The organism is Vibrio sp. B183, assembly GCF_000740665.1.
Classification (GTDB): Bacteria; Pseudomonadota; Gammaproteobacteria; order Enterobacterales; family Vibrionaceae; genus Vibrio; species Vibrio coralliilyticus.
Genome location: NZ_JPQB01000002.1, coordinates 115,135 through 172,805, shown reverse-complemented (window position 1 = coordinate 172,805; position 57,671 = coordinate 115,135). Strand labels below are relative to the sequence as shown.

Below are 57,671 nucleotides of genomic sequence, written 5' to 3'. Positions count from 1 at the left end.
AAATATCGGTTACCGCTATCGCAATGAGTCGATCTTGGTCATAAACATGCAGATATTGAGTATTGAGCCAGTGGCATTGTGAAAACTGGGCAAACTCATTTTGTTTAGGTGGGTACATGGTGCCATTGCTATGGCGAGCCTCAATATACTTTGAATAGAGCTCAAACCAACCTGGAATCATTTCATCGCGTAATTCCCATTTTAGGTGTTTGGCCTTATTTCTTAAGCGTTTTTGACTTTTTGAAAGCTGGATGTCAGGTACAGAGACTCTGAGAGCTTGGCAAGATTGGCACTGATCGCAATGGGGTTTATATATCGTATCACCGCTACGACGAAATCCATTCGCCAGCAGAACTTCATAGCTTGATGCTGTGTGCATGGTTGGATCGAGAGCCACAGCAACACGTTCTTGCTTGTCTTGAAGATAACTACAAGGGTGACTATCTGTTAACCCGATACGGATTTGTTGCAGATCAGAACTCATTGATTCTCCTCTGAAGACAGCTCAAGCCACTGAGCTTTAAAGCTGTTTTCAACAACCTTTTCCTGTCTTAAGGATAGCAGGCTTTGCATGAAGTCATCTCTATCGAGTTCCTGAGCACCAAGGGATTTCAAATGTGGATTCATCACCTGACAATCGATTAATTGTCCTTTCATCGACTTGAAATGTTCGCAGAAATACCACAACGCGATCTTGGAAGCGTTGGTTTCTCGGCTGAACATCGACTCGCCGCAAAAAACTTGTCCTATAGATAGGCCATACAAGCCTCCAATAAGCGCTTCATCTTTCCACACTTCCACTGAATGGCAGTGCCCTAGCGTTGCCAGTTTCTTGTATGATGCGCGCATTTCTTCATTGAGCCAGGTTTCGTGTTCTGGCCGCATTGATGCGCAATTATCGATAACAGCCTCGGTCGCAAGGTTGATGCTGATCTGATATTGATGCTTTTTCTGAAACTTTTTAAGACTTTTAGCGGGTTTGAATGTCTTAGGATCAAACACTGCTCTCGGTGATGGACTCCACCAAAGAAGAGGCTCACCTGGCCCATACCAAGGGAAAATCCCATTCTGGTAAGCGAGCAATAGACGGTCAGGAGACAGGTCGCCACCGAATGCAAGCAACCCATTTGGATCATTTAGGGCTTCGTATGGAGATGGAAACCAAAGTTTGTCTTCGTCGAGTTCAGTTAAATAAATCGCCATGACGCAGGAGAACTATGATGAAAAAATGGCTTTGGATCTTATTCATTTTTCCGCTCGTTGCCAATGCAGCATATGAGAGAAATCAAGCCAGACCTGTGAATCAAGTCGTGTTTGGTGAAGTTGATTCCGTTCGCTATCTCACTCAACAAGATATTGTTAAAGCTGAATCTTCTGGCTGGGAAACGCTGCTTGGTGCTGTCGTGGGCGGCGTTATCGGCAATCAATTTGGTGGTGGGACCGGTAAACAAGTCGCCACTGGCGTTGGCGCTGTGGCAGGAGCAGGCATTGCACACAATCGCGCTAATCAAGAATATAAAGTGGAGTACAAGCTGGTCGAATTGTTGATAAAAACGGACGACGATAAGCTGATCGATGTCATTCAGGATGTCGACAACACTATGTTGTTTGAGCGGGGCGACAAGATACGAATCCTGTATTTCGATAACGGTGTTAGAGTTGATAAAGAGTATTGATTCGCCCTGTGTATTGCTATTGCATAAGCCAAATAAAAGATCACGACTAATTGTGATTTTGGTCTAGTTTTAGATGTCGATTTTAGATAGGCTGCAACTACGAAGAATTTTTCATCGCTTGCTTAGGAAGGCAAAGCGATCAAGGAATAACTGAATTTAATGGAAAGCCTTACGTTACAACCTATCAACAAAGTCAATGGTGAGGTCAACTTACCCGGTTCTAAGAGCGTTTCTAACCGTGCGTTATTGCTAGCAGCACTCGCTAAAGGGACGACTCGTCTAACTAACCTTCTAGACAGTGACGACATTCGCCATATGCTGAATGCACTGACTCAACTTGGTGTGAATTATACGTTGTCGCAAGACAAAACGGTTTGCGAAGTGGAAGGGCTAGGTAAAGCCTTTGATGCTCCGGAAGCATTAGAGCTCTTCTTAGGTAATGCGGGTACGGCAATGCGACCTCTCGCTGCTGCTTTATGTCTGGGTAGCGGAGAGTATGTTCTGACGGGCGAGCCTCGTATGAAAGAGCGCCCGATAGGCCACCTAGTTGAAGCCCTTCGTCAGGCTGGTGCTGACGTTGAATACCTAGAAAATGAAGACTTTCCTCCACTGAAAATTAAAGGAACGGGCCTAAAGGGCGGTACGGTTGAAATTGACGGTTCGATCTCAAGTCAATTCCTGACGGCATTCTTGATGTCTGCGCCGCTGGCACAAGACGATGTAATCATTAGAATCGTTGGTGAGTTGGTGTCGAAGCCATACATCGATATTACTCTGCACATCATGTCGCAGTTCGGTGTTGAAGTAGAGAACAATGACTACCAGGAATTTGTCATCCGTAAAGGTCAGCCTTACGTTGCTCCGGGTGATTTTCTTGTCGAAGGCGACGCCTCTTCTGCTTCTTATTTCCTGGCTGCTGCTGCTATTAAGGGTGGCGAAATTAAAGTAACAGGGATTGGTAAGAAGAGCATCCAGGGTGATATCCAATTTGCTGATGCGCTAGAAAAGATGGGTGCTGAAATCGAATGGGGTGACGACTACGTTATCTCTCGTGTTGGCGAACTGAATGCGGTTGATATGGATTTCAACCATATCCCTGATGCGGCAATGACAATTGCTACTACCGCACTGTTCGCTAAAGGCACAACGGCGATCCGTAATGTCTACAACTGGCGAGTGAAAGAAACTGATCGTTTAGCGGCGATGGCAACAGAGTTGCGCAAAGTAGGCGCAGAAGTGGAAGAAGGCGAAGATTACATCGTTGTGACACCACCTCAACAGCTAACTCATGCGGCTATTGATACCTATGATGATCATCGTATGGCGATGTGTTTTTCTCTGGTTGCGTTGAGTGATACACCTGTAACGATCAATGACCCGAAATGTACGTCAAAGACCTTCCCTGATTACTTTGACAAGCTGGCTTCACTGAGCTGCTAACATAATGAACCCTGATGCTCGTCATCAGGGTTTTATTCTGCTGTCTAATCTTCTAAGGTAAATTCTTTCGACAGTTGATGCGCTAAGTATTTGAACATATTAAATACAGCGGTAGTGTTTGCTGTTGGCAGACCTGCATCATCCAAAAAGTAATTTCCTTTGAATACTAAAACTTCATCTTTTTCTTCGACGCTGTTTGCTCGCATTCCTTCAACATAGTCTTCATGCTCCTGAATGATGTGGTTGGCTATCAGCAACAATTCGAATTTGGAAATGACTTTCTTCTCGCTCATATTTATCACTCGCTTATCAACGCGTTTATATAATAGAGGGGATTGTAGAAGGGTTAATAACGAAAGCAATTGCGTCAGATCAATCTAGCTTGTCCCAATGTTAAACGGGCAATGCGATGGGTTTTGTGACCGAAGGCAAAAATTTTTTTGTTGTACTAGCGGAAGCATCTTTGCCACGTTTAGTATGTGGCACTTTCTAAGCATCGAGACAATTACCATTCGTCGAATTGTCGACCAGTCAATGTTGAATTTAAAAAAAGATATTGATCTTCTTGGTTTCTCGCTCAATAGTAAAAAAAGAAGCAATATATTAAGTATGTCGTGCGTTAAATCGCCGGAATCATATTAAGGACACTTGAGTCAATATGGGTAAGTCACTCGTTATTGTGGAGTCGCCGGCTAAGGCTAAAACCATCAATAAGTATTTAGGTAAGGACTTTATTGTTAAGTCCAGTGTGGGTCACGTACGCGATCTACCTACCGCAGGTCAGAGTACCGGCCAGAAGGCAGCGGCTGTCTCTACGAAAGGTTTGAGTGTTGAAGAGAAAGCTCGAATCAAGAAAGAAAAAGACCGCAAAGCGCTGATCAAAAAAATGGGCATCGACCCATTTAACGGCTGGGAAGCGAATTATCAGGTCTTGCCTGGTAAAGAAAAAGTGGTTGCTGAGCTACAGAAGCTCGCGAAAGACGCAGATAGCGTCTATCTCGCAACCGATTTGGATCGCGAGGGAGAGGCTATCGCTTGGCACCTTCGTGAGATCATCGGTGGCGATGAAGAGCGATACAAACGAGTTGTATTTAACGAAATTACTAAGAACGCGATTCAACAGGCTTTCCAGAAACCGGGTGAGCTCAGTATGGATGGCGTTAATGCCCAGCAGGCGCGCCGTTTTATGGACCGTGTTGTGGGCTTTATGGTCTCTCCACTATTGTGGAAAAAGGTCGCGCGTGGCCTGTCTGCCGGCCGTGTACAATCGGTCGCGGTAAAACTATTGGTTGAGCGCGAGCGTGAAATCAAAGCGTTTGTTCCAGAGGAGTTCTGGGATATTCACGCGGATACCAAAACGGCCAACAAAACTGATTTTCGTCTTCAGGTTGCACAGAAAGATGGTGTGGCATTTAAGCCATCCAACGAAGCTGAGACGCAGTCAGCAATTGCTGTACTGGAAAAAGCTGCGTACGAAGTGTGCAAACGTGAAGACCGCCCAACGTCGAGCAAACCGTCCGCTCCGTTCATTACATCAACGCTTCAGCAGGCAGCCAGTACTCGTTTAGGTTACGGAGTTAAGAAAACAATGATGTTAGCTCAGCGTCTGTATGAAGCGGGTTACATCACGTATATGCGTACCGACTCAACGAACTTGAGTGCTGAAGCCGTAGAAACGGTTCGTGGATTCATTGGCGATGAGTACGGTGATGCTTACCTTCCGGCTAAACCTAATGTGTATGGCAGCAAAGAAGGTGCACAGGAAGCGCACGAAGCGATCCGACCATCAGATGTGGCGGTTAAAGCTGACGATCTGAAAGGCATGGAAGCGGATGCGCATAAACTGTATTCACTGATCTGGAATCAGTTTGTCGCGTGTCAGATGACACCTGCGAAGTACGATTCTACAACAGTGAGCGTCAAAGCTGCTGAGTACACGCTGAAAGCGAAAGGTCGCATTCTTAAGTTTGATGGTTGGACTCGTGTTCAGCGTCCATTAGGTAAGAATGAAGACCAGATCCTGCCTGCCGTTCAGGTTGGTGACAAAGTTGATTTGATTCAATTAGATCCTAAACAGCACTTTACCAAACCACCTGCGCGTTTCACTGAAGCGGCTTTGGTTAAAGAGCTTGAGAAGCGAGGCATTGGCCGTCCGTCAACGTATGCGTCAATCATCTCGACCATTCAGGATCGTGGTTACGTTAAAGTTGAACAACGTCGATTCTACGCCGAAAAAATGGGTGAAATCGTAACGGATCGCTTAGACGATAGCTTCCATGAGTTGATGAACTATGAGTTTACGTCTCGCATGGAAGAAAAGCTTGACCAAATTGCTGAAGGTGAAGCGAACTGGAAGAAGGTTCTGGATAACTTCTTTGGTGACTTTACCGGAGATCTGGAAAAAGCGGAGCAGGACGAAGATCATGGTGGCATGAAGCCAAACCATATCGTCTACACCGATATCGAGTGTCCAACTTGTTCTCGCGAAATGGGTATCCGAACGGCATCGACAGGTGTATTCCTTGGCTGTTCAGGTTACGCACTGCCACCAAAAGAGCGCTGTAAGACCACTATCAACTTGGGTGACGAAGAAGGCATCATTAACGTTTTAGAAGAAGACGTTGAAACAGCAGCACTTCGTGCGAAGAAGCGTTGTCCGATTTGTGAAACTGCAATGGACGCCTACCTGATCGACGATAAGCGTAAGCTACACGTGTGTGGTAACAACCCTAACTGTGATGGCTACATTGTTGAGCATGGCGAATACAAGGTGAAAGGGTACGATGGCCCTGTCGTTGAGTGTGATAAGTGCGGCAGTGACATGGTTCTGAAGAACGGTCGCTTTGGTAAATACATGGACTGTACTAGCGAGACATGTAAGAACACGCGCAAAATCCTTAAAAACGGTGAAGTTGCACCGCCTAAAGAAGACCCAGTTCATCTTCCTGAGTTACCGTGTGAAAACTCAGATGCATACTTTGTATTGCGTGATGGTGCTTCTGGTTTGTTCTTGGCAGCAAGCACTTTCCCTAAATCGCGTGAAACTCGTGCTCCTCTAGTGGAAGAGTTGGTTCGATTCAAAGATCGTATTTCTCCGAAATTCCATTATCTGGCAACGGCACCTGAAAAAGATCCAGACGGTCTTCCTATGGTAGTGCGTTTCAGCCGTAAATCGAAAGAGAACTATGTTCGCTCAGAGGTTGATGGTAAGCCATCAGGCTACACGGCGCTGTACATTGATGGAAAGTGGGAAATTACCGATAAGCGTAAGAAGTCCGCGAAATAAAGCCATTGCTCCACGTTGAAAAAAGCAGCCATTTTAGGCTGCTTTTTTATTATCCGTTGACAATTGAAGGACGATGTTCAGTTTAATGGGCTGGCATTGGGATTGAGCAATTCATGAAACTGCCATCTGGTCGTCATATCATCTTGGCAATAAGTTTCGAACTGCGACCAAAGTCACCACTTTGTAGGTGTCGTGTTAACGACTTGTGTTAAAAGTCCGTGATTCTGTGAGCTGCTTCAGGGCAGCGCAAAGTAAACTTCGTCACGTTCAAGGTATAGCATCTTTTAAATTGTAAATTTAACGAAATACGGTAATTTATAGTAAACCCTGTGCACAAAGAATTATAACTATTAGACGAAACATAAAATGGATTTATGTTCGAAAAACAGGCTAAGCATTCCATATCGTATGTCTGCGTGAAATCAGACTAGCAACTAGGAAGACAAAGATAAGCCCCCGAAATAGAAACTTATCTGCAATTAAAAAATTATTATGGAGAATAAATAATGGCTGGTGTTTTAGGAATGATCCTTGCTGGTGGTGAAGGTTCACGCCTTCGTCCGTTGACAGAGTCTCGCAGCAAGCCCTCGGTTCCTTTTGGCGGTAGTTACCGTCTTATTGATTTCGCTTTAAACAACTTCGTTAATGCTGATTTGATGCGCATCTATGTGTTGACTCAGTTTAAATCCCAATCCCTGTTCCATCACCTTAAGAAAGGCTGGAATATCAGCGGCATCACCGATCGATTCATCGACCCAATCCCTGCGCAGATGCGTACTGGTAAACGCTGGTATGAAGGCACGGCGGATGCGATCTATCAGAACTTACGTTTTATGGAGTTGGCTGAGCCCGATCAAGTGTGCATCTTTGGTTCTGACCATATCTATAAAATGGACATCAAACAGATGCTCGATTTTCATAAAGAAAAACAAGCATCACTGACGGTTTCGGCATTGCGTATGCCGCTGTCTGAGGCTTCTCAGTTCGGTGTTATTGAAGTAGATGAAGATGGACGAATGATCGGCTTTGAAGAGAAGCCTGCGCAGCCTAAGCCGATTCCTGGTGATCCTCAACATGCGTTGGTTTCAATGGGTAACTATGTATTTGAAGCCCAACCACTGTTTGCTGAACTGATTGAAGACGCGGATAACCCAGACTCTTCTCACGATTTCGGCAAAGACATCATTCCGAAAATGTTCCCGCGTGGTGATGTGTTTGTTTATGATTTCAGTACCAACAGAATTACTGGCGAGAAAGAAGAAGTTTATTGGCGTGATGTCGGTACGATTGACGCCTACTGGCAAGCACACATGGACTTGCTTGAGAAAGACGCTCCATTCTCTCTCTATAACCGAAAGTGGCCTCTTCACACATTTTACCCAGCACTACCGCCTGCAACATTTACTGACTCGGATAATGGCCGTGTGCAGATCATTGACAGTCTAGTATGTAACGGCAGTTATGTTCGTGGCTCACGAATCGAAAAATCTGTACTAGGTTTCCGCAGTAATATTGCATCTGCGTGTGATATTAGCGAAAGTATCCTTTTGGGCGACGTGAAAGTAGGCGAGGGTTGTGTACTACGTCGCGTCATCATCGACAAAGACGCAGATATTGCACCTGGTACGCAAATTGGTGTGAACCTCATGGAAGACAAAAAGCACTTCCACGTCTCTGACGATGGCATTGTTGTCATTCCTAAAGGAGCACGAATTGGCTACTAAGAATTTATCTATTCTGTTTGTAGCATCGGAAGTTGAAGGACTCATCAAGAGTGGTGGCTTGGCCGACGTGGCCAAGGCGCTACCCGAGGCTCTCCTCAAACTTAATCAAGATGTACGAGTAACATTACCTGCTTATCAAAAAATACCTCAAGTCACATCAGCTCCAGTGGTGTTGAAGACGACACTAGAGCACTGGCCTCATACTGAGTATTTGGTTCGGGAGCTGCACGTTGCAGGCTTAAAAGTCTACGCGATTGATTGTCCTAAGTACTTTGACCGCCCAGAGATGTATGCCGAAAACAATCAGGCATACAGCGACAATGGTGAGCGTTTCGCTTTCTTTAGTGCTGCCTGTCTGGATATGTTGCCTAAGCTGGGTTTCCAACCGGATATTATTCACGCTAACGACTGGCATACGGGATTTGTTCCTTATCTGCTCAAACACCGATATGGCCGCACAGACTTTTTTGCCCAAACCAGAAGTATTCTGTCTGTGCACAATGCGGTATTTAAAGGTGTATTCAGCTACGAGGAGCTTCAGGTTTTGCCTGAAATGCATACTCGCTACGCACCGGACGCGGCAGTAAGCTCAACACACGTAACCATGTTAAAAGCGGGTGTGATGAATGCTGACAAGATCAATGCAGTCAGCCCAACTTATGCAGAAGAGCTCAAAACAGAACTAGGTAGCCATGGTATGGCTGCTGAGTTCAAACAGCGAGAAGGCGACTTAGTTGGTATATTGAACGGCTGTGACTATTCTGCTTGGAATCCGGAGACTGATCATTACTTGCCAACCAATTACAAGGCGAATCGTCAAAGTATGGTGCGCGGCAAAAAAGCCTGTAAGCGGGCTCTTCAGGAGCGCGTTGGCTTAGCGGAAAATGACGGCGCAGTGTATGGCATGGTATGTCGCCTGACGAACCAGAAAGGTGTCCATTACTTACTGCCGATACTCGACCAGTTTTTGCGTTATGAGGTTCAGCTGGTCATTGTCGGTACAGGTGACCCTGTGCTGGCATCTAAGCTTAAAGATATCGAAGCTTTGCACAGTGATAAATTCAAGTTCATAGAGGCCTACGACAACGAATTAGCTCATCTGGTGGAAGCTGGATCTGATTTCTTCCTAATGCCATCAGAGTTTGAACCTTGTGGCTTAAATCAGATCTACAGCATGGCTTATGGCACATTGCCGATTGTTCGGGGTGTTGGAGGGTTAAAAGACAGTGTTAACGATTACGACGCTGACCCAGAGACAGCAACTGGCTTTGTGTTTGAACTGCCAGAGCCCAAAGAGCTGCTTTTAACGCTGCAACGCTCATTGTTGTTGTACGCTCAGCAGCCCGGCGAACTCAAGCGTGTTCAGTTGTACGCGATGCAACAAGATTTTTGCTGGAACAAAGCGGCGGATGAGTATTTGAGTTTGTACCACAGTGCATTAGATTAATAACAATTGCTATGAAAAAAGGCGCCTATATGGCGCCTTTTTTGAGTTAAATTTAGGGTTAATTTGTGGTAATTGTGGGCTTAATTGGCATAAGCTGACTTAAAATATTGAGAGTTTGTGGTACTCTGCCCGACACAAAATTATTGACCTAACTGATTGCGAGAATATGAGCGAAACGCTTCTCTTCCATAAAACATATTTGCACCCAACCAGTAATGAGTGGGTGGTTTTTGTGCATGGTGCAGGCGGCAGCTCATCTATCTGGTTCAAGCAGATCAAGGCTTATCGACAGCATTTTAACTTATTGTTGGTGGACCTTCGTGGACATGGCAAGTCGAACCCGTTCATCAAAGAACTGATCTCAAATCGCTATACATTCAAAGCGGTTACGGCGGATATTCTCAAGGTTTTGGACCATTTGAAGATCACATCAGCGCATTTCGTTGGTATGTCTTTAGGAACCATTATCGTAAGAAATCTGGCAGAAATGTCGACGGGTCGGGTTAAATCTATGGTTCTGGGAGGCGCTGTAACGCGTTTGAACACGCGTTCACAAGTATTGGTGAAGCTGGGTAACTTGTGTAAGCACATCGTGCCTTATATGTGGTTATACAGCTTATTTGCTTATATCGTCATGCCACAGCGTACACAAAAAGAATCTCGTCACCTGTTTATCCGCGAAGCGAAGAAGCTATGCCAGAAAGAGTTTAAACGTTGGTTTATTCTCACGGCTGATGTGAATCCGATGATGCGATACTTTAAAGAGCGTGAATTGCCAATTCCTACATTGTATCTAATGGGGGAACGGGACTACATGTTTATTCGCCCGGTCAAAGAAATGGTCGCAGCGCACCAGAAGAGTACGCTACTGGAAATTCCCGATTGTGGCCACGTGTGCAACGTAGAGCGTCCAGAAGAATTTAATCAACACTCTATTGCCTTCATAAAACAACAAGCCATTACCAATTAAGCAGGGCCAGCGGCACCACACTGCCAGCAGATAGCGAATTGTGCTTCGTTAGTTTCTCCGCATTCCTCACATTGCCATTCTGAGCCAATCAGTGTTTGCTGCATATATTGTTCAATGATAGCGCTGGCTTGATTATGCATCTTGCTATCGAGAAGCCATATATAGGGTTGGGAGTTTTCACCGAAAGGGACTTCACCCTGCAAGCCAAACATACCTTCTCCTCGCACTTCACATGGAATGCGGTTTGATTTAAGAAGCTCGCAAACAATGTGAGCTTCTGGTGGGTTATCGGCGGTGAATATCTTCAAGAAGGGCTCCCATTTTGTGCTTGAGGCGCGCCTTTAATTTTTGCCATTACCCATTTAGCAATGACAGGGAAAAGCCCTAGTAGTGCGAATGAGGCTAAGACAGACGGAGATACGATTCCTGACAAGCTGTCAATTTGTGCCAATTGTGTACCTGCATTCAGATACACCGCAGTGCCTGGCAGCATACCTAACTGGCTAACGAGATAAAATCTCGCTGTTGAAAGTGGTGTTAGACCCATTAGAAGGTTGATCAGGAAAAACGGGAATACGGGGATCAGGCGTAATGAAAATAAGTAAAAAGCACCGTCTCTTTCAACGCCTTGGTTGATGGCATTCAGCTTGTCGCCAAACTTACTCTGAACCCAGTCACGCAAGAGGAAACGACTGCTCAAAAAGGCTAGTGTCGCACCTATGGTACTGGCAAAAGAAACAAGTAGTAGACTGGTCCAGAAACCAAACAAAGCTGCGCCGAGTAGAGTGACCACCGCTGCACCAGGGATCGAAAAGGCGGTAATGGCGACGTAAGCCAAGAAATAAGTAACGGCTGCAAGCACAAAGTTGTTATTGATGTATTCAGAAAGCGCTATTTGTTGGGCTTTCGCGTTTTCTAAGGTGAGGTATTGACCAAAGTTAATACCGAGAAAAACGATCAGGCCAACCAGCAGGACACCCAACACAAGTTTCTTATTCATAACGACTTCCTCTGTTTCGAGTCTCAGGCTTACGACTCAATAAAAATTGTTAACAAATAAGAACCGTTTGGCAAAGATTAAATTTCACAAACAATAAAAAAGCCAACCCGATTGGTTGGCTTTTCATCAATTTTGTCGATCAGTTGTTGAGTTTGTTGACCAGCTCTTGTCGTCGCTCTGGTGGAATCACTGACCAGTGTTTTCCGTTAATCGCCCCTTCAAGCGCCCATAGCAATTCAAGAGAGACCTCAGCAGAGTGCGTTGCCTGAATGGCCCTAAACGCTTCTACTGAACCTGCCTCTTCAAGGTTTTCAACGCTATCGATACCTGCTTTCTTTAGCATTCGTTCTGTTGCCAGACGGAGGTTCGGTAGGTCTTTGAGGCGATTTGGTCGTGTTTTAGCCTGCGACGTTTTCTCTTTCTTAGCTATCGCCAATGCACTTTGTGCGAGGGCGAGAGCACGAGTTGGGCAGGAAGCCACATCGTCAGTTAAAGCGAAATATTTGGTAACGACCGGAAAACCTCGTTTTTTATAAACGTAGGGTTCTAAGCCTTCAGATTTGAATTGACTAGCCAGTTTGTCATCCGCGCGGATGTGAAGCTTATCGTTGACCACCAATGCGAACATTGTGTCGTCTGCGAAGATTCCGAATCCGCCGAACATCGAACGCGATTTTATACGACCAAGCTGATCAAAAAGCCGCATCGAGTCTTTAAGTATTGGTTTATCCATGCTGTGTTATCTCGGTGTATATTATTATACGCCACCAAATTCAGGTCCGAGAGAATAGCAAAATAATGCAGATAAAGTGTCAGTAAGGTGTCATACCGAAATAAAACTCACACGTTAGTTACTTAGCTCTAGATAACAATTACAGTGTACTGTTTTAAACGATACGGATCGTTTGCATTTTTGCCCATCGGCAACCCCGCTACCTTTCAGTCTCCTGAGTCAGGCCGGAAGCTTTGCGTCCCACTCTTTCGAAGTGGTTTGCCCTGTTCGTGGCATTAGTCGAACATTTTAAGGATAAATAAAATTTGAGGTAAGTATCACATCTCTATTGACCAAATGTGATCTTGGTTCAAGGAAATTGCGTGAAAATGATATGTCCGACTAATAGATTGAGTTATTAGTCGGACTATTGAGCATGCTATTTGTTTAAGTTGTACACCGTATCACGCACGACAATTTCAGGGTGCATTTCGAATACACGCTTTTCGTGTTCTTTGTCCTTGATACGCTCTAGAAGGATTTCAAACGCGTTTTTACCAACACGACGTTTAGGTTGGTGAACCGTTGTTAGCGGTGGTGAGAAGTACTCTGCAAGCTCAATGTTATCGTAACCAATCACAGAAATATCTTCAGGTACGCGAATACCTTTCTGCTGTAGACGACTCATTAAGCCAAGTGCCATAGTATCGTTGAAGCAGAATACTGCGGTTGGCTTGTCGTCCATGGCGACAATTTTGTCTGCCGCTAATACCGCAGTATCACATTCGAAGTTACCTTCAAGAATCCAATCTTCTTTCACGGTTAGATTCGCTTCATCCATTGCACGACGGAATCCTAGGATGCGTTCCTGACAAGCTGCCTTTTCAAAGTGTCCGCTTAAGCAAGCAATGTCTTTGTGACCGTTATCGATAAGGTATTTCGTCGCGAGGTAGCCACCTTCTTCTGAGTTATCAATGATCTTATCGGCTTGAGAACTCTCAGGGCCCCAGTCCATAACTACTTTTGGGATGTCTTTATGGCGGTCCAGCATTTCGCTCAGTTCTTCAGTCAGGTCAGAACACATAACCAAAATGCCATCGACACGCTTTTCTGCCAGCATGCGAATGTAGTCGCGTTGCTTTTCGTAAATACCACCAGTGTTACACAAGATCAAAGTGTAGCCTTGACGATAACAGTAGCTCTCAACACCATCGATGACTTCAGAAAAGAACAGATTGGTAGATTGAGTAACAAGCATACCAATGGTGCGTGTACTGTTGCACTTTAAGCTACGGGCAACAGCACTGGGGGCGTAATTCAGTTCGGTAACGGCTTCCATTACCTTTTCCTGAGTCGCTTCAGCAACAAAGCGAGTTTTGTTAATTACGTGAGAAACGGTTGTAGTAGACACGCCAGCTAAGCGTGCCACGTCTTTTATAGTGGCCATAAGGTTCTGTCCTGTCGATGACTGCCAGGAAGCATATTCAGATTGTAGAATAATTTGGCAGAAAGTATCAGAAACACAAAAACCGCTGTATTCAGCGGTTTGTCTCTAGTTCATTCGTTTTTATCGTTTGCGGTCACGATTTTAGACCGCAAACAACAGAAGAGCAAATAAAAAACGTAACAGTGATAAGTTATGTATCACACAATTACTATATGGTTACTCGCCTTTCAGATAGGCACAATCCAACTCAAGAAAGGCGATCAACAGCAATGAAACTGCAGAATAAAATCCAAACTCATCTAACGCCTGACACTTTTTACTAAATTGTGGAATCCAACTGAGGAGCTGTTGCTGGATAAACTGCTCTTGCTCTGAAAACGCTTCTTCCATATGTCGGTCTTGCTCTAACTCATTAGAACGGATGATCAGATTGCCAAGGAAATCGAGCTCAATAGCGATATGGTCAGCTGGTTCATTAAGTCCCTTTTCGACCTCGATGCCATGCTCTGCCATCAGCTTTTCCATATCAGTAGCAGGCTGATCATTGAGCAGGCCAGACTTGCCAATGTACATTGACGCGTAAGGCAGTGCGGAATCCTTATCTGACTTTAGAAACAAATCGCAGAAATCAGCGGCAAGTTCCAGTTGTGCATCATCGCGATCCATCAGTCGATTTAATGCGTCAATTACGCGCTCTATTGCTGGCTTAAGGTGGGAGTTTTCACCAAGTCCGGTCAAGAAAGATCGGATCTCTGCTGAGTGATACTGCTGAAGGTTATCTTCTGTGAGCTCTTTGGCATAAAGGCTCGACAGCCACCAGTATATTTCGGCACGTTTTTCGTTGAATGCTTTGATTTCTTGCATTAGTTCAGACTCCTGAAAATTCTACCTATTAGTTTAACGAATAAAAATGAATAGCGGTAATGGTGGTTGTTTCAGGTTGAGTGCAAAAATGGAAAGTTATGAACGCCAGAGACTAGGTTTGTTTTGAATCAATAAACACTCAGGTTTCTGGATAGTAAGCGGACAAAGACTAGAATTGTTACTGATTATGAATAGAATACAAGTGAAGACAATTCCAAGTGTAATTAAGTGGTGTAAATGAGCTATCACGTATTAGTAGTTGAAGATGACGCAGTGACTCGCAGCAAGTTGGTTGGGTACTTTCAAAATGAAGGTTATCAGGTCAGCGAAGCCGAAAGCGGCGAGCAAATGCGCGACACGCTACAAAATCATGCGATTGACTTAGTGATGCTTGATATCAATCTTCCTGGTGAAGATGGGTTGATGCTCACTCGCGAACTTCGCAGTCAGTCGGATATTGGAATTATCCTGGTAACAGGACGCACGGATAGCATTGATAAAATCGTAGGTCTAGAAATGGGCGCAGACGATTATGTAACCAAACCGTTCGAACTTCGTGAACTGCTTGTTCGTGTTAAAAACCTATTGTGGCGAATTGCCGCTGCTCGCAATGCCATCGACGTCAATGAGCAGAATAAAAATGAGGGCAATGTGGTACGTTTTGCGGAATGGACTTTCGATGTTCAGCGTCGCGCTCTAAGTAAAAATGGCGAACCCGTGAAACTGACCAAAGCCGAATACGAGCTGTTAGTAGCCCTTTCCTCATACCCGAATCAAGTACTGAGCCGTGAACGTATCCTGAATATGATCAGTCACAGAGTCGATGCACCTAATGATCGCACCATCGATGTGTTAATTCGACGCATGCGCGCTAAGATGGAATTTGACCCCAAGAACCCACAAATCTTTGTTACCGTCCATGGTGAAGGGTACATGTTTGCGGGTGATTGATCTAAACAGATAAGCAAAAAAATACCGAGGCATGCCCTCGGTATTTTTTTAATTAAACATTACTATCGGAAGCTTGTATTGCTTTCTCTTCGTAATCGGATGCCCAATCACGCAGAGATTGCCAGATACGGCCTAATGTTTCGTGCCAATAGCGCTCTGTTTGCTCTAGGTAGACTGCCTTAGGTGCGTATTTTGCCCAAGCCTGTGTCACCTTATCGTGCGCCAAATAGTTAGTCGGAGCAGGGTAAGGTTTAAGGCCCGCAGAATGGAATTCATTCAGTGCGCGTTTCATATGGCTGGCTGATGTCACCACAACCAGTTTTTTGCGTTTAACAAACGCCGCCGCTTGCCTTGCCTCTTCCCACGTATCTTTTGCGGTTTCCAGCAAAATAATATCGGATTTTGAAACCCCCAGTGCTAGAGCCACTTTCGCCATCATACGTGCGTTACTGACTTCAGACCCTCCGGCGTACCCAGACAGGATCAATTTAGACCCCGGATAGATGCGCATAATGCGAATACCTTCTGCCAATCGCATCAGGCCGGTGCGACTAAGCTCAGAAGTGGGCGGAATTTTATCATCCACCACATGACCACTGCCCAAGACCATAACGTAGTCGATCGTCTCATCGACAGGGAAAAATGCAGAATACTGACGCTCAAGTGGCATCAGGAGACGAGATGAAACTGGCTGGAATGCAATGAGAAAAATGCCAATGAAAGAGAATAGAACAACAAAACAGCCTGTTTTTTGCTTCCTTGTAAACATAATCAGCATCAGACCTAAAAAACCGATGATCAGCATTGCTGGCAAAGGCATTAAAAGGGATGACACCACTTTTTTCAGCTCAAACATACTTAAATAGTCCGAAAAAACACCAATTGATTTTAATTTAAGAGAATCCCTCTTTATATCTGCCTTTCTTATGACAGAATAGCAGCACGATTCGACATGATAACCTAAGCCGCCGTGACTGAAGACCGCAATTTCGACGATATTGCCCACAAATTTGCAAAAAACATCTACGGCTCCGATAAAGGAGAGATACGCCAAGTCATTGTTTGGGAAGAACTTGAACAACTACTTTGTGCGGTTAATGGTAGCAGGAAAAGCCTCGATGTGCTGGATGCTGGCGGTGGTTTAGCACAAATGTCGCAAAAGCTGGCTAAACTCGGACATCGCGTCGCTTTATGTGATCTATCTTTGGAAATGCTGCAACTAGCCAAGCAGGATATTGAAAAAAATGGCTTGCTTGAGCAGTATCGCTTGATTCATTCGCCAGTTCAGAACATTGCAGAGCATCTGGAGCAGCCCGTTGATGTGGTTATGTTCCATGCTGTGATGGAGTGGTTGGCAGACCCTAAACCCGCTTTAGAAACGGTGCTTGAGCAGGTGAAACCGGGGGGCGCAGCTTCCATCATGTTCTACAACCATCATGGTCTGGTCTACAAGAATGTCGTATGTGGCAATATTCCTCATGTATTAGAGGGCATGCCGCATCGAAAACGATTTAAGTTACAGCCGCAGAAAGGGCTTAAACCAGAAGAGGTCTACAAGTGGATCGAAGACGCTGGCTTTGAAATCTGTGGTAAAGCTGGTATTCGCTGTTTCAGTGATTACATCGGAAACAGAGAATACATGGGCGACTATAAGACAGAAGATGTGGTGGCACTTGAGCGACAGCTGTGTCGACAAGAGCCCTACCTCTCGCTAGGCCGATACATACATGTATGGGCCAAAAAGAAAGAAGAACAGGAATAATAATGAGTGAGATGACTCTCAACGCTGCTGAGCAACCTATTGATGAATTGGTTGGCTGGGTTAAGCAGCACGATTTCTCATTAAACCTGCCGACTGAACGTCTCGCATTTCTCATCGCTATTGCAGTGCTTAGCAATGAGAGGTTTGATGAAGAATTGGGTGAAGGTGAATTGCACGACGCATTTACTATCGTCACTCGATTATTTGAGGATACCGGAGAAGCGTCTGCTTTTCGGGCTAACAACGCAATTAATGAGATGGTAAAGCAGAGGCTGATTAGCCGCTTTACCAGTGAAGTGAACGATGGCGCAAGTATTTATCGCTTGTCGCCGCTCGCGATTGGGATTACGGACTATTATGTTCGCCATCGTGAGTTTTCGAAGTTACGTCTCTCTATTCAGTTGTCGATGGTGGCGGATGAAATGGCGAAAGCGATTGAATCTGCTCAGCAAGGCGGGACGCCGGGGCACTGGAAAAAGAACGTTTATGGCGTGCTCAAATATTCCGTGGGTGAGATATTTGATCAAATTGATCTCAACCAACGTGTTATGGATGAGCAGCAACAATCCGTCAAAGTGCAGATTGCTGAGCTACTGAACAAAGATTGGCGTGAAGCGATCAACAACTGTGAAGAGTTATTATCTGAAACGTCTAGCACCTTGCGCGAGCTGCAAGATACATTACAAGCGGCCAGCGACGAGCTACAAACTCAAATCCTTGATATTCAGGAAATTGTTTATGGACAAGATGAACTGGAATTTATTGAGGAGGCCTTGTTTGGCTTACAGATGAAACTAGATCGCATCACAAGCTGGGGCCAACAAGCGATTGATTTATGGATTGGTTACGACAGACACGTCCATAAGTTTATCCGCACCGCAATTGACATGGATAAGAACCGTGCCTTCAGCACGCGTTTGCGTCAGTCTGTCAAAGATTACTTCGATACACCTTGGTATCTCACTTATGCCGATGCAGAAAGGTTAGTCGATCTCCGCGATGAAGCATTGGTTCTTCGAGATGACGAAGTGACCGGACAAGTGCCTCTGGAAGTGGAGTATGAAGAATTCCAACAAGTGAATGATGAGCTTTCTGAGCGCATAGGTGACATGCTCAAAGTACACAAAGAGCAGGGTACAGCTATCCATCTTGGAGCTGTATTACGCGACTATCTAGCACAGCATCCGCGCACTCATCATTTCGATTTAGCTCGTATCGTCATTGATCAAGCAGTACGTCTGGGTTACTCCGAATCGGATTATCAAGCGATTCAGCCAGACTGGCAGGCAATTAACGAATACGGAGCAAAGGTACAAGCAAATGTCATCGACCGATACTAATGATTACATGTCAGAAAATCTGGCAAAAGCGATTTCAAATCCACTTTTCCCGGCGCTGGACAGCATGCTTCGTGCCGGACGTCATATTTCTACCGAAGATCTCGACAATCATGCGCTGCTGTCTGACTTTGAAGTTGAGCTGTCTTCATTTTACCAGCGTTACAATACTGAGCTGGTCAAAGCACCGGAAGGTTTCTTTTACCTTCGCCCTCGCTCTACGTCTCTGATTAACCGCAGTGTGTTGTCTGAGCTCGACATGCTGGTGGGCAAGGTCTTGTGTTTCCTCTACCTAAGCCCAGAGCGTCTAGCTCACGAGGGAATCTTTACCAATCAGGAACTGTATGAAGAGCTGTTGGCTTTATCTGATGAGAAAAAGCTGATGAAGCTGGTCACCAACCGTGCGACTGGTTCAGATTTAGATAAAGAAAAACTGTTTGAAAAAGTCCGCACTTCTCTGCGTCGTTTACGCCGTCTGGGCATGATCATCAACATTGGCGAAACCGGTAAATTCAGTATCAGTGAATCGGTATTCCGCTTTGGTGCTGATGTCCGTGTGGGCGACGACATGCGTGAAGCGCAGTTACGCTTGATCCGTGATGGTGAAGCAGTTGTGCATACCAAAGAGCCAAGCCAAGGCAGCTTACTGGCAGAATCAGAACAAGGTGATGAGTCATCTCAATCAGAAAAATTAGAAGAAGGTGAAGCATGATTGAAAGAGGTAAATATCAATCGCTGACCATGGTCAACTGGAACGGCTTCTTTGCACGAACCTTTGACATTGATGGCTTAGTTACCACGTTATCCGGGGGTAATGGTGCAGGTAAATCAACCACAATGGCGGCATTCATTACAGCCTTGATACCTGACCAGACGCTGCTGCATTTCCGAAATACGACCGAGGCGGGCAGTAGCCAGTCTTCACGTGACAAAGGCCTCTACGGTAAATTGCAACCAGGTGCCTGTTATGCGGCACTGGATGTTGTGAACTCACGTAATCAGCGCTTACTGTTTGCGGTTAAGCTGCAGCAGGTCGCGGGTCGCGATAAGAAAGTGGATATCAAACCGTTCGTGATTCAAGGGCTGCCAAGCAGTGTGAAGCCGACAGATATCCTGATTGAAAGTGTTTCTGCGACTCAGGCGCGTGTGCGTCAGATCAACGAAATCAAAGAGTCAGTCGCGCAATACGAAGGTGTTCAGCTTAAGACTTTCAATTCGATTGTCGAATACCACGCACAAATGTTTGAATTTGGCGTGATTCCTAAGAAATTGCGTAACTCCAGTGACCGTTCTAAGTTCTATCGCTTGATTGAAGCGTCGCTGTACGGTGGTATTTCGAGTGCGATTACCCGCTCATTACGCGATTACCTACTGCCTCAGAATGGCGGAGTAAAGAAAGCTTTCCAAGACATGGAATCGGCGTTGCGTGAAAACCGCATGACGCTTGAAGCGATCAAAACCACTCAAGCAGATCGAGACCTGTTTAAACATCTGATCACTGAATCGACAAATTACGTGGCGGCTGACTACATGCGCCATGCAAACGATCGTCGTAACAAGCTTGAGCAGACTCTATCTCTGCGCTCTGAACTGTTTGGTTCGCGTGAAACACTGGTTGAGCAAAACAATTTACTTAATCGCGTTCAAGAAGAGCTTGAACTGCTGGTGGAGTCTGAATCTGCCCTAGAGCAGGATTATCAAGCGGCTTCCGACCACTTACAGCTTGTCCAGAATGCGTTGCGTCAGCAGGAAAAGATCGAGCGTTACAAAGAAGATCTTGAAGAGCTCAGCGAACGACTTGAAGAACAGATGATGGTCGTTGAAGAAGCGCAAGAACGTGTTCTGATGATGGAAGAGCAAGCGACGGTTGCGGAAGAAGAGGTAGACAGCCTTAAGACTCAGTTAGCGGATTATCAGCAAGCATTAGATGTTCAGCAAACCCGTGCACTTCAATACCAACAAGCAGTTCAAGCGCTTGAGAAAGCCAAAACCTTGCTGGAGGATGATGACCTTACTGCTGAGCGCGCGCACTCGTTGGTCTCTGAGCTGAAAAATCAGGAATCAGAAAGCACGGCAGCTTTGCTGTTGGTGAAACACAAACTGGATATGTCTTCAGCCGCCGTTGAGCAGTTTGAGACGGCGCTTACCTTGGTTCGTAAGATTGCTGGCGACTCAGTGGAACGTAAGAATGCCGCAGAAATCGCAAGGCAGTCGATTCGTCAAGCGCGAGATGCTGAGCAAATTGCACAAAATGAACAACAATGGCGAGCGCAACACAGAGATCTAGAGCGTAATCTCAATCAACAACGTCAGGCCCGTGAGTTAGTCGACGCGTATCAGAAGCAACATCATGCTGAGCTCGTTGATGAGTTAACCTTTGAGCAGGAGCGTGAACGTCACGCTATGCAGGTTGAATCGCTTGAGATTGCTCAGGAAGAGGTACGTGAGCAGCGCAGCGAACAGCGTCGCTTAGAGCAGGATTCTGCTAGCGAAATCGAAAAGCTTGAAGCCATTGCGCCAACTTGGATTGCAGCTCACGATGCGTTGGAAACGCTCAAAGAGCAAAGTGGTGCTGATCTGTATGACAGCCAAGCTGTTATGTCCCAGATGCAAGTGGTGCTGGAGCAAGAAAAGCAACAGTCATTGGCGAAAGAAAAGCTCGCTGAGCGCCGTGCTCATTTAGAGAATGAAATTGAACGGTTAGCATCACCGGGTGGCTCCAATGATCCTCGTCTGAAAGGCTTGGCTGATACATTAGGTGGTGTGCTGCTTTCAGAGATCTATGACGATATCACCATTGGCGATGCGCCTTATTTCAGTGCGATGTACGGTCCATCTCGTCATGCGATTGTGGTGTCTGACTTAACGGGTATTGAAGAAAAGCTGGTTGAGCTGGACGATTGTCCTGAAGACCTTTACATAATTGAAGGCGATATCGATGCCTTTGATGACAGCTCATTTGATGCTGAAGAACTGGAAGGGGCGGTTTGTGTTCGCATGAACGATCGCCAGATGCGTTACTCACGCTTCCCAGAAATTCCTCTGTTTGGACGTGCTGCGCGAGAACAACGTTTAGAGCTGCTACGTAATGAACGAGAAGAAGTGGTTGAACAGCATGCGAAAGCTGCGTTCGATTCGCAAAAACTTCAGCGTCTATATCAGGCATTCAACAACTTCGTTGCTAAGCACATTCAGGTTGCTTTTGAAGCGGATCCGGAGCAATCGCTGACAGTGGCTCGTGAGAAGCGTAACCAAGTGTCACGAGTACTGGCAGATTTGGATGCCAAAGAGCAGCAGCAACGTTCTCAATTGTTAGCAAGTAAGCAGGCGTTGTCATCGCTGGATAAATTAGCACCAATGATGGCGCTGATTGAAGATGATTCACTGACACTGCGTTTCGAAGAGCTTGAAGAAAAAATCGCTCAACTGTCTGAAGCAAAAGCATTTTTGAGCAGCCACGCGAAAACAGTTTCTGAACTGGAAAAAATTGCTTCAGCGCTTGAAGCTGACCCTGAGCAATTCGATGCGCTGGAAGCCGAATATAAAGCAGCGGATGTTCAGTTACAGGAACTTAAGAAGCAGATCTTTGCGTTGTCTGACTTGGTGGAGCGTCGCCATTACTTTGCTTATTCTGACTCTGTGGACTTGCTAAACAAGAGCAGTGAACTGAGTGAACAGCTTAAAGCTAAGCTTGTTGAAGCAGAGAGGCAGCGCACGCGTTCTCGTGACGAACTGAAGCAATCTCAAGGTCAGATGAACCAGTACAACCAAGTCTTGGCTTCATTGAAGAGCTCTCATCAGGCTAAGCAGGAAACGGTTCAGGAATTTAAGCAAGAGCTTCAAGAGTTTGGTGTTACTGCAGACGAAGGTGCACAAGAGCGCGCCATGCGTCGTCGAGACGAGTTGCAGGAACGTCTGCATACGTCACGCAGTCGTAAGAGTGAATACGAGCGTACCATCACGTCGACTGAGCTGGAAATGAAAGGTCTGGCAAAACGTCTTAAGAAGGTTCAGAAAGAGTACATTGAGCTGCGCACCTTTGTGGTTGCAGCGAAAGCAGGTTGGTGCTCAGTACTGCGCTTAGCACGTGAAAACGATGTCGAACGTCGTCTGCATAAACGTGAGCTTGCTTATATGTCAGCGGATGAACTACGCTCGATGTCGGATAAATCGTTGGGTGCGTTACGTCTGGCGGTGGCAGATAACGATGACTTACGTGATGCCCTGCGTCTGTCGGAAGACAATGCACGCCCTGAGCGTAAGGTATTGTTCTATATCGCTGTGTACCAGCATCTGCGTGAACGCATTCGTCAGGATATCATCCATACCGATGACCCGGTTGAGGCCATTGAAGAGATGGAAGTAGAGCTGGCGCGATTGACCGAAGAACTGACGCAACGTGAAAATCGCCTCGCGATTAGTTCTGAATCTGTCGCTAGCATCATCAAGAAAACGATTCAGCGTGAGCAAAACCGCATCCGCATGCTAAACCAAGGCTTGTCGAACATTGCCTTTGGTCAGGTAAAAGGTGTTCGTTTGAATGTGAAGATTCGTGAAAGCCACGAAATTTTGCTTCATGGTCTAGCTTCACAGCAAGAGCAACACAAAGACTTGTTTGAGACTTCTCGTTATACCTTCTCAGAAGCGATGGCGAAATTGTTCCAGCGCGTTAACCCACATATTGATATGGGGCAACGCAGCCCTCAAGTTCTGGGTGAAGAGCTGCTGGACTACCGTAACTACCTAGAGTTGAGTGTTGAAGTCTGCCGTGGTTCAGATGGTTGGCTACAAGCGGAATCTGGTGCGTTGTCTACGGGTGAAGCGATCGGTACTGGTCAGTCGATTCTTCTGATGGTTGTTCAGAGCTGGGAAGAAGAATCTCGTCGTCTACGCAGTAAAGACATTGTTCCTTGTCGACTGTTGTTCCTCGATGAGGCGGCGCGTTTGGATGCTAAGTCAATTTCGACTCTGTTTGAACTGTGTGACCGTCTGGATATGCAATTATTGATTGCGGCGCCAGAAAACATCAGCCCAGAGAAGGGCACCACTTACAAGCTAGTACGTAAAGTATTTAAAGACCATGAACATGTTCATGTGGTTGGTCTAAGAGGCTTTGGACAAGCTGAGCAAGACAAGTCAGAAGCTCAAGAACTGATTGAAGAGCTATAAAGACAAGCTGATAGAAAATACCCGCTGAGTTAGCGGGTATTTTTTTGTTTAGCGTCAGCGGCTTGGTTACGAAACGTTTTCGGTGAGCAGCCATTCCATTTGCGAAACGCGTGGCGGAAATTTGCACTGTCTGAGAAGCCGACCCGCTCAGAAATTTCTTCGATATTTAAGCCTGTTGAAACAAGGTAATGTTTTGCTAGGTGAAAGCGGACGTGATCCAATATTTGTTGATAGCCTGTATGTTCTGCTTTGAGGTGGCGACGCAATGTACGAGATGACATTCCTAGCTCAGAAGAGAGCGCTTCAATCGAGGGGTAGCGACCAGGCCGCTCAATGAATATCTGAGTGATTTTTTCTTTCAAATTTGGCGTACTGCTCACTTTAGCCAACATCTCGTCACAGGACTTTAAGCACATCTGTAGCGTCATTGCGTTCGCTGACGGCAGAGGGTTGTGTAATTGGCTAGCGTCAAATTCCCATTCCAGCTCTTGGCTATCAAATTCAATTTGGCAGCGAAACAGCTCGTTATACAAGTCTCCATACTCTGGCTTCGGGTAAGGAAACTTAAGTACATGGGAAGGAAATGGTTGTTGCATTACCTCTTCACACAGATTCTGAATGGTAGCAAACCAGTACTCGCAGCAAAAAGGAAGCAGCGAATCGAGCTCTATAAGTTGCTCTGCGCGAAAATAACCGCGATTTTGTTCAATCCACATTTTCTTTCTTAGTACGGGGCCGGCAAGGCGCAGATATTTGAAGCCAAGTAGCATGGCATCGAGTAGCGTGCTGCTGCTAAAAGCCGCATAACCAAGGACACCAAAGTCACTGAAACGCGCTTGTTGACCTATTTTTAAGCCAAGAGCAGACTCGTTTGACAGGCTTGTCGCATTACTAAAGATGATTAGCTTCTGAGCGAGGGTGAGATGTGTGTCTGGAGAGTAGAGCTCCGCAAGCGATACACCACTGCCTTTAAGCAGATCTTCGACTGGAATCTGATGTTCCAGATACCTAGTTAACAGCTGTACATCTAGGATACCAAAAGCCTGCATATCGGGTTCATAAACCGCACTATACTCCATTTTCCTTTCTTCCCTTTCCCTTGCACATTGTCAGCTTGAGGATACTTTATAGCCTAAGGATGTCTTTAGAACTGTTATTTGTGTCCGAATTTCACCGCTTTATGTCTCTCTACAACCTATGCGTCATGTTAGCAAAATGTTGTAATAAGGTATTGGGACATGCGAGGTCACTTAGATGAATACGATGGCAACACACTTGGCCGACAGCGATACACTGGCGTCTGACGCTTCAGTAAGTGAGCTGACAACTTGGTTCAATGAGCTTCAATTGGCATACCAAAATGAACCATTGCCAAGTTTGAGCGTCAGGAAGCAACGCTTAAGAGCACTTAAGCAACAGTTATCTCGATATCAAGATGTTCTCGCGGATGCGATGAGTGAAGACTTTGGTGGTCGTAGTCATACCGAGTCGATTATGGCGGATGTTCTAGCCCCGATACTGGATATCAATCATGTCTTAAGCCACATTGGACGCTGGATGAAACCGAGCATTCGCCCTACGGAGTGGCTATTCAAAGGCAATAGGCTTGAGGTGAGATATCAGCCCAAAGGAGTGGTTGGTATTATCTGCCCATGGAACTTCCCTATTTACCTTTCTGTTGGTCCACTCGTAACTGCTTTAGCCGCGGGTAATCGTTGCATGATAAAAATGCCCCCGAACTGTCCAGTTGTGACGGGAGTATTGACTAAGTTATTGAGCGAGATTTATTCAACCGACTTGGTTCGCGTCGTAGAGGGTAGCCATCCACAAGCGATGGATATTTCGAGTCTTCCATTTAACCATCTTGTTTTTACCGGCTCACCGAAGAGCGGCAAAGTTATCATGGCTAATGCGGCTAAGAATCTTACTCCGGTGACGTTGGAGCTAGGGGGCAAGTCTCCGGTTATTGTTTTTGATGACTTTGATATTGAGCTTGCTGCTCAACGTGTGGCTCATGGCAAAGGATTTAACTCTGGGCAGATATGTATCGCGCCAGATTATGCGTTTGTCCCCGAAGACAAAGTGGAGCGGTTTGTCACTGCCGTGTCCCATGCGCACAAAGCAATGTACAAATCGATTCGAGGTAACCATGACTATACCTCTCTAATCGATGATGCACAGGCGCAACGTTTCCAAGAATTGTTAGAGGATGCTCGTCACAAAGGAGCGGTCATAACGCAATGTTCAGAGGGTGGAGAGGGACGCAAGACGCCCTTGTTCATCGCCACCCAACTAACGCCTGAGATGCGTATCTGCCAGGAAGAGATTTTTGGTCCACTGCTTCCGGTGCATGGCTATCAGAATTTGGAGCAAGTCACTGATTACATTAATCAGCGTCCAAGAGCTCTCGCGTGTTATCTATTTAGTCATGATCTGCAACAGCGCGAAGCGTTACTGGCTCGAACACACAGTGGTGGCGTGACGATCAATGACTGGGGATGGCATGTGCTGAATCATTCAGTGCCATTCGGCGGGGTTGGCAATTCTGGAATCGGCAATTATCACGGGGAAGAAGGCTTTCGTGAACTTAGCCACGCGCGCAGTGTGTTGCAGATGCGTCGGTGGTTTCCAATCGCTTTGTTTACGCCGCCCTATGGAAATACGATTCAGAAACTGGCGGTTCGATGGTTTGTTGGAAAACCCGATCCTGCACTCAAAGAGCAAGCCAAATAGATTTGCAGAGCAGTCTGCATATATCCAAGTTACGTACTTGTGCGAGTAGGGGCGTTTCCCCACTTCTATATGCCCCTGAATTTGTGCTGAGGAGTAAACTGATGGACAGTTATGATTTTATTATTGTCGGTGGAGGTTCTGCCGGGTGCGTGTTAGCGGCTCGCCTATCTGAAGACCCCAGTAGCAGCGTATGCCTATTAGAAGCTGGTGGTAAAGATACCAGCCCCTTTATTCATACACCTGTCGGAATGGTCGCAATGATGCCGACTAAACACAATAACTGGGGTTTTGAGACGGTTCTACAGAAAGGCCTCAACGGGCGCAAAGGCTATCAGCCACGTGGTAAAACACTGGGTGGTTCAAGTTCGATCAATGCCATGATGTACGCACGCGGGCACCGTTATGACTATGATTTGTGGTCAAGTTTAGGCAATGTCGGCTGGAGCTATGACGAGTGTTTGCCTTATTTCAAAAAGGCTGAGCATAACGAAGTCCACCAGGATGAATTTCACGGCCAAGGTGGGCCGCTGAATGTCACTGACCTACGTTGCCCAAGTGAGATGCTTGAGAAATACCTTCAGGCATGTGAATCTATTGGTGTACCGCGAAACAAGGACGTCAATGGCGTTGAGCAACTCGGCGCTATGGCAACTCAAGTGACTCAGCTCAATGGTGAGCGTTGTAGTGCGGCTAAAGCGTACCTGACTCCCAATTTGTCTCGTCCTAATCTTACCGTTGTAACTAAAGCTACAACTCATAAAGTCCTGTTTCGTGATAAGCAAGCTATTGGTGTGGAATATGGCTTAGCGGGAAAGTTGTTTCAGATTAAGTGTCGAAAAGAAGTCATTCTTTCGGCTGGGGCATTTGGCTCGCCACAAATCTTGCTGCTGTCCGGCGTTGGACCTAAAGAAGAGCTGGATAAACACGGTATTTACCAGGTCCATGAACTCGCGGGGGTGGGTGAGAATCTGCAAGATCATATTGATCTAATCCACTCCTATAGATGTAATGCGAAGCGTTCGACTTTTGGTATTTCATTACAAATGGCCGCAGATATAGGTAAGGCGATCCCCGAATGGCGACGCCATCGGAGTGGAAAGTTAACCAGTAATTACGCAGAGGGAATTGGGTTCTTTTGTTCTGATGATGAAGTATACGTTCCTGATCTTGAATTTGTTTTTGTTGTCGCTGTCGTTGATGACCACGCGCGGAAAATCCATCTGAGTCATGGTTTTAGTAGCCACGTTACTTTGCTCAGGCCCAAGAGCAAAGGAACAGTCAAACTCAGAAGTGCAGACCCGTATGATTCACCAAGCATTGACCCTGCTTTCTTCAGCCACCCCGATGATATGTCGGTGATGATTAAGGCGTGGAAAAGACAGTATCAGATGCTAGAAAGTGAGGCGTTTGATGATGTGCGAGGAGACAGCTTTTACCCCGTTGATGCGAGTGACGATAGTGCGATTGAGCAGGACATTCGAAACCGTGCGGATACTCAATATCACCCAGTCGGAACTTGCAAAATGGGAACAGAACAAGATGCATTGGCTGTGGTAGACAGTAATCTTTCTGTGTATGGGCTAGAGCGTTTAAGAGTCGTTGATGCCTCAATTATGCCCACTTTGGTAGGCGGTAATACCAATGCACCAACAATAATGATTGCCGAAAAAGTGGCAGATAAGATCAAGTTAAAATACGGTTTGTGCAAGGAGCATGCTAGTATGAATTTGGCTTGATCGTTTTACTTCAGCGATTAAAAAACCCGCATGTCGCGGGTTTTTGAGTTATTGAAAGCTTTTAGCTTGTCACTTCATTGGCGAATATACCAAACTGCTTGGCCGCATAAGCGACGCGTTCTTCTGCGCTTGGATAAACTCTTGGTGAGCCAAGGTTCTCTATATGATGCAGTCTAGGCAGTAGCCCCGCGCCATTGGCGATTTGGATAGCCAAGCCCGGACGTGCGTTTAGCTCAAGCACCATAGGCCCTTCTTCTTTATCCAGAACCATGTCAGTGCCCATGTAGCCCAAGCCTGTCATTTCCCATGCACTCGAAGCCAATGTTAACAAGCGTTCCCAATGAGGTACTTGCAGCGTAGCGAGTTCTTTACCTGTATCGGGGTGATGCGTAACGGGTTGATCGAATTGTACGGCTCTCACTGCGCGACCTGTCGCGATATCAATACCGACACCTACCGCACCTTGGTGTAAATTCGCTTTACCATCAGAGGCGGCGGTGGAACAACGCATCATTGCCATAACAGGGTAGCCCTTGAAAACAATAATACGCACATCGGGTACACCTTCGTAGCTAAACCCGTCGAAGCAGTCATCAAACTTAATCAGGTTTTCAACTACAGCAACATCGTTTTTACCACCTAGCGAAAAAAGACCCGCCAGTGCGTTACTTATATGGCGTTCAACGTCTTCTTGGTTGATCGTAGCGCCCGACGGCTTGGTGTAGATACCATCTTTGTGAGAAGTGATAACCAAGATGCCTTTACCACCACTTCCTTGAGCAGGCTTAATAACGAAACCCGGCCAGTCTTTGACCATCTTATGAATGGTTTTGACTTCCACTTGGCTACTGATCACGCCAATTAACTCAGGTGTCGTGGCACCATGCTGCTGAGCAATAATTTTTGTTTTAAGCTTGTCATCTACCAGCGGATACTTTGAGCGATCATTGTAACGACCAATGTAGCTGTGGTTACGTTGATTCATGCCCATAATACCTTTATGGCGAAGCTTATCTGGCGATGTAAACTGCGAAGTTAAACGTGTCAGCATCGGTTAGTCCTCCGCTAGTGGTTTAAAGCGACGTAGTTCTGTTAGGCGGTAACCCGTGTAAGTACCAAGTAGCAGAATGCCTGCCAGAACAATCAGTTGAAGACCAATAAAGTTGAAAGTCAGGTGCTGAATGTAAGTGCTGGTCATCGCTAGATAGACCAGTACGGCTGTTGCTAATGAGCCACCGCCTTGCAGCATAACCTCTTTAGCGCCTTCTTCTTCCCATAGAATCGACATACGTTCGATGGTCCAAGAAAGGATGATCATCGGGAAGAAGGTAATCGACAGACCCTCTGTCAAACCAATCTTAAACGCGACTACCGTGAAGACCGAGATGATCATGATGACCGTGATAATCACGGCAGAAATCCGAGCGACTAACAGCAAGTTTAGCCTTGAGAGATAACTTCGTATTACCAGACCAGTACCGACAATCAGCAAAAAGCCGACAATACCAGTGACAAGCTGAGTCTGAACGAAGGCAACCGCAATCAGGACTGGCATGAAGGTACCGGAGGTTTTCAGGCCAATGATGACACGTAGGAACACCACAATAAGTGCACCAATCGGAATCAGCATGATGGTTTTAAACATCGCCTGCTCTTCAAGTGGCAAGCTATGAATAGAGAAGTTAAGCAGACCGTCTGCTTCAACTTTGTCCAGAGTCGCCTGTTTTGGTGAGACTTCCTGAGCGATCATCGAGAAGTGAACTTGGCTGTTTTGGCCGCCGATGATATCAAGCAGTGATACATTGGACTCATCCCAGACTAGGATGTTCTCAGCGATGACTTGATTAGCGTTCTGAGGATTAAACAGAATCCACTCTTTACCATTCCATACTTGGTTCATCTGCTGAATAGTCTGACGTCGACGGCCATCTTCTAACTCGATGACACCAACCACTTTGCTTGGTATTTGAGCGTGAGCAAGGATTTTATCGACCGCTTCTACTTTGGACATCTTGTTCAGCAATAGAGCGGCGTTTTGGCTATCTGAATCGTTAAGGATTTTTATCAGTTCGCGAGTGAACGTGATGTCATCAGCAGAGCGTTTGTTGGCGCGCTCAATTAAAGAGATCGCCGCGGCTTCTGTCGGACCGTCAAAGGTTGGTGGGGTGATATCTTGATCTGGCTTGAGTGGTTCAACTTTCGCCTGAGGATCCACAAGGAATTGCGCCTTGTAGTAGATAGTTTGTGCGCCCACTGCGTGGCGAATTGACCACTCAGCTCTTCTGCCTGTTTCAGTGTTAACGTATGAAACGCCGTAGCCTGGTGATGAAGAAGATTCACTGATCAGTGTGAATCCGTTCTGAGTGTGTGGTGCGGCTAATGACGCCTTGACGGGTTTAGCCTGAGCATTGAACTCCACTCGAGCTTCAATATCCCAAACCTGACGGGTTTCTCCCGGTGTCCAAGGAACGCCATAAGTCTGATGCCTGAACATACTTAAAGCGATGCCTGCAATAATAAGCAGGACGACCGATATATAAAAAGGGACTTTAGACGTCATAAGCTACCTTATTGTATTTGTTCGTTTTTCGTTTGGATGTATTGTTTACTGACATCCACCACTGCAATATCTCGGATAAATTCACGACCCAATAACACAGGATGGGTCATCTGAGAACGATCTGCCAAAGTGAACTGTGTTTTTTCGTGAATCTTGCCCAATCTTACCCACAATTCCACGACCGCGCGGCGTTCCATTTTATCGCTTGTTGCTTGTCGTATTTTCACAAAGCGGATGATAGGGGCTTCAATCCAGTTTGTGTCATCTAGTGCGGTTTCACCGTCTGATAAGTGAAAGCGAACCCAATTCTTGCCATTACGTTCGAATTCTTCGATGTCGACAGCATTGAGTGATGACGTGGCTGCACCGGTATCGATGCGAGTGTCAAATGCCTGCTTGATAGAATCTATGGTGACTTTTTCAATCTCACCTAACACAACGTCTTGGGTCGGTGCAGCTTGAACTTGGACTTGAGTAGGCACCAGTACAGGTTCGCGCTTTTTCTTTACTTCGGCCATGGCTTCGTATTTGAACTTCATCAGCTCTTTATCCAGCATGTCGACCTTAGATTGTAGATTTTCAATGTGTTCGGCTTGATCGCTTACCTGACTCTCTAAACGAGTAAATTTTTGTGTGAGATTTGTTTCTGAAGATTGAATCGCTGCAAGGGTTTCCTGATGGTATTGCTCACTGTTGGTGAGCGTGCAGCCTGAAAGTAAGGCAATCGCAATGACCGGAGTCAATTTGGTAAACATTGAAAATCCTGAATTAGATTAAGTTGTTTATAAATTAGGAGTTTAGATCATTACTCGTTGGTCTCACAAGGCACATTGCCCTGATAGATTGTATTGAGTATTGATTAGTGATGTACTGCAAAAAAATAGGACGCAGTCAGCATCCTAAATTTTAGAGTCTTTTAGTGTTTAGATTAAGTATTTGAAGTACCTAAAAAGTTAGGAGTCTGTCAATAATTAATCATAATTAGGTTTTTTGGCGACAAGTACTGCTCGACGAGGTGCCGGATGACCTTCCACTGTTTTGCTTAGGTCGTTGGCATCAAGATAGTCTGGCAAGGAATTGTGCGTCATCCAGTCAGTTGTGCGCTGCTCATCGACAGAAGTGACGTTTTCGTCAACGATGCGAACATCCTCAAATCCGACTTGCTCTAGCCACACTTTGAGGGCTTTTGAAGAAGGGAAGAAGTAGACATTACGCATTTGAGCATAGCGATCAACTGGCACAAGCACGGAAGTTTCATCACCTTCAATGACCAACGTTTCCAAAATCAACTCACCACCCGCTACAAGCTGATCTTTAAGTTGAATCAAGTGGTCGAGTGGAGAGCGGCGATGGTATAGCACGCCCATGCTGAACACAGTATCAAATGCTTCAAGTTTCGGTAGCTGTTCGATACCCAGTGGCAGCAAATGCGCACGTTGGTTATCGCCCATTAGCTTGCGTACTGCTTCAAACTGAATCAGGAATAAATGTGATGGGTCAATACCTACACACAATCGCGCGCCTTCGCCCAGCATTCGCCACATGTGGTAACCGTTGCCACAGCCAACATCAAGGACACTGCGATTCTTAAGTGGTGAGATGTGTGGTAGCACGCGATCCCATTTCCAATCGCTGCGCCACTCTGTATCAATGTGAATGCCGTGCAGATGATATGGGCCTTTACGCCAAGGGTGGAACGTACGGAGCAAGTTTTCTAGCTTTTTCAGCTCACCAGTATGGAACGGAGTATCGTTCGCAATAGTGACAGAGTGCTTCAGATCAACCTGATCAGGTGAACCTTCAGGGATTTTGTTGAGTGCTTTTAGCCAGCGACCAAAATCACCGTGCTCTGCGTTTTGCCAATCGGTTAGCTGCTGAGGTAAAACATTAAGCCATGGCTGAAGGCGCGTATCCGTGGCAATTAACTGATAAAAATTGGCAAAGTTAAACATAGTTTTTCACTGATAATAAATTAAACAATTTAGCCCAACATACTGAGCGAACGACTCATTTTTCGCTACTTTATCGCGAACATTGAACCAAAGTTGAAACATTGGAACCAGACATCGAAGCTACTAAAGCCGATTTCGGCAAAACGCTCTTTGTGTTCCTTTTTCGAATCAGGGCGCATGACGTTTTCAATCGCACTGCGCTTCTGGCTGATTTCCAATTCGCTATAACCGTTGGCGCGCTTAAAGTCATGATGAAGGTCGATGAGCAGTTCATTAGACACTTGATCTTCAAACACATACTTTTCTGACAAGATCAAAATGCCCCCCGGACGCAGACCCGCATAGATTTTCTCTAGCAAAGTATACCTATCCTGAGGCGACAGAAACTGCAGCGTGAAATTGAGTACCACGACAGAAGCGTTTTGGATTTCGATATTGCGAATGTCTGCTTCCACCACATCCACAGGTGTATCGCTGCGGTAAGCATTGACGTGCAGTTTACAACGCTCAACCATGGCGGACGAGTTGTCGACTGCAATGATTTGGCAACCTTCCTGCTGAATATGACGACGCATGGACAACGTAGCGGCGCCGAGTGAGCAGCCAAGATCGTAAATGTTTGAATGCGGTTTAACGAACCTTTCGGCCAACATGCCAATGGCAGAGATGATATTGCTGTACCCAGGAACAGATCGCTGAATCATATCAGGAAAGACTTCTGCAACACGCTCATCAAACGTGAAGTCTCCTATTTTATCGATAGGAGCGGAAAACATCGTATCTGGATTGCTCTTAGGGTTCATAATCGATTCTCTGACAAGTTTCGCAGTGGCATCAAAAAAGGCGCGTATTTTATGAGAAAATCGCGCCCGTGTCATGTGTTGAGACAATTCTACTCAGAACATCTGTAACTGCGAATTGCCATCATTTGCCGGGAATGCTGATAAGTCAGGCAATTGAGTATTGTTTTGCAGCATTTTGTACAAATTACTCGCAAGTTCTGGCGCAATAATATTGTCGGCGGTATGGATCATTACATAAGGTTGCTTACCTTCGGCTATCCACTCTGGTAGCTTTTTCAGCCAAGGGGTGAAAAAAGCGTAGTTTTCAGACTCCGTTGGATGACCGATAAAGCGAATCATGGGGTGTGAGGCTGTGGCGATAGCGTGCACTGGGACTTTAGGTTTCTTTTGCTGTGCGTCGATGATGGCTTCATTGTCCGGTTTTGCTGCAAACACAGGCCGGCTATCCATGATGATCCGGTCGTAGCCTTTCTCGTGCAGCCACTGGTTCAATTGACGCTCTTCTTCACCTTTAGAGAAAAAAGAGGGGTGTCGAACTTCAACACCAATAGGGAAGTTTGGTGGGAATAAATCGCAGAATCTTTGCAGGTCGTTTAGATGTTCTGGGCCAAAAGCCGCTGGCAATTGGATGGTCCACTGGCCGATGCGGTCATGCAAAGGTGCCATGATTTGCATGAACTCATTGAGTGGCCCTTGACTGCCTCGTAGCATTTGTTGGTGAGTAATCGCTTTTGGCAGCTTAAAAGTGAATTTGAAATCATCATGCGTCGCAGCTCGCCAGTTCTGCACGGTTGAAACACTTGGTGTGGCGTAGAATGTCGTATTCCCTTCGACAGTATGGAAAACCTGAGCGTACTTTTCTAGCCTTTCGGCGGGCTTGGTGCCACTGCCGTAGAAGCTTTGTTGCCAGTTGTTGTGAGACCACATGGTCAAGCCAAGTCTTAGGGGTAATCCATCCATATTGAGCCATCTCTACCTTTAACGCTTAACCACTTTACGAGAGTTTTGAAGAGAACGGTACTTTCAAGCTATAATCAGCACCAATTTTTTCTGATTGATGTGGTTTTGCTCTTTTATTGCGCTAAAAAGCATCAAAACCGGATAAATAGCAATAAATTGTATTCTGAGTAGTCGATTTTGAATGACTTTCAGCGTATAAATGGATCTTTGCGCTATCAGCTAGGAAAACGCTGATATCGAGTAATTAACAAATTTAAAGAGATTGGGAAATTCATTATGCGTACCCATTACTGTGGTCACCTGAACAAGTCCCTTGCAGGACAAACTGTAGAACTTTGCGGCTGGGTTAACCGTCGTCGTGATTTAGGCGGTCTTATTTTTATCGATATGCGAGATCGTGAAGGCGTCGTTCAGGTAGTTGTTGATCCAGATATGGCAGATGCGTATGAAGTAGCTAACACACTTCGTAATGAATTCTGTATCAAGCTAACTGGTGAAGTTCGTGTTCGCCCAGATAGCCAAGTAAACAAAGATATGGCAACGGGTGAAGTTGAGATCATCGCGAAAGGTCTTGAAATCATCAACCGTGCGGACGTTCTGCCTCTAGACTTCAATCAGAAGAACTCTGAAGAGCAGCGTCTAAAGTATCGCTATCTAGACCTTCGCCGCCCTGAAATGAGCGATCGCATCAAGCTACGTGCTAAAGCGTCTAGCTTTGTTCGTCGTTTCCTAGATGACAATGGTTTCCTAGACATTGAGACTCCAGTTCTAACTAAAGCGACGCCAGAAGGCGCACGTGACTACTTAGTACCAAGCCGCGTTCACAAAGGTTCGTTCTACGCGCTACCTCAGTCTCCGCAGCTATTCAAACAGCTGCTAATGATGTCTGGTTTTGACCGTTACTACCAAATCGTTAAGTGTTTCCGTGATGAAGACTTACGTGCTGACCGTCAACCAGAATTCACTCAGATCGATATCGAAACGTCTTTCATGACGGCTGATGAAGTTCGTGCTACGACCGAGAAAATGGTTCGCGATATGTGGCAAGAGCTACTAAACGTAGACCTAGGACAATTCCCAGTGATGCCTTTCTCTGAAGCGATTCGTCGTTTCGGTTCTGACAAGCCAGATCTACGTAACCCACTAGAGCTAGTAGATGTTGCTGACCTAGTAAAAGACGTTGAGTTCAAAGTATTCTCTGGTCCAGCAAACGATGAGAAAGGTCGCGTTGCAGTGATTCGCGTACCAGGTGGTGCTTCTCTAACTCGTAAGCAGATTGATGGTTACGGTGAGTTCGTTGGCATCTACGGTGCGAAAGGTCTGGCATGGATGAAGGTTAACGACCGTGCAGCAGGCATGGAAGGTATCCAATCTCCAGTGGCTAAATTCCTAAATGAAGATGTGATTAACGGTATTCTGGATCGCACTCAAGCTGAATCTGGCGACATCATTCTATTCGGTGCAGATAAAGCGAACACAGTTGCAGAAGCAATGGGTGCACTGCGTCTGAAACTGGGTAAAGACCTTGAACTAACAGACGAGAACGCATGGGCTCCGCTATGGGTTGTTGACTTCCCAATGTTCGAAGAAGACGATGAAGGCAACCTGCACGCAATGCACCACCCATTCACTTCTCCATTAGGTGTGAATGCTGAAGAATTGAAAGCAAACCCAGCAGCAGCGAACTCAAATGCTTACGATATGGTTATCAACGGCTACGAAGTTGGTGGTGGCTCTGTTCGTATTCACAACGCAGAAATGCAGGCCGCTGTGTTTGATATTCTAGGCATCGATGCAGAAGAACAGCAGCTTAAGTTTGGCTTCCTACTTGACGCTTTGAAATTTGGTACGCCTCCACATGCAGGTCTTGCATTCGGCCTAGACCGTCTGGTTATGCTGCTATGTGGTACGGAGAACATCCGTGACGTTATCGCGTTCCCTAAAACAACAGCGGCGGCGTGTCTACTTACCGATGCACCAAGTGTTGCAAACCCTGCAGCACTTGAAGAGCTTGCGATTGCAGTAACGGCTGCAAAAGAGAAAGACGCAGAATAAGCTTTTCGCTGATAGTGAATATAAACGGCGCTTCAATTGAAGCGCCGTTTTTGTATATGCGGAGTAATCGTACTGGCACTTAGATCAGGATTTCTTTCCATTCACCTGGCTGCAATTCACCCAGCGTAATATCGCCCATTGAGTATCGAATTAGACGTAGAGTAGGGAAGCCAATATTGGCCGTCATGCGGCGTACCTGACGGTTCCGTCCTTCGATAATAGTGATAGCCAGCCAAGTGGTCGGAATATTGGCCCTAAAACGAACGGGAGGGGTGCGTTCCCATACACTGGGCTCTGCCATTACTTCAACTTTTGCGGGTAGAGTCATGCCATCTTTAAGCTCAACCCCTTTCCTTAATTTATCGAGATCAGATTCTGACGGTGCGCCGTCAACTTGCACCCAATACGTTTTCGGTGACTTAGATTTTGGTTGAGTCAGCTTTGCCTGCAATATGCCATCATTAGTCAGTACCATTAGCCCTTCGCTATCTCTATCTAAGCGTCCAGCGGCATAGACATCTTTTACTGGGATAAAGTCAGCGAGTGTTTTTCGGCCTTCGCCATCAGTAAATTGGCTCAAAGTATCAAATGGTTTATTAAACACGATCACCTTGCGACCTTCGGGTGCTATTTTAGGCTTACTGCTCGCCGGCTTTTTACGGTTCTTTGATGAGTGATGCTTGGTTTTATTGGTCGAAGTCGGGTGTTTAAAACCGGGCTTACGCGAACGAGAGGAAGGCGTGGAGGACTCACGGCGTGAGCGTGGTGACATGTTAACTACCTTGCAAAAATGTAAACGAAGTGTGGGCGAAAATTTTCAAAACCATCCGTTTTAGGCTATGATGTGCGCGCCCGAAAACAGGATTGGTGCACAAGATAATAGACTATTCTTCCGATTTTGTTTAATTATAAAAGTACAGTTCTCACGGATCTTACGCTTAAGCAAACGTAAGGAAAAAACAAAAGAGACAATAAATCGCAAACAAGTGAGGGGATGACAATTCAACTTGTTGGCGGACACACAACCCAAAGCCGTTCATCCGACGGGCTTTGTAAGAACAATAGGGAAATTTCATGCCTACAGAAAAACCTACAATTATTTACACCATCACTGATGAAGCTCCTGCACTAGCAACGTATTCACTGCTACCAATCATTCAGTCTTTCACGGCTTCATCTGGTATTGATGTTGATACTCGTGATATCTCTCTAGCTGGGCGTATTATTGCAAACTTCCCAGAGCATTTGACTGAAGAACAACGCATTGGTGACGCACTGGCTGAGCTGGGTGAGCTAGCGAAAACGCCTGAAGCTAACATCATCAAACTTCCAAACATTTCTGCTTCTATCCCACAGCTTAAAGCGGCAATCAAAGAACTTCAGGACAAAGGCTACAATCTGCCTAACTACCCTGAAGAGCCAAGCACGTATGAAGAAGAAGCCATCAAAGCGACTTACGACAAAATCAAAGGTAGCGCAGTAAACCCTGTACTACGTGAAGGTAACTCAGACCGTCGTGCGCCACTGTCGGTTAAGAACTACGCGAAGAAAAACCCTCATTCAATGGGTGCGTGGTCTAAAGATTCTAAGTCCCATGTATCAAGCATGTCTGGTAACGATTTCTTTGGTAGCGAAAAGTCTCACACGGTAGAAGGTGCGACGGAAGTTAAAATCGAATTCACTGCGGCTGACGGTGCGGTTAAAGAGCTTAAAGCACCATTCGCTCTGCAAGACCAAGAAATCATTGATTGTTCAGTAATGAACAAAAAAGCATTAGTAGAATTCTTTGAAAAAGAAATTGCTGATGCGAAACAGCAAGATGTTCTGCTATCGCTTCATATGAAAGCGACCATGATGAAAGTGTCTGACCCAGTGATCTTCGGTCACGCGGTTAAAGTTTACTACAAAGATGTGTTTGCTAAGTACGGTGACGTATTTGAACAACTGGGCGTAGATGTGAACAACGGTATTGGCGATGTTTACGCTAAGATTGCCTCTCTACCAGCTGCTCAAAAAGAAGAAATTGAAGCTGCGCTGCAAGCTGTTTACGAAACTCAGCCTCCGCTAGCTATGGTTGATTCAGATCGCGGTATCACTAACCTTCACGTGCCAAGTGACATCATCGTTGATGCTTCTATGCCTGCAATGTTGCGTTCTTCTGGCCAAATGTGGGGCCCAGATGGTAAGCAGAAAGACACCAAAGCGATGATCCCTGATCGTAGCTACGCAAGCATCTATCAAGCGGTTATCGATTTCTGTAAAGAAAACGGTGCGTTTGATCCAACGACAATGGGTAGCGTGCCAAACGTAGGTCTAATGGCTCAGAAAGCGGAAGAGTACGGTTCTCACGATAAAACGTTCATTCTTGACCAAGCGGGCACAATCCGTGTTGTTGATGCTGTTGGTGCAGTGCTCCTAGAGCAAGCGGTTGAGGAAGGTGATATCTTCCGTATGTGTCAGGTGAAAGACGCTCCGATTCAAGACTGGGTGAAACTGGCGGTAACACGTGCTCGCGCAACGGGTGTACCAGCAGTGTTCTGGTTAGATGAAAATCGTGCACACGACGCTCAGCTAATCAAGAAGGTGAATGCTTACCTACCTAACCACGATACAGCAGGTCTAGAAATCAAGATCCTAGCACCACTGGATGCATGTAAGTTCTCGCTAGAGCGCATCAAAGAAGGTCAGGATACTATTTCTGTAACAGGTAACGTACTGCGTGATTACCTAACGGACTTATTCCCGATTCTAGAGCTTGGTACGTCAGCTAAAATGCTTTCAATCGTGCCACTTATGAATGGTGGCGGTCTGTTTGAAACTGGAGCGGGTGGTTCGGCACCTAAGCACGTTCAACAGGTTGAGAAAGAAAACCACCTACGTTGGGATTCTCTTGGTGAATTCCTTGCACTAGCGGCGTCTCTAGAGCACCTAAGTACAGTGACTGGCAATGCTAAAGCTCAGGTACTGGCTGATGCACTAGACAAAGCAACCGGTGAATTCTTGGATAACAACAAGTCACCTTCGCGTAAAGTCGGCGAGTTGGATAACCGTGGTAGCCATTACTACCTAGCAACCTACTGGGCGCAAGCGCTAGCAGCTCAAACTGCTGATGCAGACCTTGCTGCAGAGTTTGCTCCTGTTGCTGAAGCACTATCTTCAAAAGAAGACGCGATCGTTGCTGAGCTTAACGGCGCGCAGGGCGTGGCAGGTGAACTGGGTGGTTACTACGCACCTGAGTTTGACAAAGCTGCACCGCTGATGCGTCCAAGCGCAACATTAAACGCGATCATCAATGACTAATTAGTCATTTTGAAATTGAAAAACCCGCCAAGTGGCGGGTTTTTTTATTTCTCTATTACGACACTTTAGGTGTCGAACGTTGTTTGGCAGCGTATTATTTAATGGCTTGAGCTTCTACTGGTACCACAGAACTTGCGTGATACCCTTTAGGACCTTCTTCCACTTCAAATGTGACTTGTTGGCCTGCTTTCAGAGTACGATACCCATCCATTTTGATTGTGGAGTAGTGCGCGAAGACATCACCGTCTTCACCCTCCGGACAGATAAAACCAAATCCTTTGGCGTTGTTAAACCATTTTACTGTACCTGTAGCCATGCTATACATCCCTCATGCATATTGTTACTGAAGTTGTGTGATTACACGATGATTCCGTGTGTAAACAAAAAGTGAATATCCATTCAGCCGCTGCCAAATTTTGAGTCACTATTTGACCAATGTAGCCAATGATTGAGTTCAGTCAATAGGAAAAACGTATCACACTCAACATATTTGCAAACAAATCACTTTTAAGATTTACATTTTTGCAACGAATTTCAGCGTGATCCGGTCTATTGTATTTATGCCCTGAATGGTTTTTGGTGTCTTTTTAATCAATTAGATAGAGAATGCTGTTTGATAGAAATCTTTTATTTGCAGCGATACAATTGCTGCATTAGTCTCTAAGTAAGGGCACAAATTTGCTTGGCTCAATTTGTTCTTACTTATAAGAGCTAAATCGATAACTTCCGCACAGTGAAGTGGTAAAATTATCTTAAGCAACTTTCTAAACACGATTAGTCATGAGCAAGCAATTTGAATGGGTCACTCCAGACTCTGATTTACTGGAGCTAGAAAAAACAAAAGTAAAGCCGCCGTCCATGTATAACGTTGTTTTGAATAACGATGATTACACACCAATGGACTTTGTGATTGAAATCCTAGAGCGTTTTTTCTCTATGGATATAGACAAGGCAACACAAGTGATGCTCAAAGTGCATTACGAAGGCAAAGCGATATGTGGCACGTTCACCGCCGAAGTCGCGGAAACCAAAGTAGCGCAAGTCACTATGTATTCTCAAGAAAACGAGCATCCTTTGCTTTGTACAATGGAGCAAGCGTAAAGCTGAATCAAGCAACCCAAGTTGCTGCCAAAGGAGGTACTTATGCTGAATAAAGAGTTAGAGTCGAGTCTAAACGGCGCATTCTCCCGCGCTAGAGACAAACGACATGAGTTCATGACTGTCGAGCACCTCCTGCTAGCATTGTTGGAAAACGATGCTGCAAGGGAAGCCCTTCTTGCCTGTCAGGCAGATATCGATGCATTAAGAAGCGAGTTAGATATCTTCATTGATCAGACAACTCCTCTTATCCCTGAAAATGATGAAACTCGCGAAACCCAACCTACATTAAGTTTTCAACGTGTCCTGCAGCGCGCGGTGTTCCACGTGCAGTCTTCAGGACGCAGTGAAGTAACAGGCGCCAATGTTTTGGTCGCTATCTTTAGTGAACAAGAGTCTCATGCGGCTTATCTTCTGAAGAAGAATGATATTAGCCGTCTGGATATCGTTAACTTTATTTCACACGGTATTACCAAAGCATCAAGCTCAGGTGATGACTCTTCTTCATCTGACTCTTTCAGTAGCAGTGACAGTACTGAAGAAGCAGGTTCGGAAGAGCGCCTAGAGAGTTTTGCTTCCAACTTGAACCAGCTTGCTAAGCAAGGCCAGATTGATCCACTGATCGGTCGAGACAAAGAGCTAGAAAGAACTATTCAAGTATTGTGTCGCCGCCGCAAAAACAATCCTCTTCTAGTGGGTGAAGCGGGCGTCGGTAAGACAGCCATTGCTGAAGGTTTGGCGTGGAGAATTGTTGAAGGGCAAGTGCCTGAAATTATTAAGAATAGTGTAATTTATTCTCTGGATATCGGTTCGCTACTGGCTGGCACCAAGTATCGTGGTGATTTTGAAAAACGTTTCAAAGCCATTCTTAAGCAACTAGAGAAAGAAGACGACGCGATTCTTTTCATTGATGAGATCCATACCATTATTGGTGCTGGTGCAGCATCTGGTGGTCAAGTTGACGCTGCTAACCTGATTAAGCCTCTGCTAAGTAGCGGTAAATTGCGTTGTATCGGTTCAACCACGTATCAGGAATACAGCAACATCTTTGAAAAAGAACGTGCCCTGTCTCGCCGTTTCCAGAAGATTGATATTGTTGAACCATCGCTTGATGACACAACGAAAATCCTGATGGGCCTGAAGCCTAAGTATGAAGCTCACCATGAGGTGCGCTACACCAACAAAGCACTTCGTGCTGCGGTAGAGCTTTCGGCGAAATATATCAACGAGCGCCATTTACCAGATAAAGCGATTGACGTGATTGACGAAGCTGGGGCTCGTCACCGCCTAGCGCCTGCGAGCCGTCGTAAGAAAACTGTTGGTGTGGCCGACATTGAGGCTATGGTCGCGAAAATGGCCCGTATTCCTGAAAAGTCAGTGTCTTCCTCCGATAAAGAGATTCTTCAGAATCTGGATGAGAAGATGAAGATGCTGGTATTTGGTCAGGATGACGCCATTGACGTTCTGAGCGAAGCCATCAAGCTAACACGTGCTGGTCTTGGTGCCGATAACAAACCTGTGGGGTCATTCTTGTTTGCAGGCCCAACTGGGGTGGGTAAAACGGAAGTCACGGTTCAGCTGTCTAAACTGATGGGTATTGAACTACTTCGTTTCGATATGTCTGAATATGGCGAACGCCACTCTGTGAGCCGCTTGATTGGTGCGCCACCGGGGTATGTTGGTTACGATCAAGGTGGTTTGTTAACCGACGCGGTAATCAAACATCCGCACTCTGTTGTACTTCTGGACGAAATTGAAAAAGCTCACCCAGATATCTTTAACCTGCTTCTTCAGGTTATGGATAATGGTACCTTGACGGATAATAACGGTCGCAAAGCGGACTTCCGCAACGTCATTCTTGTGATGACAACCAACGCAGGCGTTCAGGAAACGGTCAAGAAATCCATCGGTCTGATCCAGCAGGATCACAGCCATGATGCGATTTCAGAGATCAAGAAGGTGTTTACACCAGAATTCCGTAACCGTCTGGACAACATCATCTGGTTTAACAGTCTTGATGAACATGTTATCCATCAGGTGGTTGATAAGTTTATTGTCGAACTTCAGGCGCAACTGGATGCGCGTGGTGTATCACTAGAAGTATCGGATGATGCACGTCATTGGTTAGCACTGAAAGGTTACGACAAGGCGATGGGTGCGCGTCCTATGGGACGTGTTATTCAAGAACAACTGAAGAAGCCTCTTGCCAATGAGCTGCTGTTCGGTACGTTGGTTGACGGCGGCACCGTGAAAGTCAATCTGAAGAAAGATGAGCTTAAGTTTAAGTACTTAAGTGAAAAAGAGGCGGCTGTACACTAAGTCGTGTGTTTAATGAAAAAGCCAGAGCGTTTGAAGCTCTGGCTTTTTTGTGTCAATTGAAAACGGATCTTAATGCGAGATAGGACGTCTCAATGTGTAGTGGTATTTCCTGTTCTATCTGGAATCCTTTTTTGGGGTATTCTTTTATTCGCTCAAAATCACCCAACATAGCTTCAACGGTAACATCAAGAGGTATCTCTTCACTAAAGTAATCAATAAAAGCGGTTTTAGGGGATGTCACGCAGACATGGTTGACTTCATTTGGCCATTGTTTCATGAAAGTAGCGTAAGCTCGCCTCTCCATATAGGGCTTTTGGACCAATATGAATGAGCGAAAATCGTAGCAAAGTTCGGTGAGAAGTTTGGCCGTTAACTGTATATTTTCACCGGTATTGGTCGCTTGATCTTCGAGGATGATATCAATTGAGGGTACCCCGAGATCTCTAGCTATAGCAGCAAAAGTATGTGCCTCGGTTTGATCAAAAATACCGTCTGTTAGTCGTCCAACGCCCCCAGAAAATACAATCTTATTTGCCCAACCATCGTGATAAAGTTTTGCTGCATGCTCTGCAACCCTAACGTCGTTGCTACCAAGTACAAATAGGCAGTCAGCTTTATGTAATGGCTGAGCGAGTTGCATGTAATCCCACAGGTTTTCTATGTGTTGGAAAAGCTTGGTGCTCATATCGGATTCCCAGTGCTATACAAGTTCTAAAGTGTGCTGGTAATGAAAGCGATAGCCCAATTTTTGCAAGCGATCCGCTAGAATTCGTTTGTCTGCTTGTTGTACAACAGGTGGTAGGCGGACATCAGAGCCGACATTGTTAAGCGCTGCTTGATAAAACTCTGCCTTGCTAACTGTGTTGGGTGTCGTCGCATTGATTACAATGTTCTTGCAGTTGAGAGCAACGAAGCTTGTTGCACCTATAGCATCGGTCAGATGAAGCATATTGGCTGGAGCAAGTTCACTGACTTGCTTCAATTTATCGACAAAGCGAGAAGGGTGACGATCAGGTCCAACGAGCCCACTACAGCGGACAACGCCGTAATCAAGCCCTGAATCAATTACATACTGCTCTGCTTGCAGCATCGTAGCTGCTTTTTCCGAGAATAAGTTGCTGCTGTACGCTTTATTGAGAGAGGCAGCATCTTCATCTAATGCGTCAGCTAGGTTGGGGTATACGGTGGTCGAGCTGACCATGATGACTTTTTTAACCTGAGCAACCAGGCAAGCCTGGCAGAGCATATTCCAGTGTTGAGCGTACTGTTGTCCCATCCCTTTTCTAAAACCGGGAGGGAAACAGCCAATCACAATGTCCGCTTTAGTGTTACTAATGGCTTGAGCGACAATATCCGGATTAGTCTGTAAGTCGATTTTTAGCCCTGTGAGATGCTGAGCTTCCAGCTCTTTTACACCATCATCAGTGGTGCGGCTCACATACACTTTGTGCCCTATGGTTTCTAGGTAATGGGCGAGAGGCTTACCTAGCCATCCGCCACCAATGATCAATATGTTTTTCACACTAAGTCCTTGTCCAAAGTGATTTTCCATTTAACTATCTTAAAGACGTTGAGAATAATCAACAGTTAGTTTGATGGTTTCATAGCCTTTGCTTCGCTAAACCAACAAACCCAATCTCTTATTATTGAGTCTATTATTAAGTATTGGGTGCGTTTTGACACTCGACTTTTTAGGTAAGTACATGAAGTGGTGTTTGTTATGGGCCACCTTGTTTTGCTCAAGTGTAGCGGCCGAACAAAAAGTTTATATGACATCTCTAGAGTGGCCACCTTATTCAGGCGCAGACTTGCCTGAAAATGGTTACTCTGTTGCCGTTGCTCGCGAAGCTTTTGCCGCAATGGGATACGAGCTGGTGGTAGACTTTCAACCTTGGGTCAGAGCTGTGGCATTAGCCACTAAATCTGACAGGTACATGGGCTATTTCCCCGAGTACTTTTTTGAAACCTCTGATTTTGTTTTCTCTGACTCTATAGGCAGTGGCCCATTGGGTTTTGTCGAAAATACCCGCTTTCCGATTAAGTGGCAAAGTCTCTCTGATCTCAGATTCCTTCGCATTGGTGTTGTACAAGGTTATATCAATACCAAAGAGTTTGACCAAATGGTGGCAGAAGGCCACCTACAAGTGGAGGCATCAGCTAATGACACCAGAAACATTCATAAAGTAGCCAAAGGAAGACTGGATGCGGCCGTGATTGACCCGAATGTCCTAGAATATCTTATCAGTGTTGATGTGCGAGAGGGGCTGTTGAGGAAACGTTTGAGAATGAATGCTAGGTTGCTTGAGAATAAGCAGCTTTATATGGCGTTTAAAAATCAGCCGGAAGGTAAAGCGATAAGAGAAATATTTAATCAAGGATTGGAAAAAATAGATATAGACTCAATCGTCAGTCGGTTAAAGAAACCGACTGACAACAAGAACGCCTTAAGCAGTGTTCCTACGATAGATAAATCTAACTAGATAAAACGCGTAAAATTTTGTCTGCATGTTCGGCAATTTCGATGCCCTCGTCAGTGAGGTAACCGCCGTCAGGGAGAGTACATAGGCCTTTATCAAATAGTCGTTGAACCGCCGATTGCATATCTTCTGATGCATCATGATGAACTTTAATGCCAGTAGCGGCGCTGCTAATGTCGAATTGAAGTAACAGGTTTAACTCGGCGATCTTATCAGCGGTATATTTCATAATGAATTCCTTAGAGAAAGTATTAAAACAACCATAATCCTCGTATTGGTATTCATCAATTATGGGCAAAGAGAAATGTTATCTACCCCTTAATTTGCATAAAAATAGACGTTGATTAGATTAGTTATTGACCAACTGTTTAACTGTGTTTAAGGTGTTTTTCTTAATGCTTAAACTTCATAACGGTGAAGGTTGATATGAAGAAATTGACTAAATGCCTTTGATGAAAATATTACTGGCTTAAAATGAATTCTAACCAATTGATTTAATGTAATATTACTCATTTTAAAGGTTCTTATTTTACCTTCTTTTATTATTCTAAACCTGACAAACACTCGAAGTTTTTATTGTTTTAAAGCCACTTCGTTGCGCGCAGGGAATTAAGGCTTGAAATTGAGCACAATAAGAGTAATTATCCGCGCCCACAAATCCACATTAATTTAAATGTTTTACCATGATGAACTTAAACCAGTTTGATTCTCTATTGCCGCCACAGATGGCGGAACGTGCCGCTGAAATCGGTGTAGGTAAAGTGACGAAAGACCCGATGAAGTCGTTTCTTCTGGCCATTTCGGCTGGTATTCATATTGGTATTGCGTTTGTCTTCTACACAATAGTCACGACTGGGGCCGGGGACTTACCTTGGGGCCTTACTCGCTTGTTAGGTGGATTAGCATTCAGTTTAGGTTTGATACTCGTTGTCGTTACCGGTGGCGAGTTGTTTACCAGTTCAGTTCTCACCTTGGTTGCCCGTGCGAGTGGTAAGATTACGTGGAAAATGCTGATGAAAAACTGGGCTGTTGTGTACAGTGGAAACCTCATCGGTGCGTTATTGCTAGTGGTGTGTATGTTGCTAACCAAGCAGTATATGTTCGATGGCGGCCAAGTTGGCCTCAATGCTATGGCTATCTCTCAGCACAAACTGCATCACAGTTTTGTTTCGGCGGTCGCGCTGGGCATTATGTGTAATGTTTTAGTCTGCATCGCGGTTTGGATGACATTTAGTGGGCGTACACTGACAGATAAAATTGCTGTGATGATTTTACCTGTGGCGATGTTCGTCTCTGCTGGGTTTGAGCATTGCATCGCAAACATGTTTCAGGTGCCGATGGCTATTGGTATCAAGTTTTTTGCACCTGCTGAGTTTTGGCAGATGACGGGAGCGAATATTGCTGATTACGCGGATTTGAATTTGCTCAACTTTATCACCAACAACCTTATACCTGTGACTCTCGGTAACATCATTGGCGGCGGTGTCTTTGTTGGGATGTGGTATTGGATGATTTATCTGAGAGACTAACCCGAATTGAATGAATAAAGGCTCGTTGAAGAACGAGCCTTTTTTGATCTTGCGGATCTCAATGAAGTTGCCCCCACGGCTCTTCAATGATGTCATCCATTTCCAATATTTCTTCTGGTAGAGAGACTAACCAGTCACGACTATCTTCGTTTTCCAGTTGGACTACGTCGTTAGGGCGATAGAAAGCGTCAAGTTGCATGTTTTTAACCTCACAAGATCAATTGTCTAAAGCATAATCTCGGGATTTGACGGTTTTATGACGTCGTTTGAGCTAATTCATATGCATATGAATACTAACATTTTTACTGACTAGAATACGTTTGAGAGGAAGAATCGAAGTTATCCTGAGTAGTATGACATGGTTATCCACAGATTCTGTGGATAAGATCTTTTCTACTCGTGGATCCTTATTGTCATGACGGTGTGTTATTAAGATCCACTAAGACTCTTCCTTCTTTATTAATGCAGCTTCGAACAGATAAGCTGAGGGTCAAACTGATGGAGACAGACAGCATGACAAAGATCGCGACCATGATCATTAACTGATACTTGATCGCGATAAGTGGGCTTGCTCCTCCTAAAATCTGGCCTGTCATCATTCCTGGCAATGTAACTAGGCCGCTAGTGGTCATTGAGGCCAAAGTGGGAGCTAGGGACTTTTTAATCGACTCTCTTACAAAGGGTAATGTGGCGAACTGAGGAGAAGCGCCTAAGGCAAGCGCAGCCTCATATTCACTGCGACGAGTATCGATTGAGGTAAACATATTCTGTAATGCGACGATATTGCCGCTCAGTGAATTTCCCAGAAGCATTCCCGCCAAGGGGATCAGATACTGTGCATTAAAGAGCGGTTGTGGCTGAACGATCACGACACAGATGAGTATCAGAATGGGTAAAAGGCCGACGAGTAAACCAGCGGTAACAGGGTACATTAAAGGCTTCCTAGGCAGCTTAGCCTTGCTGATGATGGAGCTCGCACCAATTAAAGTCATGACCAGCAACCACAAAACGTTTACAAGCAGGCTGTTTATACTGAACAAGTACTGAAGGTAAACACCGACCAACAATAGCTGTATGGTCATTCTAGCGACGCTAATGAGCGCTTCTCTTTCGATATTAAGCCGGTAATAGCGACTGATGAGTACTGGGATCGTCAGAGTACAAAAAAATAATGCCAGCAGTGGCCAAGAAATATCTACAACACCGCTCATGATTTCTCCCCCCAAAATTTCAATGCGCATTGTATACCTAAAAACTTTAGTAAGGGTCGAATTCCACGAAAAAGTGCCCGATTCAGTTCTAGTACATTCGACGTTTACATGGTTAAGCTGCCTGAATTTTATACATTGCCCGATACAACTTATTAACATTTAGGTGTTCTTTTCTGGGGTGGATAACGTGCTACATCCTTAAAAACACACGCAAAATGTTACTTATTTGTTGTTTGCTGGTTGTTTTTTTAACAATGTTTTCCTGTTAATAAATCTTCATAAACTTATGCATGTTGATATATGAATTATTAATCAAACACATCTCTGGATGAGCTCAAAAAAGTGTTGAATAACAAGGTGTGGTGGGGCGGATTTAATTGAACCCTACGATTAGTATGGTCTAACATTTTTATCTAGAGATTGTAAAAAACGTTAGCTCGGTTACAAGAGCTATCCAATAACACTAAATACAAAATAGGCAAATGTATGAGTGATGTTAACAAAATTGAGAGTGGTGAAAAACGCTCGCTGGAGTGGAAGTCTTTTCTCTTCATCGCGGTTGTTCTCTTCCCGGTTCTAAGTGTGGCTTTCGTAGGCGGCTACGGATTCATTGTTTGGATGCTGCAAGTATTCTTCTTTGGACCACCTGGTGCCCATGGCATGTAAGCCAGTGAGCTCATTTCCACATTTTTGAAAAGATTTTAAGAGAGCAAACCATGAAATCATTTATCGTTAAACTGTGGCGTACCATGACGCGCCCAGCAGTGCATATAAGCCTTGGCGTGCTGACTATGGGCGGTTTTATCGCAGGTGTCATCTTCTGGGGCGGTTTCAACACAGCACTAGAAGCAACGAACACCGAAGAATTCTGTATCAGCTGTCATACCATGCGTGACAACGTATACGTTGAACTTCAGGAAACTGTTCACTGGAAAAACCATTCCGGTGTTCGCGCTACTTGTCCTGACTGTCACGTTCCTCATAACTGGACTGATAAAATTGCTCGTAAGATGCAAGCCTCTAAAGAAGTATTCGCCCAAGTGTTTGGTAACTACGACGAACCAGGTGTATTTGAAGAGCGCCGTATCGAACTCGCTAAACACGAATGGGATCGTTTCTCTGCGAACAAATCCTTGGAGTGCAAAAACTGCCACAACTATGAGTCAATGGACTTCGAACAAATGTCCCCAACGGCTCGCATACAAATGAAGCAAGCGGCGGAAAAAGATCAGAGTTGTGTTGACTGTCATAAAGGTATTGCCCACAAGCTTCCAGCCGGTATGGATAGTATTGGTGGGATTGTTGGTGAGCTGGAGCAGCTGACTTCCAGCACAGATTACTCGGTGGGTAACGCTTTGGTGAGCGTTCGCCATTTACCTGTCTACTTTGATGAAACGGGTGCTGAAGAAGCGGGCCTGCTTAACCCAGCATCGACAGTTACAGTTCTAGAAGACAAGGGCGAAATGATGAAAGTTGAAATTGATGGCTGGCGCAAAGCAAAAGGCTTTGGTCGAGTTATTCAGGAAGACTTTGGTATGAACATCGCAGTTGGTTCACTACTTAAAGAAGCGGCAACCAGTGATGATGTGGTTACAAAAGGCGAGAAAAAAGTCGATGAGCTAACTGGTCTTCCATGGGAGAAAGTGGCAGCAACCGTTTGGATGAAAAAAGAAGCAATGCTAAACGACGTCACTCCAATCTGGGAAAAAGCGAGCGAAGCGTATAAGACCAACTGTTCAGTTTGTCACACTCAGCCTGATGAAGCGCACTTCGATGCGAACACTTGGCCTGGTATGTTCAATGGTATGTTGGCGTTTGTTAACTTCGACACAGATAGCGAAGCCCTAGTATTGAAGTACCTACAGAAGCACTCTTCAGATTTTGCTGAAGGTCATCACTAATAAGCGTCGGATGGAGTAATTGAAATGGCTATTACACGAAGAAGTTTTCTTAAAGGTGTAGCAACGACCAGTGCAGCGTCAGTAATCGGTCCAAGCTTATTGGCATCTGCTTCTGCAAGCGCAGCTGAAACGACAGGAACTTGGAAAGTCTCCGGTTCTCACTGGGGCGCATTCCGTGCCCATATCTACGCGGGTAAAGTTCAAGAGATCAAGCCGCTAGAAACCGATACCAACCCAACTGATATGATCAACGGTATCAAAGGTGTTATTTATAACCCGTCTCGTGTCCGCTACCCAATGGTGCGCCTAGATTGGTTGAAAAAGCACAAGTACAGTGCCGAAACTCGCGGCGACAACCGTTTTATTCGTGTTACTTGGGATGAAGCTTTGGATCTGTTCTACCGTGAGTTAGAGCGCATTCAGAAAGACTATGGACCTTGGGCATTGCACGCAGGCCAAACGGGTTGGCGTCAGACCGGTCAATTCCATAGCTGTACCAGCCACATGCAACGTGCGGTAGGTATGCATGGTAACTTCATTACTAAAGTTGGTGACTACTCAACGGGTGCAGGTCAGACGATTCTGCCTTACGTTCTGGGCTCGACGGAAGTTTACGCTCAAGGTACATCGTGGTCTGAGATTCTGGAAAACTCAGACAACATCATCCTATGGGCTAATGATCCGGTGAAGAACCTTCAGGTTGGTTGGAACTGTGAAACTCACCAGTCATTCCCTTACTTGGAGCAACTGAAAGAGAAAGTCGCTAAAGGCGAAATCAACGTACTTTCTGTTGACCCAGTGAAAAACAAAACTCAGCGTTTTCTACAAAATGATCACTTGTACATTAACCCAATGACTGACGTTGCGTTTATGTTGGCGGTCGCTCATGTGTTGTACAACGAAAAACTTCACGATCAGAAGTTCATTGATACCTACTGCCTTGGTTTCGACGAGTTTATTAAGTACGTTCAAGGTGAAACGAAAGACAAACTTGAAAAAACACCGGAGTGGGCGGCTGAGATCTGTGGCGTAAGCGCTGACAAGATCCGTGAATTTGCGCGCATGCTAGTTAATGGTCGCACACAGATCCTGATGGGATGGTGTATTCAGCGTCAGGAGCACGGTGAGCAGCCTTATTGGGCGGCGGCAGTAGTTGCTGCAATGGTTGGTCAAATTGGTCTTCCGGGTGGTGGTATTTCTTATGGTCACCACTATTCTGGTATCGGCGTACCTTCAACTGGCTTCGCTGCACCGGGTGGTTTCCCACGTAACCTTGACCAAGGTATGAAGCCAAAATGGGACAACAATGACTATAACGGTTACAGCAAAACCATTCCTGTTGCCCGTTGGATTGACTGTCTGTTGGAACCGGGTAAAGAAATTCGCTACAACGGTAGTAAAGTGAAGTTACCGGGTTACAAAATGATGGTGATTTCAGGTAACAACCCATGGCATCACCACCAAGATCGCAACCGTATGAAGAAGGCCTTCAAGCAGCTTCAGACCGTGGTGACTGTGGAGTTCGCTTGGACTGCAACGTGTCGATTCTCTGATATCGTTCTACCAGCTTGTACCCAGTTTGAACGTAATGACATCGACGTCTACGGCTCATATTCAGGTAAAGGTTTGATTGCGATGCACCGCCTAGTGGATCCATTGTTCCAATCTAAGACAGACTTCGAGATCTTCACCGAGCTCAGCCGTCGATTTGGTCGCCATAACGAGTACACGCGTGGTATGGATGAAATGCAGTGGGTTCGCTCATTGTATGATGACTGTCGTGCGGCTAACAAAGGTAAGTTCGACATGCCATCGTTCGACGATTTCTGGGAACAGAGCGTTCTTGATTTCGGCGAAGGTAAACCTTGGGTTCGACACGCTGATTTCCGTGAAGATCCAGAAATTAACGCACTTGGTACTCCTTCTGGCTTTATTGAGATCACCTCCCGTAAGATTGGTCGTTATGGCTATGAGCACTGTCAGGAACACCCAATGTGGTTTGAAAAGACAGAACGCTCACATGGTGGACCGGGTTCAGACAAGTTCCCATTCTGGCTGCAATCGTGTCACCCTGATAAACGCCTACACTCGCAGATGTGTGAGTCGGAAGAGTTCCGTGCTACCTACGCGGTGCAAGGTCGTGAGCCGGTTTACATCAACCCTCAGGATGCCAAAGAGAAAGGTATCAAAGACGGTGACTTGGTTCGCGTGTTTAACGACCGTGGTCAATTGCTGGCAGGGGCTGTGCTTATGGATAGCTATGCTCGTGGCGTTATCCGTATCGAAGAGGGCGCATGGTATGGTCCTCTGAACGAAAAAGAAGGTGCGATCTGTACTTACGGCGACCCGAATACGCTAACAATGGATATTGGTTCTTCAGAGCTTGCTCAGGCAACCTCTGCCAACACCTGTATCGTTGATTTCGAGAAGTTCACTGGTAAGGTTCCACCAGTAACCTCATTTGGTGGCCCAATCGAAGTCGCTTAATTGTATTGAATATGAGCCTGTTATGTGTTGATTAATACTTAGCAGGCTCATTTTTATTCTGAAATTTTAATTGAGTAAAATACTTCGAACTAACTCGACCAATAGATATTTTAAATAGTATTAATTTATCCCTAACCACCATATATATAAACTCATTTCTATTTTGTAAATTCTTTTATTCTTAATTTTACTAGATATATTTTTCTTGTATTTATCTAATAAAATTATATTAATATTTTTTCTTTCTGAAATATTTTTTAATAAAAGAGTTAAATTTAATGTCATCAATTTAAAATCAAAATTGACCAATATTTGTCGCTCTTTAAATTTTTAGTAGAGAGTAACTTTTGAAAAACCAAATAATAGTTTTATCTTTAGTGCTGACACTGATTGGCTGCCAGGAGGAAGACAACGTAGTCTCTTTGAATACTAGGGAGCAGGTCAACTTCATCATTCATCCGTATCTACAAATGCCTAGTAGTGACAGCATGACAGTACGTTTCGAGACCGTCGATAAGCATACTCAAGTTTGGGCTAGGCCTAAGGGTAGTTCTGATGGTTTCATCGTGGTAGATGCCGAGTTGATTGATGAGTCTATTTCCGATACTCGAACAGCTGTGCTCGAAGGGCTAAAACCATCAACGATGTATGAATACTTTATCGTTGCGCTTAACCCTCAAGATGAAGAAAAAATAGAATCCAAGTCTCCTACGTACGCATTTAAAACTCTCCCTAATCAGGGGGATAATACAGAGTTGAATATTGTGGCAATAGGAGATACCCAAAATGGTGATACGATAGGTGTACTCGCCGATGTGGTTAATAAAGGTATTATTCCTTATGCATGTGAGGATAATGAAGCAATATGTGCTGAAAAAATATCAGCAATAACTATTGCAGGGGATATTGTCTCTACTGGTAATGTTATGGCGCAGTGGCGCTATGAACTTTTTGAACAAATGAAGAATATTACTCCTTATGTCCCACTAATTACGGTTCCAGGTAATCACGACTATTATGACGGTTCAAATTTAAGTATATACAAACACTTCTTTGAAAAACCGACAAATGAAGTAGAAGGATACAAAGAGACTTGGTATTCGATGGACTTGGGGCGTTTACGTATTATCGGCTTAGACAGTTTTCCAATCTCGCACGATCACTCAAATTTTCAAAAGGATGTAATGGCGACCCAACGTCAGTGGTTGAGCGAGAAACTGAATTCGACGAAAAACAACGAAAACATAAAGTATGTATTTTCCATGTTCCACCACCCATGTTTGTCTGAGCTATGGATCACCGGTGAGAGCTTGGGCTCTTGTGAGTTAGTCGCGGAAACAGAAAAATACTCAAAAGATACAGGGAATATTTCTGGGCATTTCTTTGGGCATACGCATGCTTATTCGCGTGGACAATCGATGGACACCAATCACCTTTGGGTTAATGTATCAACATCACAAGGTTATCGTGAGCCAATTCATGACAATCATATGCTCTACGATGTTCATGATTACAATACCTTTGCTATCAGTAGAAGTGAATTTGGCTTCAACATATTGACCTTTAACGCTGGCGGCAGCGAGAGCGTCAATATGAAACGATACTCTGCAACGGTGGAGAATAAAGTGGGTGGATACGGTTCACTTCAGGATGGGTTTGAAATGACAGACGAAGTTACAGTGAACCCGGGTAAGACGGTGCTTCCGGCTCCACAGATCATCTCTCCTAATGGTGAAGTAAATACCAAGGACATCATGCTTGAAATTAGCCATAGTGATCCAGATTCGATTTATGAAGTGCAATGGCAGCTGTCTAAAGACGATAAGTTTGAGAACGATGTCTATGACTTATGGGGTAACCATACGCGTAAACACAATGTAATGCCCAAACCTAAACCGGGTGGAGATCCTGGAGACGAAGTAGATCCAACATGGCGCGAAGGCGATCTAGTGGATAGCCAAGAAGGCGTGGATCTTACAAAATTGGCGCTTGCTAACTTTATTGAAAAGTTCTATATCGGTGGTGATGAAGCTTACAAATGGAGTAATCATAAATACACCGAAGAACATCAGCATATGAGTGAGAATGATTCAGTGGAAGGGAATGAAGTCACGGCGGGCACTGTGCGTCGTGAGAAAGTGACTCATATCAGTTCATACGATAGGTTCTCAGGTCAGGGCAACCAAGCACCACAATTCGATATTAAACATGGTGATAGATGGTATTGGAAAGTACGTGTTCGCAGCGCTGACATGAATTGGTCTGAATGGAGTGAGACGAGTGATTTTGAGCTCAACCTGCTCCCGTAATCTATGGTTTGATTAAATGATGCAGTTGCATACAACTGGTGTGCAACTGCTATTGTTCAATTTTTATGTTTGCCTGTTTTTACTGGGGTAAGGTTTGCGCAAACTTTGTTGGTTCAGTGACTATTGAAAGTGGTTATGAAGAACAGCTGTAATGAGAGACCCCGCCTGCTGCGAAATACTCTAACGGTTTTAGCTTGTAGTATTTCTCTTCGACCTCTTTAGATTGCTCACCATACGGGTCAGCTAATATCTCTTCTAACTCATGGATAAGTTTAAAATCTCCCAGTCTAGCTTGCTCATAAGCAGGGACAATAAGCCACTCGCGCCAAGTGTATTTAGGGTTTACTCGCTTCATGTTCCGAGAGATAGCCTCAATACCTTTTTCAACATTCAGTGACTCACGCCATGATGTTAACCACTCACTCCACTCATTTTCTAATGACTCATCAGGCTCAGCATAAAAACTTTTGGCAATTTCAGAGACATCCTCTGGAATATTACAGAGCTCACGGAAGAACATAGTGTAATCGACATGGGTCTTCATCATCAGAGCGAGTAGCGAGTTAAACAGCGGAGCATCAAATGTGTCGAGCCCCAATTTGTCTGCCCACATCTGAGTAATTTTGTCTTGCATGAGTGAAGAGAAGCCATCGCGAATCTCATCCAATTGTTGGATGAGCTCTGGGGAAGACTGCAATAACACTTCTAACGCGGAGCAGAATGATTCAAAGTTCTTTTCGGCGGCCAATGGCTGGTTAAAGAAGGCAAAGTGTCGACCACCACCTGTCCAAGGTTGAAAATAAGGTTCAAAACGTTCGCAAAACCCGAAAGGACCATAATCTAAGGTGAAGCCACCTACTGCACAGTTGTCACTGTTAAAGTTGCCCTGACAGTAACCGACGCGTAACCAGTGTGTAATTAATGTCGTGAGCCGTTCGCGAAACTCAACGGCTAACCGGAGTGCTTTGTCAGTCAAAGGAAGGTTAGCATCTATCTTATCGCCATACTCTCGTTCAATCATGTGTAAAGCCATCATCTCCAGTTCAACTACAGCGTTGGGATGTTCCTGACAACGAGCACGGCGCGCGAAGAGTTCAAGTTGACCAACACGCAAGAAAGACGGCGCGACGCGAGTTGAGATCGCCACAGGGTTTGAGACCATGACATCAGGATCTTGAGAGCGAGAGCCTTCACGATACCAAGGACGATCAACCGTTTCCGATTGGGATACAAATAAGCTTAAAGATCGTGATGAAGAAACCCCAAGAGCATGCATATGTTCTTGTGCAAGGAATTCGCGGACACTTGAACGAAGTACCGCTCTGCCATCTGCACCGCGGCAGTATGGTGTTGGACCACCGCCTTTTAACTGCATTTCCCAGCGCTGGTGGTTGAGTACTCCTTCAAAGACTGAGATAGCACGTCCATCACCATAACCATTGCCCGTTCTAAATGGGCACTGTTCTGTGTATTCATTACCAAAGATAGACAAGGCGTAGCCTGTCGCCCAGCCTAGGTTGCGCATGGGAGCTGGTACCTGACTCACATCACCAGAAAATAGCTGTTTGAATTCTTCGCTTAGTGCAAGGCTGTCTTGCAAGCCGAGCTCTTTAAAAAACGGGCGACTGTGGCTGACATAGACAGGGTCAGAAATGGGAGTAGGTCTGACTGGCACGTAATGACCTGAAAACACCTGTCTTGGGAAGTGATCTTCGCCATCTTGTGTCGCATCTGGGTCACAGATAAGCGTGTTGAGCAAAGAGTAGTCAGAGGCTCGGGCAAGATCGGCCAAGTTATCAATATCTACTGGGCGTTTCATCCCTTCCTGTTTATTCATGCTTTTTATAATTCCTGACGGCAAGTAGAATCTATCAGCAATGATACGTCGGTAATGGGCAAAAGGCATCAATAGCCGATGATTAAATCTTGGCCGACCTCTTGATCGACAATCGCACGCTTTGTTAGGTCCAGTATGGTTAGGCGCAACATGAAAGGAATATTATGATTGTAATTACAGGTGGCAGCAGCGGATTGGGCGCGGCGCTAGCAAAACGACTTGATGCGGATGGGCAGGCGGTTTTGTTAACTGGTCGCAGTCGAGAGAAGCTTGCAGCAGTCGACGCGCAGCTATCGGAGCAATCAAGCTACCAAACATGTGATCTGGCTAATCACAGCTCGGTCTCTGATTTGTTTGATGGTTTTCAGGACCAGCCGACTACTTTGATTCACTGTGCGGGCTCAGGGTACTTTGGTCCGCTTGAGCAGCAAGAGCCTGATGCGATTCAAGCGTTAATCGACAATAACCTGAAATCGGCAATTAATGTGCTGCAAGAAGCGGTCAAGCGATACCAAGATAAACCCGTTAATGTAGTTATGGTGATGTCGACAGCCGCTCAACAACCAAAAGCTCAGGAATCGACTTATTGTGCGGTCAAGTGGGCAGTTAGAGGTTTATT

Annotated in this window: 48 protein-coding genes and 1 riboswitch (2 of these 49 only partly in view); of the genes, 24 read left to right on the top strand and 24 right to left on the bottom strand. The window is 45.3% G+C overall.

Annotation, left to right across the window (positions count from 1 at the left end):
* Together IX95_RS00925 and aat are read right to left on the bottom strand one after the other, a co-directional pair.
* A protein-coding gene (locus IX95_RS00925; RefSeq protein WP_038156056.1) for an arginyltransferase crosses the window boundary here: on the bottom strand, nucleotides 1-484 show its 5' portion. Its footprint begins 215 nt before the window's first position; 484 of the gene's 699 nt are visible here — the first part of the coding sequence; its start codon is at nucleotides 482-484; its stop codon lies beyond the left edge, outside the window.
* The gene (gene aat / locus IX95_RS00920; protein WP_038156054.1) at nucleotides 481-1,203 is read right to left on the bottom strand and encodes a leucyl/phenylalanyl-tRNA--protein transferase; all 723 of its coding nucleotides are present in this window, start codon (nucleotides 1,201-1,203) and stop codon (nucleotides 481-483) included. The genes IX95_RS00925 and aat overlap by 4 nt, the downstream gene beginning before the upstream one ends.
* A 17-nt stretch (nucleotides 1,204-1,220) precedes the next feature.
* Between aat and IX95_RS00915 the strand changes: the two genes are divergently transcribed.
* Complete coding sequence (locus tag IX95_RS00915; protein WP_019277764.1) at nucleotides 1,221-1,676, top strand: glycine zipper 2TM domain-containing protein; 456 nt, start codon at nucleotides 1,221-1,223, stop codon at nucleotides 1,674-1,676.
* Nucleotides 1,677-1,835: 159 nt separating this feature from the next.
* A complete protein-coding gene (gene aroA, locus IX95_RS00910; protein ID WP_038156052.1) occupies nucleotides 1,836-3,116 on the top strand; it encodes a 3-phosphoshikimate 1-carboxyvinyltransferase in 1,281 nt (426 codons plus the stop codon).
* A 44-nt stretch (nucleotides 3,117-3,160) separates the two neighbouring features.
* On the opposite strand, the gene IX95_RS00905 is transcribed toward aroA, so the two are convergent.
* Nucleotides 3,161-3,409, bottom strand: coding sequence for a YciN family protein (locus IX95_RS00905; RefSeq protein WP_038156051.1), 249 nt, complete (start codon nucleotides 3,407-3,409; stop codon nucleotides 3,161-3,163).
* A 365-nt stretch (nucleotides 3,410-3,774) separates the two neighbouring features.
* Between IX95_RS00905 and topA the strand changes: the two genes are divergently transcribed.
* The 4 genes from topA (at nucleotide 3,775) to IX95_RS00885 (ending at nucleotide 10,543) form a co-directional block, all read left to right on the top strand.
* The gene (gene topA / locus IX95_RS00900; RefSeq protein WP_038156048.1) at nucleotides 3,775-6,402 is read left to right on the top strand and encodes a type I DNA topoisomerase; all 2,628 of its coding nucleotides are present in this window, start codon (nucleotides 3,775-3,777) and stop codon (nucleotides 6,400-6,402) included.
* 506 nt (nucleotides 6,403-6,908) lie between these two features.
* Nucleotides 6,909-8,126, top strand: coding sequence for a glucose-1-phosphate adenylyltransferase (gene glgC, locus IX95_RS00895; RefSeq protein WP_038156046.1), 1,218 nt, complete (start codon nucleotides 6,909-6,911; stop codon nucleotides 8,124-8,126).
* Complete coding sequence (gene glgA / locus IX95_RS00890) at nucleotides 8,116-9,573, top strand: glycogen synthase GlgA (RefSeq protein WP_038156045.1); 1,458 nt, start codon at nucleotides 8,116-8,118, stop codon at nucleotides 9,571-9,573. The genes glgC and glgA overlap by 11 nt, the downstream gene beginning before the upstream one ends.
* A 166-nt stretch (nucleotides 9,574-9,739) precedes the next feature.
* Nucleotides 9,740-10,543: an alpha/beta fold hydrolase gene (locus tag IX95_RS00885; RefSeq protein ID WP_006962913.1), complete on the top strand. Its 804-nt coding sequence runs from the start codon at nucleotides 9,740-9,742 to the stop codon at nucleotides 10,541-10,543.
* Here IX95_RS00885 and IX95_RS00880 read toward each other — a convergent pair.
* The 5 genes from IX95_RS00880 to torD form a co-directional block, all read right to left on the bottom strand.
* On the bottom strand, nucleotides 10,540-10,851 hold the full coding sequence (locus tag IX95_RS00880; RefSeq protein ID WP_019277759.1) for a DUF7577 domain-containing protein: 312 nt from the start codon (nucleotides 10,849-10,851) through the stop codon (nucleotides 10,540-10,542). The genes IX95_RS00885 and IX95_RS00880 overlap by 4 nt on opposite strands.
* Nucleotides 10,848-11,543 carry a TVP38/TMEM64 family protein gene (locus IX95_RS00875; protein ID WP_006962911.1) on the bottom strand — a complete coding sequence of 232 codons (696 nt, stop codon included), beginning with the start codon at nucleotides 11,541-11,543 and terminating at the stop codon, nucleotides 10,848-10,850. Before IX95_RS00875 ends, IX95_RS00880 begins: the two co-directional genes overlap by 4 nt.
* Nucleotides 11,544-11,682: 139 nt before the next feature.
* On the bottom strand, nucleotides 11,683-12,276 hold the full coding sequence (locus IX95_RS00870; RefSeq protein WP_006962910.1) for a TfoX/Sxy family DNA transformation protein: 594 nt from the start codon (nucleotides 12,274-12,276) through the stop codon (nucleotides 11,683-11,685).
* 186 nt (nucleotides 12,277-12,462) lie between these two features.
* Nucleotides 12,463-12,549: riboswitch (cyclic di-GMP riboswitch) on the bottom strand.
* A 145-nt stretch (nucleotides 12,550-12,694) separates the two neighbouring features.
* Nucleotides 12,695-13,702, bottom strand: coding sequence for an HTH-type transcriptional repressor PurR (gene purR, locus IX95_RS00865; RefSeq protein ID WP_006962909.1), 1,008 nt, complete (start codon nucleotides 13,700-13,702; stop codon nucleotides 12,695-12,697).
* 216 nt (nucleotides 13,703-13,918) lie between these two features.
* Entirely contained in the window at nucleotides 13,919-14,566 is a 648-nt protein-coding gene (torD, locus tag IX95_RS00860) for a molecular chaperone TorD (protein WP_006962908.1), read from the bottom strand.
* Between the two features lie 237 nt (nucleotides 14,567-14,803).
* Between torD and torR the strand changes: the two genes are divergently transcribed.
* The gene (torR, locus tag IX95_RS00855) at nucleotides 14,804-15,517 is read left to right on the top strand and encodes a two-component system response regulator TorR (protein ID WP_019277756.1); all 714 of its coding nucleotides are present in this window, start codon (nucleotides 14,804-14,806) and stop codon (nucleotides 15,515-15,517) included.
* Nucleotides 15,518-15,569: 52 nt separating this feature from the next.
* Here torR and elyC read toward each other — a convergent pair whose 3' ends face one another.
* Nucleotides 15,570-16,373, bottom strand: a complete 804-nt coding sequence (gene elyC / locus IX95_RS00850; protein ID WP_019277755.1) for an envelope biogenesis factor ElyC — start codon at nucleotides 16,371-16,373, stop codon at nucleotides 15,570-15,572.
* 114 nt (nucleotides 16,374-16,487) lie between these two features.
* On the opposite strand from elyC, the gene cmoM reads away from it, so the two are divergent.
* Genes cmoM through mukB form a run of 4 tightly spaced genes read left to right on the top strand, consistent with a single transcriptional unit; the run spans nucleotide 16,488 to nucleotide 23,785 of the window.
* Nucleotides 16,488-17,279, top strand: coding sequence for a tRNA uridine 5-oxyacetic acid(34) methyltransferase CmoM (gene cmoM, locus IX95_RS00845; RefSeq protein WP_038156044.1), 792 nt, complete (start codon nucleotides 16,488-16,490; stop codon nucleotides 17,277-17,279).
* 2 nt (nucleotides 17,280-17,281) lie between these two features.
* Complete coding sequence (mukF, locus tag IX95_RS00840; protein WP_006962904.1) at nucleotides 17,282-18,619, top strand: chromosome partition protein MukF; 1,338 nt, start codon at nucleotides 17,282-17,284, stop codon at nucleotides 18,617-18,619.
* Nucleotides 18,600-19,328: a chromosome partition protein MukE gene (mukE, locus tag IX95_RS00835; RefSeq protein ID WP_006962903.1), complete on the top strand. Its 729-nt coding sequence runs from the start codon at nucleotides 18,600-18,602 to the stop codon at nucleotides 19,326-19,328. Before mukF ends, mukE begins: the two co-directional genes overlap by 20 nt.
* Nucleotides 19,325-23,785, top strand: coding sequence for a chromosome partition protein MukB (mukB, locus tag IX95_RS00830; protein ID WP_038156043.1), 4,461 nt, complete (start codon nucleotides 19,325-19,327; stop codon nucleotides 23,783-23,785). The genes mukE and mukB overlap by 4 nt, the downstream gene beginning before the upstream one ends.
* A gap of 29 nt (nucleotides 23,786-23,814) precedes the next feature.
* On the opposite strand, the gene IX95_RS00825 is transcribed toward mukB, so the two are convergent.
* Complete coding sequence (locus IX95_RS00825) at nucleotides 23,815-24,864, bottom strand: AraC family transcriptional regulator (RefSeq protein ID WP_038156042.1); 1,050 nt, start codon at nucleotides 24,862-24,864, stop codon at nucleotides 23,815-23,817.
* 175 nt (nucleotides 24,865-25,039) lie between these two features.
* On the opposite strand from IX95_RS00825, the gene IX95_RS00820 reads away from it, so the two are divergent.
* Together IX95_RS00820 and IX95_RS00815 are read left to right on the top strand one after the other, a co-directional pair.
* Nucleotides 25,040-26,518 carry a coniferyl aldehyde dehydrogenase gene (locus IX95_RS00820; protein WP_038156041.1) on the top strand — a complete coding sequence of 493 codons (1,479 nt, stop codon included), beginning with the start codon at nucleotides 25,040-25,042 and terminating at the stop codon, nucleotides 26,516-26,518.
* A gap of 101 nt (nucleotides 26,519-26,619) precedes the next feature.
* A complete protein-coding gene (locus IX95_RS00815) occupies nucleotides 26,620-28,254 on the top strand; it encodes a GMC family oxidoreductase (protein WP_038156039.1) in 1,635 nt (544 codons plus the stop codon).
* Nucleotides 28,255-28,315: 61 nt separating this feature from the next.
* On the opposite strand, the gene IX95_RS00810 is transcribed toward IX95_RS00815, so the two are convergent.
* From IX95_RS00810 to IX95_RS00785, 6 genes are all read right to left on the bottom strand, one after another.
* Nucleotides 28,316-29,305: an alpha-L-glutamate ligase-like protein gene (locus tag IX95_RS00810; protein ID WP_006962898.1), complete on the bottom strand. Its 990-nt coding sequence runs from the start codon at nucleotides 29,303-29,305 to the stop codon at nucleotides 28,316-28,318.
* 3 nt (nucleotides 29,306-29,308) lie between these two features.
* On the bottom strand, nucleotides 29,309-30,814 hold the full coding sequence (locus IX95_RS00805; RefSeq protein WP_006962897.1) for an inactive transglutaminase family protein: 1,506 nt from the start codon (nucleotides 30,812-30,814) through the stop codon (nucleotides 29,309-29,311).
* 8 nt (nucleotides 30,815-30,822) lie between these two features.
* Nucleotides 30,823-31,569, bottom strand: coding sequence for an ATP-dependent zinc protease family protein (locus tag IX95_RS00800; RefSeq protein ID WP_019275894.1), 747 nt, complete (start codon nucleotides 31,567-31,569; stop codon nucleotides 30,823-30,825).
* A 216-nt stretch (nucleotides 31,570-31,785) separates the two neighbouring features.
* A complete protein-coding gene (gene cmoB / locus IX95_RS00795; RefSeq protein WP_038156036.1) occupies nucleotides 31,786-32,766 on the bottom strand; it encodes a tRNA 5-methoxyuridine(34)/uridine 5-oxyacetic acid(34) synthase CmoB in 981 nt (326 codons plus the stop codon).
* A gap of 65 nt (nucleotides 32,767-32,831) precedes the next feature.
* A complete protein-coding gene (gene cmoA, locus IX95_RS00790) occupies nucleotides 32,832-33,569 on the bottom strand; it encodes a carboxy-S-adenosyl-L-methionine synthase CmoA (protein WP_019275892.1) in 738 nt (245 codons plus the stop codon).
* A 93-nt stretch (nucleotides 33,570-33,662) separates the two neighbouring features.
* Nucleotides 33,663-34,529, bottom strand: a complete 867-nt coding sequence (locus IX95_RS00785; RefSeq protein WP_038156034.1) for a DUF72 domain-containing protein — start codon at nucleotides 34,527-34,529, stop codon at nucleotides 33,663-33,665.
* Nucleotides 34,530-34,805: 276 nt separating this feature from the next.
* Between IX95_RS00785 and aspS the strand changes: the two genes are divergently transcribed.
* Nucleotides 34,806-36,584, top strand: coding sequence for an aspartate--tRNA ligase (gene aspS, locus IX95_RS00780; protein WP_006962888.1), 1,779 nt, complete (start codon nucleotides 34,806-34,808; stop codon nucleotides 36,582-36,584).
* A 79-nt stretch (nucleotides 36,585-36,663) separates the two neighbouring features.
* Here the strand turns inward: aspS and IX95_RS00775 are convergent, their stop codons facing one another.
* Nucleotides 36,664-37,356, bottom strand: coding sequence for a pseudouridine synthase (locus IX95_RS00775; protein WP_038156032.1), 693 nt, complete (start codon nucleotides 37,354-37,356; stop codon nucleotides 36,664-36,666).
* A gap of 302 nt (nucleotides 37,357-37,658) precedes the next feature.
* Between IX95_RS00775 and IX95_RS00770 the strand changes: the two genes are divergently transcribed.
* A complete protein-coding gene (locus IX95_RS00770; protein WP_038156030.1) occupies nucleotides 37,659-39,884 on the top strand; it encodes an NADP-dependent isocitrate dehydrogenase in 2,226 nt (741 codons plus the stop codon).
* A gap of 94 nt (nucleotides 39,885-39,978) precedes the next feature.
* On the opposite strand, the gene cspD is transcribed toward IX95_RS00770, so the two are convergent.
* Complete coding sequence (cspD, locus tag IX95_RS00765) at nucleotides 39,979-40,200, bottom strand: cold shock domain-containing protein CspD (protein ID WP_006962882.1); 222 nt, start codon at nucleotides 40,198-40,200, stop codon at nucleotides 39,979-39,981.
* Nucleotides 40,201-40,664: 464 nt separating this feature from the next.
* Between cspD and clpS the strand changes: the two genes are divergently transcribed.
* Together clpS and clpA are read left to right on the top strand one after the other, a co-directional pair.
* Nucleotides 40,665-40,985: an ATP-dependent Clp protease adapter ClpS gene (gene clpS / locus IX95_RS00760; protein WP_006962880.1), complete on the top strand. Its 321-nt coding sequence runs from the start codon at nucleotides 40,665-40,667 to the stop codon at nucleotides 40,983-40,985.
* 42 nt (nucleotides 40,986-41,027) lie between these two features.
* Nucleotides 41,028-43,301 carry an ATP-dependent Clp protease ATP-binding subunit ClpA gene (gene clpA / locus IX95_RS00755; protein WP_006962878.1) on the top strand — a complete coding sequence of 758 codons (2,274 nt, stop codon included), beginning with the start codon at nucleotides 41,028-41,030 and terminating at the stop codon, nucleotides 43,299-43,301.
* A gap of 52 nt (nucleotides 43,302-43,353) precedes the next feature.
* Here the strand turns inward: clpA and IX95_RS00750 are convergent, their stop codons facing one another.
* Nucleotides 43,354-43,986 carry a YdcF family protein gene (locus IX95_RS00750; RefSeq protein WP_038156029.1) on the bottom strand — a complete coding sequence of 211 codons (633 nt, stop codon included), beginning with the start codon at nucleotides 43,984-43,986 and terminating at the stop codon, nucleotides 43,354-43,356.
* A 15-nt stretch (nucleotides 43,987-44,001) separates the two neighbouring features.
* Nucleotides 44,002-44,823 carry an NAD-dependent epimerase/dehydratase family protein gene (locus IX95_RS00745; RefSeq protein WP_038156330.1) on the bottom strand — a complete coding sequence of 274 codons (822 nt, stop codon included), beginning with the start codon at nucleotides 44,821-44,823 and terminating at the stop codon, nucleotides 44,002-44,004.
* Between the two features lie 181 nt (nucleotides 44,824-45,004).
* On the opposite strand from IX95_RS00745, the gene IX95_RS00740 reads away from it, so the two are divergent.
* The gene (locus IX95_RS00740; protein WP_006962875.1) at nucleotides 45,005-45,781 is read left to right on the top strand and encodes a substrate-binding periplasmic protein; all 777 of its coding nucleotides are present in this window, start codon (nucleotides 45,005-45,007) and stop codon (nucleotides 45,779-45,781) included.
* Here the strand turns inward: IX95_RS00740 and IX95_RS00735 are convergent.
* Nucleotides 45,774-46,007, bottom strand: coding sequence for a TIGR02647 family protein (locus IX95_RS00735; RefSeq protein ID WP_006962874.1), 234 nt, complete (start codon nucleotides 46,005-46,007; stop codon nucleotides 45,774-45,776). The two genes, IX95_RS00740 and IX95_RS00735, sit on opposite strands and share 8 nt — an antisense overlap.
* A 457-nt stretch (nucleotides 46,008-46,464) precedes the next feature.
* Between IX95_RS00735 and focA the strand changes: the two genes are divergently transcribed.
* Nucleotides 46,465-47,307 carry a formate transporter FocA gene (gene focA, locus IX95_RS00730; RefSeq protein WP_029236100.1) on the top strand — a complete coding sequence of 281 codons (843 nt, stop codon included), beginning with the start codon at nucleotides 46,465-46,467 and terminating at the stop codon, nucleotides 47,305-47,307.
* 58 nt (nucleotides 47,308-47,365) lie between these two features.
* Here focA and IX95_RS26600 read toward each other — a convergent pair whose 3' ends face one another.
* Nucleotides 47,366-47,506, bottom strand: a complete 141-nt coding sequence (locus tag IX95_RS26600) for a hypothetical protein (RefSeq protein WP_019275766.1) — start codon at nucleotides 47,504-47,506, stop codon at nucleotides 47,366-47,368.
* Between the two features lie 214 nt (nucleotides 47,507-47,720).
* Nucleotides 47,721-48,518 carry an ABC transporter permease gene (locus IX95_RS00725; protein ID WP_038156328.1) on the bottom strand — a complete coding sequence of 266 codons (798 nt, stop codon included), beginning with the start codon at nucleotides 48,516-48,518 and terminating at the stop codon, nucleotides 47,721-47,723.
* A gap of 486 nt (nucleotides 48,519-49,004) precedes the next feature.
* Between IX95_RS00725 and torE the strand changes: the two genes are divergently transcribed.
* The 4 genes from torE to IX95_RS00700 all read left to right on the top strand — a co-directional run bounded on the left by torE (nucleotide 49,005) and on the right by IX95_RS00700 (nucleotide 55,215).
* Nucleotides 49,005-49,184, top strand: coding sequence for a trimethylamine N-oxide reductase system protein TorE (gene torE, locus IX95_RS00720; RefSeq protein ID WP_006962866.1), 180 nt, complete (start codon nucleotides 49,005-49,007; stop codon nucleotides 49,182-49,184).
* A gap of 50 nt (nucleotides 49,185-49,234) precedes the next feature.
* Nucleotides 49,235-50,419, top strand: a complete 1,185-nt coding sequence (gene torC, locus IX95_RS00715; protein WP_006962865.1) for a pentaheme c-type cytochrome TorC — start codon at nucleotides 49,235-49,237, stop codon at nucleotides 50,417-50,419.
* Between the two features lie 24 nt (nucleotides 50,420-50,443).
* Entirely contained in the window at nucleotides 50,444-52,906 is a 2,463-nt protein-coding gene (gene torA, locus IX95_RS00710; protein ID WP_021454981.1) for a trimethylamine-N-oxide reductase TorA, read from the top strand.
* Between the two features lie 347 nt (nucleotides 52,907-53,253).
* Nucleotides 53,254-55,215: a metallophosphoesterase family protein gene (locus IX95_RS00700; RefSeq protein WP_152561989.1), complete on the top strand. Its 1,962-nt coding sequence runs from the start codon at nucleotides 53,254-53,256 to the stop codon at nucleotides 55,213-55,215.
* Nucleotides 55,216-55,348: 133 nt separating this feature from the next.
* On the opposite strand, the gene IX95_RS00695 is transcribed toward IX95_RS00700, so the two are convergent.
* A complete protein-coding gene (locus tag IX95_RS00695) occupies nucleotides 55,349-57,052 on the bottom strand; it encodes a protein adenylyltransferase SelO family protein (protein WP_038156023.1) in 1,704 nt (567 codons plus the stop codon).
* Between the two features lie 164 nt (nucleotides 57,053-57,216).
* Here IX95_RS00695 and IX95_RS00690 point away from each other — a divergent pair, with 164 nt between their 5' ends.
* A protein-coding gene (locus IX95_RS00690; RefSeq protein WP_038156021.1) for an SDR family NAD(P)-dependent oxidoreductase crosses the window boundary here: on the top strand, nucleotides 57,217-57,671 show its 5' portion. It continues 211 nt past the right edge of the window; 455 of the gene's 666 nt are visible here — the first part of the coding sequence; the start codon lies at nucleotides 57,217-57,219; the stop codon falls past the right edge of the window.

Bases quoted from the DNA above. Each gene is read 5' to 3' on its own strand.
- aat (WP_038156054.1), bottom strand. From the start codon at position 1,203: ATGGCGATTTATTTAACTGAACTCGACGAAGACAAACTTTGGTTTCCA.
- IX95_RS00915 (WP_019277764.1), top strand. From the start codon at position 1,221: ATGAAAAAATGGCTTTGGATCTTATTCATTTTTCCGCTCGTTGCCAAT.
- aroA (WP_038156052.1), top strand. From the start codon at position 1,836: ATGGAAAGCCTTACGTTACAACCTATCAACAAAGTCAATGGTGAGGTC.
- IX95_RS00905 (WP_038156051.1), bottom strand. From the start codon at position 3,409: ATGAGCGAGAAGAAAGTCATTTCCAAATTCGAATTGTTGCTGATAGCC.
- topA (WP_038156048.1), top strand. From the start codon at position 3,775: ATGGGTAAGTCACTCGTTATTGTGGAGTCGCCGGCTAAGGCTAAAACC.
- glgC (WP_038156046.1), top strand. From the start codon at position 6,909: ATGGCTGGTGTTTTAGGAATGATCCTTGCTGGTGGTGAAGGTTCACGC.
- IX95_RS00885 (WP_006962913.1), top strand. From the start codon at position 9,740: ATGAGCGAAACGCTTCTCTTCCATAAAACATATTTGCACCCAACCAGT.
- IX95_RS00875 (WP_006962911.1), bottom strand. From the start codon at position 11,543: ATGAATAAGAAACTTGTGTTGGGTGTCCTGCTGGTTGGCCTGATCGTT.
- IX95_RS00870 (WP_006962910.1), bottom strand. From the start codon at position 12,276: ATGGATAAACCAATACTTAAAGACTCGATGCGGCTTTTTGATCAGCTT.
- purR (WP_006962909.1), bottom strand. From the start codon at position 13,702: ATGGCCACTATAAAAGACGTGGCACGCTTAGCTGGCGTGTCTACTACA.
- torD (WP_006962908.1), bottom strand. From the start codon at position 14,566: ATGCAAGAAATCAAAGCATTCAACGAAAAACGTGCCGAAATATACTGG.
- torR (WP_019277756.1), top strand. From the start codon at position 14,804: ATGAGCTATCACGTATTAGTAGTTGAAGATGACGCAGTGACTCGCAGC.
- elyC (WP_019277755.1), bottom strand. From the start codon at position 16,373: ATGTTTGAGCTGAAAAAAGTGGTGTCATCCCTTTTAATGCCTTTGCCA.
- mukF (WP_006962904.1), top strand. From the start codon at position 17,282: ATGAGTGAGATGACTCTCAACGCTGCTGAGCAACCTATTGATGAATTG.
- mukE (WP_006962903.1), top strand. From the start codon at position 18,600: ATGTCATCGACCGATACTAATGATTACATGTCAGAAAATCTGGCAAAA.
- mukB (WP_038156043.1), top strand. From the start codon at position 19,325: ATGATTGAAAGAGGTAAATATCAATCGCTGACCATGGTCAACTGGAAC.
- IX95_RS00825 (WP_038156042.1), bottom strand. From the start codon at position 24,864: ATGGAGTATAGTGCGGTTTATGAACCCGATATGCAGGCTTTTGGTATC.
- IX95_RS00820 (WP_038156041.1), top strand. From the start codon at position 25,040: ATGAATACGATGGCAACACACTTGGCCGACAGCGATACACTGGCGTCT.
- IX95_RS00815 (WP_038156039.1), top strand. From the start codon at position 26,620: ATGGACAGTTATGATTTTATTATTGTCGGTGGAGGTTCTGCCGGGTGC.
- IX95_RS00810 (WP_006962898.1), bottom strand. From the start codon at position 29,305: ATGCTGACACGTTTAACTTCGCAGTTTACATCGCCAGATAAGCTTCGC.
- IX95_RS00805 (WP_006962897.1), bottom strand. From the start codon at position 30,814: ATGACGTCTAAAGTCCCTTTTTATATATCGGTCGTCCTGCTTATTATT.
- IX95_RS00800 (WP_019275894.1), bottom strand. From the start codon at position 31,569: ATGTTTACCAAATTGACTCCGGTCATTGCGATTGCCTTACTTTCAGGC.
- cmoB (WP_038156036.1), bottom strand. From the start codon at position 32,766: ATGTTTAACTTTGCCAATTTTTATCAGTTAATTGCCACGGATACGCGC.
- cmoA (WP_019275892.1), bottom strand. From the start codon at position 33,569: ATGAACCCTAAGAGCAATCCAGATACGATGTTTTCCGCTCCTATCGAT.
- IX95_RS00785 (WP_038156034.1), bottom strand. From the start codon at position 34,529: ATGGATGGATTACCCCTAAGACTTGGCTTGACCATGTGGTCTCACAAC.
- aspS (WP_006962888.1), top strand. From the start codon at position 34,806: ATGCGTACCCATTACTGTGGTCACCTGAACAAGTCCCTTGCAGGACAA.
- IX95_RS00775 (WP_038156032.1), bottom strand. From the start codon at position 37,356: ATGTCACCACGCTCACGCCGTGAGTCCTCCACGCCTTCCTCTCGTTCG.
- IX95_RS00770 (WP_038156030.1), top strand. From the start codon at position 37,659: ATGCCTACAGAAAAACCTACAATTATTTACACCATCACTGATGAAGCT.
- cspD (WP_006962882.1), bottom strand. From the start codon at position 40,200: ATGGCTACAGGTACAGTAAAATGGTTTAACAACGCCAAAGGATTTGGT.
- clpS (WP_006962880.1), top strand. From the start codon at position 40,665: ATGAGCAAGCAATTTGAATGGGTCACTCCAGACTCTGATTTACTGGAG.
- clpA (WP_006962878.1), top strand. From the start codon at position 41,028: ATGCTGAATAAAGAGTTAGAGTCGAGTCTAAACGGCGCATTCTCCCGC.
- IX95_RS00750 (WP_038156029.1), bottom strand. From the start codon at position 43,986: ATGAGCACCAAGCTTTTCCAACACATAGAAAACCTGTGGGATTACATG.
- IX95_RS00740 (WP_006962875.1), top strand. From the start codon at position 45,005: ATGAAGTGGTGTTTGTTATGGGCCACCTTGTTTTGCTCAAGTGTAGCG.
- IX95_RS00735 (WP_006962874.1), bottom strand. From the start codon at position 46,007: ATGAAATATACCGCTGATAAGATCGCCGAGTTAAACCTGTTACTTCAA.
- focA (WP_029236100.1), top strand. From the start codon at position 46,465: ATGAACTTAAACCAGTTTGATTCTCTATTGCCGCCACAGATGGCGGAA.
- IX95_RS26600 (WP_019275766.1), bottom strand. From the start codon at position 47,506: ATGCAACTTGACGCTTTCTATCGCCCTAACGACGTAGTCCAACTGGAA.
- IX95_RS00725 (WP_038156328.1), bottom strand. From the start codon at position 48,518: ATGAGCGGTGTTGTAGATATTTCTTGGCCACTGCTGGCATTATTTTTT.
- torE (WP_006962866.1), top strand. From the start codon at position 49,005: ATGAGTGATGTTAACAAAATTGAGAGTGGTGAAAAACGCTCGCTGGAG.
- torC (WP_006962865.1), top strand. From the start codon at position 49,235: ATGAAATCATTTATCGTTAAACTGTGGCGTACCATGACGCGCCCAGCA.
- torA (WP_021454981.1), top strand. From the start codon at position 50,444: ATGGCTATTACACGAAGAAGTTTTCTTAAAGGTGTAGCAACGACCAGT.
- IX95_RS00695 (WP_038156023.1), bottom strand. From the start codon at position 57,052: ATGAATAAACAGGAAGGGATGAAACGCCCAGTAGATATTGATAACTTG.